Raw genomic sequence first — 56260 nt, 5'->3', positions numbered from 1 at the left:
GGTGGCGGGCGTGAAGGTGGGCGAGGTCGACGAGGTCCGGCTCGACGGGCCCAGGGTCGCGGTCGACTTCACGGTGCGCGACGCCTGGATCGGCGACCGGTCCATCGCCGCCATCGCCATCGAGACGCTGCTCGGCGAGAAGTACCTGGCCGTGGATCCGCTGGGCAGCGTCCGGCAGGACGCCGGCCAGCCGATCCCGGTCGAGCGCACCACGTCCCCGTACGACGTGACGCAGGCGTTCCAGGACCTGTCGTCCACCGTCGGCGAGCTGGACACCACGGCGCTCGCGGAGAGCTTCGAGGTGATCTCGGAGACCTTCGAGGACACCCCGCCGAACGTGCGCAAGGCGGCGAACGGGCTGGCGGACCTGTCGCAGACGATCTCCTCCCGGGACGCGGAACTGGCCCGGCTGCTGTCCGGCAGCGACGAGATCACCAAGACGCTGAAGGACCAGAACGACACGTTCGAGACGCTGCTGAAGGACGGCAACGACCTGCTCGCGGAGGTACGCGCCAGGCGCGACGCGATCCACGCCCTCTTCACCGGCACCCGCGACCTGGCGAAGGAGCTGGACGGGCTGGTGGAGGAGAACGAGGAGCAGATCGGCCCGACGCTCGACGCCCTCGACCGGGTCACCGGCGTGCTCCAGGCCAACGAGAAGAACCTCGACAAGGCGCTGGCCACGGCCGGTCCGTACTACCGGCTCGTCGGCAACACCCTCGGCAGCGGCCGCTGGTTCGACAGCTATCTGTGCGGGCTCGTGCCGCGGGAGTACGCGCCGGACGTAGTCCCGGACCGCGGGTGCCTGCCGCCCAAGCCGAAGGGGGGCCGATGATGCGACGGCCTGGAACGGGCGCGTTCCGGCGGATCCGCGCCGCCGCCGGCCGGCTGGGGGGCCGCAGACCCCTCGCGCTGCTGGTGACCGCGGCGGTGCTGTCGGCCGCAGGTATCTGGGGCGTACGGGCGCTGACGGGCCCCGACGGCAAGGAGGTCACCGCCTACTTCGACTCCGGAGTCGGCCTGTACGGCGGCTCGGACCTGCGGATCCTGGGCGTCAAGGTCGGCACCGTCGACTCCGTCGAGCCCGAGGGCGACCGGGTGCGCGTCGAGCTGACCCTGGACCACGGCGTGCAGGCGCCCGCCGACGTGCAGGCGGCGGTCATCGCGCCGAGCGTGGTCTCCGGCCGCTACGTGCAGCTCAGCCCCGCCTACTCCGGCGGGCCCGAACTCGCCGACGGCGACGAGATCCCCGTCGAGCGCACCGCGACCGCGGTGGAGATCGACGAGCTGTACGCCTCCCTCACCGACCTCAGCGACGCCCTCGGCCCCGACGGCGCCAACGCCACCGGAGAGCTGAGCAAGCTGCTCGAAACCGGCGCCCGCAACCTGGAGGGCAACGGCAAGGAGATCGGCGACAGCATCGACCGGTTCGGCGACGCCGCCCAGACGCTCTCCGGCCGCAGCGGCGATCTCTTCGGCACGATCGAGAACCTCCAGTCCTTCACCACCATGCTGAAGGAGAACGACCAGCAGGTGCGCGACGCCGAGCAGCAGCTCGCCGACGTCGGCACCTTCCTCGCCGAGGACAAGGACGAACTGGCCGCGGCGCTGGAGGAGCTGGGCAAGGCGCTCGGCAGGGTGCAGGGGTTCATCAAGGACAACCGCGGCCGGCTCAAGGCCAACGTCGACAAGCTCGCCGAGCTGACCCGCATCCTCGTGGACAACCGCGCCTCGCTCGCCGAAGCGCTGGACGCCGCGCCGCTGGCCACCGACAACCTGCTGCGCGCCTACAACCCCGGCAAGCGCACCATCGACGGCCGCGGCAACCTCAACGAGCTGAGCATGGGCGGCCCGCCGGACGCCGGTCTGGCGGAGGACGGCGGCGGCAGCGCCACCGGCCGCGAGGGGCTCGTACCGGCGCCCGCGGAGCGGCAGGAGGAGCTGCCCGGGCTGCCGCTGCCCGCGGTCGGCGACGTCTACGGCACGCCGGAACAGGGAGGCGGGCGATGAACTGGCACGTCAAGACGGTCGCCGGGGTCGTGGCCGCCGCGCTCGTCATCGCCTCGCCGCTGGTGGTGAGGGAGGTCTACGAGTCCGCGGACGTCGAGTTCACCGGCATCCAGGACCTGCCGCTGCCCGGCGGCGCCGACCTCGGCGGCCACCCGTACGAGGTCACCGCCGAGTTCGAGGACGTGCTGAGCCTCGTGCCGCAGTCCTCGGTACGGGTCAACGACGTTGCCGTCGGCCGGGTCACCGACATCGAGGTCGCCGACGACCGGTGGACCGCCGTGGTCACCATGAAGGTCAACGGCGACGTGCGGCTGCCGGCCGGCGCGTACGCCCGGATCGAGCAGTCGAGCCTGCTGGGCGAGAAGTACGTCCAGTTGATCGCCCCGCCCGAGGAGAAGCAGGTCGACGCGCAGCAGGCGGGCGACCTCGGCACCGCCCCCGGGGACGTGACCACGGCGGTCCTCCCCGACGACGGCAAGACCGACATCCCGCTCGCGCGCACCAACCGCAACCCGGAGGTCGAGGAGGTCTTCGGCGCCCTGTCGATGCTCCTCAACGGCGGCGGCATCGAGCAACTGCGCACCATCAGCCGGGAGCTGAACAACGCGCTCCAGGGCAACGAGCCGCAGGTCCGCTCCATGCTCAAGCGCGTCGACACCCTGATGACGAGCCTCGACGACAACAAGGACGGCATCACCGACGCGCTCGACAGCGTCAACCGGCTGTCCGCCACCCTCGCCACCCGCAAGACGGAGATCGGCGTCATCCTCGACGACCTCAGCCCCGGCATGAAGGTGCTGGAGGAGCAGCGCGGCGCGCTGGTCACCATGCTGCGCTCGCTCGACCGGCTCTCCGACGTCGCGGTGGAGACCATCGACGCGAGCAAAGAGGACATGATCGCCGACCTCAGGGCCCTGGGCAAGGTGCTGAAGAACTTCGCCGACGCCGGGCAGGCGCTGCCCGCCTCGCTGGAGGTGCTGCTCACGTACCCCTTCACCGACGAGGTGCTGCGCGGCGTCAAGGGCGACTACCTCAACATCTACCTCGGCGTCACCGCCCCTCGGGGCACGGAGCTGATCCCGCCGCTGACCGAGGAGTCCGTGCCCGGCTCCACCGGGCCGAGCACCACCGTCGACCCGCGCGCCGCCCCGCCCGGCACCGCCCTCGCGCTGCCGCTGCCGCTCCCGTCCGTGGGACCGACGCCGCCGGGTGCCGACCCGTCGGCGTCCCCGGACCCGGGCGGTCCGGCGCCGGACGACACGGGCCCCGGGGATACGGGGTCCGCCTCTCCCGGCGGCGGCCCGTCCGACGGCGCCGGCACGCCGTCGGGGTCGCCGCCGGGCAGCCCGTCCGCCACGGAGCCGGAGTCGCCGCCGGCGTCCGGCAGCGAGTCGCCCGGGGGTGAGGGCCGGTGATCACCAGGTCCGTCATCGTCAAGAACATCGTGTTCGCCCTCGTCGCGGTGCTCGTCATCGGCTACGTCGGCGTGCGCTACGCCGATCTCGGCCGCTACGTCGGCATGCGCGACTACTACACGGTGCGCGTCGAACTCGCCGAGACCGGCGGGCTGTTCCCGCACGCGGAGGTCACCTACCGCGGGGTGTCGGTCGGGCGCGTCGGGTCGGTCGAGCTGACCGGCACGGGCGTCGAGGCCGAGCTGCAGATCCGCGACTCGGCCCCGCCGATCCCCACCGACCTGTCGGCCGACGTCGCCAACTACTCCGCCGTGGGCGAGCAGTACATCGACCTCAAGCCCGCCGCCGACTCCGGCCCGTACCTCGCCGACGGCGCCGTCGTCGGCCGCCAGCACACCGCGACGCCCGCGCCCGTCACCAACCTCCTCACCAGCGTCGACTCCTTCGCCACCTCCGTCGACACCGGCGAGCTGCGCACCGTCGTAGACGAACTCGGCGACGCCCTCGCCGGGCAGGGCGACAACCTCCAGCGGCTCCTCGACACCGGCAGCGAGTTCATCCGGGCCGCCGACGCGGCGCTGCCGTACAGCACCCGGCTCATGATCGACGGCGAGACGGTGCTGCGCACGCAGAACGACTCCGGCGAGGCGCTCCAGGAGTTCGCGAAGGGCGCCGAGGAGCTGACCGCGCAGCTCAAGCGCTCCGACGGCGACCTGCGCCGCGTCGTCGAGGCGGGCCCCGGCGCCGCGAGCCAGGTCACCGGGCTGCTGCGCGACCTCGACCCGAGCCTGAGTATCCTGCTCGCGAACCTGCTGACCACCTCGGAGATCGCGGTCACCCGGCAGGACGGCCTGGAGCAACTGCTCGTCCAGTTGCCGCAGGTGGCCGCCGCCGGCTCCACCGCCATCACCTCCGACGGCGCCCGCTTCGGCATGGCGCTCAGCTTCTTCGACCCGCTGCCCTGCACCCAGGGGTACGGATCCACGACGTACCGCAACGGCCTCAAGACCAGCCCGGCGGGCTTCAACACCGCCGCCCACTGCACCGCCCCGGCGTCGAGCGGCGTCAACGTCCGCGGCTCCGCGCACTCCCCGGGCGGCGGCGGGGTGCCCGAGCCAGCCAGGCCCGGCTCGGGACTCGCCGACGACCGGCCGGGCACCCGCGCCGCGCCCGGAGCCCTGCCCGGCGCGCTCGGGCTGCCCGCGGTCGGCGACGGGCCCACCGACATGGCCGGGCTGCTCGGCCTGAAGGAGGCGCGATGAGCCCCCGACTCCCGTACGTCCGCAGCGCCCCGCCGCGGCGGACGCTCGTCGCCGCACTCGCCGTCGCGCTGGTCCTCGCCTTCGCCGGCTTCTCCGCCTGGCGCTACGCCGCCGCCGCGACCCGCGAAGAACTGGACTTCGGCCGCGAGCGCGACCGCGTGCTGGCCGCGGGCCAGGAGCACATCGGGACGCTCAACAGTATCGACGCGGCCGACCCCGAGGCGGGCCTGGCGCGCTGGCAGGACGCCACCACAGGACCGCTGCACGAGGACCTGCGCCGGTCGCGGGCCGCGAGCGCCGACGCCTTCGACCGCGCGGGGGTCACGGCCCGCGCGACGGTCACGGAGGCCGCCGTCACCGAGCTGGACACGCGCGCGGGCACGGCGAAGGCCCTGGCCACGGTGCGGGTGGAGACGAGCGGCGGGGCGGACGGGGAGCGTACGGACCGCAAGCGGTTCGAGGCGGGCCTGGAGCGGACGGGGGACGGCTGGAAGATCGCGTCGCTCACCGCGATCACGGTGGAGGGGAGCGATTCATGAGCCGGGACAGCGACAGCGGGAGCACGGCGGGCGTGGCCGTCGACGCGCGCGAGCGGGATGCGGCGGAGTCCGCCGAGGCCGAGTCCGGCGAGTCCGGCGGTGAGGGCCGTACGGGATCCGCCGCCGCCCGGCGCCGCTGGCGGGCCGCCGGGGTCGCGGCGCTGGTCGCGCTGCTCCTCGCCGGCACCGGACTCCTCGTCCAGGCAGCCCGCCTCAACGGCGACGACGCGCTGGCCAACAGGGCGCTCACCGACTCCTCCGGCACCGCCGCCGTCGCAGGCGACGTCAGCAACGCGCTGAGCAAGGTGTTCTCGTACGCGCCGGAAGACCCCGGCGTCACCGCGCGGGACGCCGACGAACTCCTCGCCGGACGCGCCCGCGAGCAGTACCGGCAGCTCTTCGGCCGGATCCGGCAGCGGGTCGTCGCCCAGGAGCTGACGCTGACGACCCACGTCGTACGCGCCGGGGTGATCCGGCTCGACGGCGACGACGCCACGCTGCTCGTCCTCCTCGACCAGATCACCGAACGCAAGGGCAAGGACCCGACGAGCGTCGGCGCACAGCTCTCCGTGACCGCCGAGCGCCAGGACGGGCAGTGGCGCATCACCGACCTGAAGTCCCGCTAGCGAAAGGGCGGATCGACGTGAGCCTGAGGAAGAACCCCCTGCTGACGCTGGCCCTCGTGGCGGCCGCGCTGGCGGCGGTGCTCGCGGCGTGGGCCGGCACCTCCTGGTACGCGGCCGCGCACGACGACGCGGCGGACTTCGCCGCCTCCCGGGACGACGCGCTGGCCGCCGCCCGGCAGGCTGTGACGAACCTCAACACCCTCGACCACCGCGATCTCGACGAGGGCCTGGACCGCTGGGAGGCGTCCGCCACCGGCGAACTCCTCGCCCAACTGCGGCAGGGGCGCGAGGGGTTCGAGAAGGAGGTGGCGAAGGCGGAGACCGTGACCACGGCCGAGGTGCTGTCGGCGGCGCTCACCGAGCTGGACGACCGGGCCGGCCGGGCGGACGTGCTGGTCGCGGTCCGTATCACGGTCGCCGCGCCCGGGGAGAAGCCGCAGGCCAAGGAGAGCCGGATGCTCGGCGAGGTCACCCGCACCGGCGACGGCTGGAAGCTCAGCGCCCTCGGGCAGGCGCCCGCGGGAGACTCCGCGGGCGGGGACGCGGGCGAGGGGTCCGGCCGGGGCGCAGCGCAGGGCACCGGCCAGGGATCGGGCTCGGACTCGGGCCGGGCCGGCGAAGCCGGGCAGTGAACTTCCGGAGAGGACCGCACAGATGTCGACCACCCGCCACCTGATCAACCGGCGCCGCCGCACCGCACCTCCCGCCGAGGAGGCGCGGAAGCCGGCCCGGCGGCAGCCCGCGGCGGCCGTGCGGGCCAGGCCCGGGAGCAGGACCGCGGCCCGTCCTGCGGAGCCCGCGGGGAAGCAGACCCCGGCGCCGGCCCGCAGGTCGCGGCCCGGTGCCCGGGACCGTACCGCCGGGGACCGTATCGGCGCCTCGACGCCCCCGCGCGGCGGGCGGCTTGCCGCGGTGCTGGGCGCCGCCGCCGTGCTGCTCGGCTGCTTCGCGGCCTTCGCCGCCGTGCAGGCGAGCGGGGGCGGCGATCCCGCGGCCGACAACGCCGCGCTCGTGGACGCGCCGCTGACCAGCGAGATCAAGGGCGGCGTCGGCGAGGCGGTGGAGGCGGTGTTCTCCGTCGACTACACCGACCTCGACGAGAACCGGAAGGCGGCCCGTACGTACCTCACCGGCAAGGCCGTCGCCCAGCACCGGCAGATGCTCGCGGACGTCCGCGAGCAGGCACCGTCGCAGAAGCTCGTCCTCACCACCACCGTGACCGACTCGGCGGTGGAGCTGGCCGACGGCGGCGCGGCCCGCGTGCTGGTCTTCGCCGACCAGCGCAACACCCGTACGGACACGGACGAGACGTCGTACGGCGCCGCGATGGTCGCGGTGGACGCGGTGAAGGACGACGGCAGGTGGCGGATCTCGAACATCGACACCTTCGGCTGACGGCCCGGGCACGAGGCGAGCACGACCGCCGCCGCGCACCACGACCACGGCAACCGCAACCCTCGACTTCGCCGGGAGGCAGGTCCATGGCTTCACTCAGCAGGATGCGCCACAGCGTGGCGACGGCGGCGCTCGCGGCGGCGGCGATGGTCGCGCTGACCGCCTCGCAGGCCCCCGGCGACGAGGCCGACCGGGCGGCCGGCGGCGGCGGGGCGGAGGACCGGCTCGACACCGCGCCCGTGCTGCCGCCGGGGACGCCGGGCGACGGGCAGTACCACACCGAGATCCCGCCGCTGCAGGGCATGGACCCGATCGTCAGCACGCAGCCGACGCCGCCCGCGGTGATCGAGCAGCAGTCCGGCGTCCCCGCGACCGTGCTCGACGCGTACCGGAAGGCGGAGCGGCGGCTCGCGGTCGGCGATCCCGGCTGCGGGCTGCCGTGGGAACTGCTGGCCGCCATCGGCAAGGTGGAGTCCGGGCACGCCCGCGGCGGCGCCGTCGACGCGGACGGCACCACCCTCACCCCGATCCTCGGGCCGGTCCTCGACGGCAACGGCTTCGCGAACATCTCGGACACCGACGGCGGCCGCTACGACGGCGACACCGGCTACGACCGGGCCGTGGGGCCGATGCAGTTCATCCCGTCGACGTGGGCGGGGTGGGCCGCGGACGGCAACGGCGACGGGCGCTCCGACCCGGACAACGTCTACGACGCGACGCTGGCGGCAGGGCACTACCTGTGCGCGGGCAACCGGGACCTGACGGTGGCCGCCGACCTGGACCGGGCGATCCTCAGCTACAACTACTCGCGGGACTACCTCGACACCGTGCTGGCCTGGCTGGGCTTCTACCGCTCCGGCGTGCACGCGGTGCCGGACGGCACGGGCGTGCTGCCGGCCAGCTCCGGCGCGGGCAACCCCCGTTCCGTACCGGAGGAGGGGAGCAGGAAGACGCCGGGCGGCGGTTCCGAAGGTCCCGGCGGCGGGATCGTGGTCGGGCCGCGGCCGAGTCCTTCGGACGGCGGTTCCGGCGGTTCCGGTTCCGGGGGCTCGGGCGGCACGGGCGGATCCGGCGGCACGGGCGGATCCGGCGGTACGGGTGACTCCGGCGGGTCCGGCGACCCGGGCGGTACGGGCGACCCCGGCGGCGATCCGGGCGGCGGCGACCCGGGCCCCAGCCCCAGCGACCCGGGCGAGACCGGCGGTTCCGGCGACCCGGGCGGCAGCGGCGACCCGGGCGGCGACCCGGGCGGCAGCGGCGACCCGGGCGGCGACCCCGGCGGCGGCACGGGCGACCCCGGCGACCCGGACCCCAGCGACAGTTGCTCCGCCGGCCCCGGCGAGACCCCCTCGTCGAGCCCCGGCGACGACCCGGGCGCGTCCCCCTGCCCGGACGACTCCACCTCGCCGGACCCGTCGGGCACGACCTGACGGGGGTGCCGGCACACGATCGCCCGGTCCGCGCCGAGGCGCCGACCGGGCGATCGACCGCGGCCCCGCTGCCTGCGCAGCCGGGCCGCAGGGTGCGTACGGCGTCCGCTCAGGCCAGCAGTTCGGCGTTGAGCGTGATGTTCTCGACGCCCGCCAGCGCCTTGCTCACCGGGCAGTTCTTCTTGGCGTCCTCGGCGGCGGCCTGGAACTCCTCCTCGGACAGCCCCGGCACGGTCGCGCGCACCGTCAGCACGATGCCGGTGATGCCCTCGCCGGGCTGGAACGTCACGTCGGCGCTGGTGTCCAGGGACTCCACGGTGTGGCCCTTGCCGGCCAGGCCGTGCGAGAAGGCCATGGAGTAGCACGCCGAGTGCGCCGCCGCGATCAGCTCCTCGGGGCTGGTCTTGCCGCCGGGCTCGGCGGAGCGGGCCGGCCAGCTCACGTCGTAGGTGCCGATCTTGGAGGACTCGAGGGCGACGGTCCCCTTGCCCTCGAGCAGGTTGCCCTCCCAGTGGGTCTTCGCGGTGCGGGTGGTTGCCATGGCGGTCAGCCTCCGAGTCTGGAGCGAAAGACGGTACGTGCCCCAAGTTATCGGTGCCGGGGCGCGCGAGGGCGTCCGGCCCTGGGCCGTACGCCCGCGTGGCGCAGATCACAGCGAAGCCGGGAAATAGCGGGGAGTGCTTCCCCGTTTAGCTGGTGTCCGAAGGAAGCGGGGAGTGATTCCCCGGAAGCCACCAGGGAGGCAACCATGGGCAGGGGCAAGGGTGCCACGCTCACCGGGCAGCGGCAGCCGCGCATGCGGGCCGACGCCTCCCGCAACCGTGAACGGATCATCGACGCCGCCCGGGAGGCGTTCGTGGAGTGGGGCCCGGACGTCCCGCTCGACGAGATCGCCCGCCGCGCAGGCGTCGGCAACGCGACGGTCTACCGGAACTTCGCCGACCGCCGCGAGCTCATCCTCCAGGTGACCCTGGAGTCCATGCGCCGCATCGCCGACCTGGCGGAGGCCGCGCTCGCCGAGGACACGGAGGCGTTCGAGGCGCTGCGGGGCTTCGTGCACCGGGGTGCCGACGAGCGGATCGGGTCGCTGTGCCCGCTGCTCGTCGACGGCTTCGACCACGCGGCGCCCGAGGTGATCGGCATGCGCGAGCGGCTCGACACCGCGCTGGAGAACCTGATGGCGCGGGCCCGCGCCGAGGGCACGCTCCGGTCGGACGTGGGCGTCGGCGACCTGATGGTCGCGCTCGCCCAGCTCACCCGGCCGCTGCCGGGCCTGGAGTGCGGTGTGGGGTTCGACACGTATATGCACCGGCATCTGGAGCTGTTCCTCGACGGGCTGATGAATCCGGCCAGGTCAACGCTGTCCGGCAGCGCCGCTACGTTCGAGGCTTTGCGGCAGAAGGGCACGTAAATGAGGTGATCCGCGAGCGGTGAGTCTGTTCTGATCATCGAGACTCTCTGTTTCCGAGCCCTGTGCGGTGATGAGCACCGGTTCGTTCTGATTCGTACCAAGATCAACCCTGAACTCGAATGGTGGGTACCCCCATGCCAGAAACGGCACTGCAGCCTGATCCGAGGCGCTGGAAAGCCCTCGCGTTCATCGCTGTGGCTCAGTTGATGGTCGTCCTCGACGCGACCATCGTGAACATCGCGCTGCCCTCCGCCCAGGAGGACCTCGGCATCTCCGACGCCAACCGCCAGTGGGTCATCACGGCCTACGCGCTCGCCTTCGGTGGCCTGCTGCTCTTCGGCGGCCGCATCGCCGACCTCTGGGGCCGCAAGCGCACCTTCATCACCGGCCTCGTCGGCTTCGCGGTCGCCTCCGCGCTCGGCGGCGCCGCGACCGGGCAGGCCATGATGTTCGGCGCCCGCGCCCTCCAGGGCGTCTTCGGCGCGCTGCTCGCGCCCGCGGCCCTGTCGCTGCTCGCGGTCCTCTTCACCGACGGCAAGGAGCGCGCCAAGGCGTTCGGCATCTACGGCGCCATCGCCGGTGGTGGCGGCGCCGTCGGCCTGATCCTCGGCGGCGTGCTGACCGAGTACCTGGACTGGCGCTGGACGTTCTTCGTGAACATCCCGTTCGCGATCGTCGCGGTCCTCGGTGCGATGGCCACCATCCACGACCCGAAGGGCAGCCGGAACCGCTCCCCGCTCGACATCCCGGGCGTGCTGCTGGCGACCACCGGTCTGGTGGCGCTGGTGTACGGCTTCACCCGGGCCGAGTCGGAGGGCTGGACCGACACCCTGACGCTGGTCATGTTCGTCGCGTCCGTGGTGCTGCTGGCCACGTTCGTGGCGGTGGAGTCCCGGGTCAAGAGCCCGCTCCTGCCGCTGCGCGTCCTGCTGGAACGCAACCGCGGGGGCGTCTACCTCTCGCTCGGCCTCGCGGTCATCGCGATGTTCGGCGTCTTCCTGTTCCTCACCTACTACCTGCAGGTCGTGAAGGGCTACACCCCGGTCAAGACCGGCGTGGCGTTCCTTCCGATGATCGTGGGCATGATCATCGGCTCGACCCAGATCGGCGCCCGGCTGATGACCCGCGTGCAGCCGCGGCTGCTGCTGGTGCCCGGCTTCCTCGTCGGCGCCCTCGGCATGCTGCTGCTGGCCCAGATGGAGCCGGGCAGCTCGTACGCCGCGGTCGTCCTGCCCGGCCTCATCCTGCTGGGCCTGGGTCTCGGCACGGCGTTCATGCCGGCCATGTCCCTGGCCACCTTCGGGGTCGAGCCGCGTGACTCGGGCGTCGCCTCGGCGATGGTCAACACCTCGCAGCAGGTGGGCGGCGCCATCGGCACCGCGCTGCTGAACACGATCGCCGCCAGTGCGACGACCGACTGGATCTCCTCGCACGCCTCCGAGGCCCGCACCCTGGGCCGCGAGGGCTTCGCGAACTCCGCGGCCGTGCACGGCTACTCGACCGCGATCTGGTGGGCGGTCGGCATCCTCGTGGTCTCCGCCGCCATTGCGTACACCCTCGTCACCGCCCGGGCCCAGTCGGGGCACGAGACGGTCGGCGACGGCAAGGACGCCGGTACGTCGGACGAGGTGCAGGCGCCGGTGATGGTCCACTGACCGCGCTAGTGCACTGACTCAAAGGAGAGTTCAGGGCTAGCGAAGGCCCCTTTCCGTTCCTCGGGGGGACGGGAAGGGGCCTTCGCCATGCCTGGGTCTTTTGTCCGCTGCCGCCGTCTCGCTCAGCCCAGTTGGAGGGAGCGCTTGGCCAGCCCCATCCAGAAGCCGTCGATGACGCTGCGCTGGGTCTGCAGGTCGTCCTCGGCGGCGCCGAGGGTGACGAACAGCGGGGCGAAGTGCTCGGTACGGGGGTGGGCCAGCCGGCCTGCGGGCGACTTGCGCACGAAGTCCAGCAGCGCGTCCACGTCCTGCGCCGCCAGCGCCTCGCGGCCCCAGGCGTCGAACTCCGCGGACCACGCGGGCGGCCCGTCCCCGGTGTGCCGCAGCGCGGCGAGGTTGTGGGTGAAGAAGCCGCTGCCGACGATCAGTACGCCCTCCGCGCGCAGCGGCGCGAGCCGGCGGCCGAGCGCGAGCAGCCGCTCGGGGTCGAGGGTCGGCATGGAGAGCTGGAGCACGGGGATGTCGGCGTCCGGGTACATCTCCACCAGCGGCACGTACGCGCCGTGGTCGAGGCCGCGGTCGGGGAAGTCCTGCACGCTCTCGCCGGGGGAGCGCAGCAGTTTGCGTACGGACTCGGCCAGCTCGGGGGCGCCGGGGGCGGGATAGCGGACGCGGTAGTAGTGCTCGGGGAAGCCCCAGAAGTCGTAGACCAGCGGGACCGTGGTGGTGGCGCCGAGGGCGACGGGGGCCTCCTCCCAGTGCGCGGAGACCACGAGGACGGCGCGCGGGCGGGGCAGGTCCGCGGCCCAGGCGGCCAGCTCGGCCGGCCAGACGGGATCGTCGGCGAGCGGCGGGGCGCCGTGGGAGAGATAGAGCGCGGGCATGGTGGACATGGGTGGGTCGCCGCCTTCCGGTCCCTTGAAGTTTAGACTTCAACCATACCCGCGCTCGGCTGGATGCTCGCGTGCGCCCGGTTCAGAACGCCGGGTCGATGAGCGCGACGGACTGCAGCGCGGCCACGCGCGCGGTGTCGTCGCCGACGTCCAGCGCGGTGTCGACGAACTTGATCGTGTGCTCGTCCCCGTGCGCCGCCGCCCGGGTCAGCAGCTCGTCGGCGGCGGTTGCCGCGTCCCCGGCCGGCGGCGCCGGGATGCGGTCCTGCGGCAGCGGGGCGGCCGGTCCGTACGCGGCGGTGACGGCGGCGCTCGCCGCCCAGGCGGCCGCGTAGCTCGGGACCCACAGGTCGCGGGGGAGCGCGGGCAGGGCGCGGAGCACGGCGTTCGGGGCGGTCGCCGCGTGTACCAGCATCACCGGCTCGCCGTGGCCGTACGCCGCATAGCGGTGGACCGCGGCCCGTACCAACCCGGCCAGCGCCTCGCGGGCCTCCTCGGGGGTGCGCGCCGGGGCCAGGGCGCTCACCGCCGCCGGCCAGCCGGGCGTCGACTCCGGGGTGAGCTGCGCCAGCCGCTCGCGGATGCCGCCGGCCTGCGCGGGCACGGCGGGAACGGCGGCCAGCGCGGCGTCAGGGTCCGCGGTGCCGGTCGGGACGGGGGCGCTGGGCAGGCGGGCGTAGCGGGCGGCCCAGTAGCCCAGGGCGTGCGCCAGCTCGGTGACGCGGGGGCCGGCGGGGGCGTGGCCCGCGGCCTCGGTGTCCTGGAGGGTCCGTACGGCATGGCCCGCGCGGATCACGGTGTGCGTCGCGGCGCCGGCCAGCCCGGGGAGCAGCCGCGGCCACCACTCCGCCAGCACGTCGCGCCACGGCCGGGCGTCCAGCTCCCGTGCGAAGTACGCCGGCCAGTCCCCGAGCCGGGCCGGATCGCCGAGCGCCTCGCGCCAGGCGGCGGGGTCGATGGGCCGGGCCGGCGGCGGCATGTCCTCCAGCTTGTCCCGGTAGCGGTCCAGCCAGCGGTGCACGGTCGCCGCCCGGTCGCCGTGCACCAGGGCCTCGACGGCCATCGGGCCGTGGTTCGTCAGCCAGCCCTGCCGCTCGGGCCCCGCGGCGTGCAGCCGCTCCAGGGCCTCGTCGAGCACCCCGCTGTCGTCCCGGGTGCGGCTGTCCTCCCGGGTGTGGCCCGTCTCCGTACGCGCGTCCTCACGGCTCTTCTCCATGCCGGGGACGCTACGTGCGCCGCCGCCGGTCCGTAACGGCCGCGGGCCCTAGGTCCCCGTAGGTCTACGGGCCCAGGCGCCCACCCGCACTTTCCGGCCGCGGGAGCAACCAGAAGGCCCCGCGCGCCGTCTTCACAGGGGGAGGGCGGCCCAGGACGGCGCTGCCCAGGGGGGAGGCCACGATGCCGGACGTGACGGGCATCTCGCGGATCAGCGGCGGCCGACACCGGCCCGGGCCGCCGTCGCCCGCCGGCCGCCCGGCCTGACCAGGCCCTCTCCGGCCCGTACCGCGCACCGTGCGGCGCCCTGAGCCTGCCTTGAGGCGGCGCAGGATACTGCAAGATCACGAAAATCGGGGCACCCGAAGGGAATTCTGTCCTGATTCTCTGCGTTGGACAGGGTGAAACGGACACCCGGTAGGTGTCGACCACCGGTGAGGAACTCACTCGCAAGGGAGTATGCATGGCAACCCGTGCCGTCGCCCGCCGCCAGGCCGAGACCCCGGCCGGCGGGGCAAGCAGCGCTCGCGGCGCTCGCGCCAAGAGCGGCGAGATCGCTGACCGCGACCTCGTCGGGATGTACCTCGACGAGATCGCGCGGACGCCGCTGCTCGACGCCGCGAAGGAAGTCGAGCTCTCCCTGGACATCGAGGCCGGCGTCTACGCCGAGAAGCTGCTCGCCGGCGAGGCGAAGCCCGAGGCGGTGGACGCGCCGAGCGCGTCGGCGAACCGGGAGGAACTCGAAGCGATCGTGGCCCAGGGCGAGCGTGCCAAGGACCTCTTCATCCGCTCGAACCTCCGCCTGGTCGTCGCCGTCGCCCGCCGCTACCCGCGCAGCGGGCTGCCGCTCCTCGACCTGATCCAGGAGGGGAACGCCGGCCTGGTGCGCGCCGTCGAGAAGTTCGACTACAAGAAGGGCTTCAAGTTCTCCACGTACGCCACGTGGTGGATCCGCCAGGCCATCACCCGCTCCATCGCCGACCAGTCCCGGACGATCCGGCTCCCCGTCCACCTCGTCGAGGAACTGGGCCGTATCCGGCGCGTACAGCGCGAGTTCAACCGCGAGCACGGCCGTGAGCCGGAGCCCGCCGAGGTCGCCGCCGAGCTGGGCTCGACGCCTGAGCGCGTGACGGACGTCCTGGACTGGGCCCGCGACCCGGTCAGCCTCAACATGTCGGTGGACGACGAGGGCGAGACCCAGTTCGGCGACCTGCTGGAGGACACCGGCGCGGACTCGCCGGAGGACTCCGTCCTGGTGATGATGCGCCGCGAGGAACTGGAGGGCCTCATCGGCCGGCTGGAGCCGCGCACGGCGTCGATCATCAAGGCGCGGTACGGCATCGAGGACGGCCGCGAGCGCACGCTGACCGAGGTCGGCAAGCAGCACGGCCTGACCCGCGAGCGGATCCGGCAGATCGAGAAGCACGCGCTGGTCGAGCTGAAGAAGCTCGCCCGCGACACGGGCTTCGAGTCCGCGGCCTGACGGCCGGCCCGACCGCCCACCCCGAGCAGCCCCCGATGTCTCCCCCCGGCATCGGGGGCTTCCCCATGCCGGGAGGCCGGCGGGATCACGCGCCGATCGCGGCGTCGGTCATGTAGGCGGCGGACGCCAGGGCGAGGAGCAGATACAGCCCGGGGAACGCGATGTTGTGGAAGACCCGCGCCCTGATGTGCGCGACGACGGCCCCGACGAAGAACAGGGTCAGCCCGACCCCGGCGGCGACCCCGAGCCACGGCACCGCCGCCAGCCCGACAACGAGCCCGGCCGCACCGGCGAGCTTCAGCGCCGCGAGATAGGGCAGGGCGGCGGCGGGAGTGTGCACGGCGGCGGAGTTCTTCATCACGAACCCCGCCTTGGCGAAGTCGGCGACGGCGATGAAGGTGTTCGCCGCGATGCACACCAGCACGGCGGTGGCCAGCGCACTCGTCTGTACGCTCATGGGCAGAAGAACTCCTCGGCTGGCGGGCTTCCGGGACGTGAGAGTGGTGGTCTCGTCCGTCCAACGCGCCTGCCGTGGAAAGGTGACACCCGGTGGTACGGGTCGCGGAGTCCGAAGCGGCCCGGCCGCGGTCGACCGGGTTCGCTGGCGCCGCTGGCAGCGGTCGCCGTACCGGCAACTAACCCCCGACGGGCGGCGGACGGGCCGGGCAGAGAAGGCCGCTGTCAGGCCGGGGCGTAGAGGTCGGTGTAGGACGGGAAGATGCCGCCTGGGCCGTCGATGGATTCCGCGGTGCGGAGGGCCTTGGCCATGGCTCGGGTGAGGGTGTCGGCGCCGGCCGCGAAGACCTCGTTGAGGGCGCCGGCTTCCTGGTGGACCGCGAACGCCGGGTCGGGGGTGGCGGCGTTCGGGGGCAGCAGCGGCCGGGCGCCGGTGGCCAGGGCGAACACGGTGTCGCCGTCGGAGAGCAGGTGCGCGGGGCGTACGGCACGGGCCAGCCCGTCATGCGCGGAGCCGGCCAGCTTCTGCGCCTGCGCCTTGCCGAGCGCGGCGTCCGTGGCGACGACGGCCAGCGTCGTGTTCAGCGGCGGCCGGGCCGACGCGGCGAACCGCCGCGCGGTCTCCTCCCGAGCCGCCTCCAACCGCCGCAACGCGGCGGCATGGACCTCAGCGTCGGGCAGTCCGCCCGCGGCCGCGCCGGGCAGCTCCGCGTACAGCGCGCCAGTCGTCGGGTCGAGGCCCGAGCCGGCGGCGTTGACGACCGCCAGCGCGGCGACCGTGGTGCCGGAGGGCAACACCGTGCTCGCCGTACCGACGCCGCCCTTCATCGCCCCGCACACCGCGCCCGTGCCCGCGCCGACGTTGCCCTGCGCGGCCGGGGCGCCGGACGCGGAGGCCGCTGCCGCGGCGGCGGCCTCCCGGCCCATGGCGGCGTCGGGGCGGGCCCGGAAGTCCCCGCCGCGGCCCAGGTCGAACAGGGCCGCAGCCGGGACCACCGGGACCACCTGCGCCGGGTCGGGCCCCACCCGGAAGCCGCGGCCCTGCTCCTCCAGCCAGGCCATCACGCCGGAGGCGGCAGCCAGCCCGTACGCGCTGCCGCCCGTCAGCACCACCGCCTCCACCCGCGGCACGATGTTGCGCGGGTCGAGGGCATCGGTCTCCCGGGTGCCGGGGCCGCCCCCGCGTACGTCCACGGAGGCGACGGCGCCACCCCCCGGCGCGAGCACCACCGTCGTCCCGGTCAGCCACCCGTCACCGACCCGCGACGCGTGCCCGACCCGCACCCCCGCCACATCCGTGATCCCGTCCACGCCCATGCGACGCACTTTAACCGCCCACCCCACGGGACCCCGGCGGCAAAGCCCCACGGCCGTGCACGGGCCACAGCGTCCGGGGCGGCCCCGTACCCTGGGGGCTATGAGCACCGAGCCCGAGAACCCGCTCGTCTTCGACGATCCGCTGGCGCAGCCGAGCCGGGACGACACCGACGAGGGCTGGGGCGAGCGGCCCGCCGCCGAGGGGAGCGCCGCCGATCTGGCCCGCTTCCTCGACGAGAAGCCGCCGCACCACATCTGACCCCGCACGGGGCCTCGGCGACGACCCCGCGGCTTCTGGACGGCCGCCCGGAAGCGCGCTACCTCTGCGACGGAAGCGTGCCGCCGTCGCGGTTCGGCGTCGCGCCGTTCCGCTGGGCCACCAGCTCGTCGCGGATCTGCGTCAGCAGCTCGATCTCCGTGGCCTCCGCGGGGGTCTCCTCCACCGGCGCCTTCGCCGCCTGCCGCTCCCTGAGCTTGTTCATCGGCAGGATCATCGCGAAGTACACGACGGCCGCCGTCATGACGAACGTCAGCGTCGCGCTCAGCACCGGGCCCCACAGGATCGCGATACCCTCGGTGACCTCGCCCTCCGGGCTCGTCGTGCAGACATCGCTGAAGCACGAGTGGTACCTGTCGAGGTTCTTCGAGCCGAAGACGCCGACGACGGGGTTGATGACGCCCTTGACCACCGCGTTCACGATGCTCGTGAACGCCGCGCCGACGACGACGGCGACCGCGAGTTCCATCACGTTCCCGCGCATCAGGAACTGCTTGAACCCGGCGATGACGCCCTGACTGTCCGAGGTGCTCCCGGCGCCCTGCGTGCTCAATGCCCTTCCTCGCTTCACTCTCGACGGGTCGGTCGACCCAGCAAGGTATGGCAGAGATACGGAAGGATTGTCCAATCCTCCCACTCATGCCGGTGACCATCCGCGCAACTGTCATCATCGCAGCGTCACCACCAGTCGCTCGCCGGCCGCCGCACCGGCCAAGACCGCAGCCGCGGACCGCGGCACGGACAGCACCACCAGCGTCCCGTCCTCCCACCCGGTCAATCCCGCTGCTCCGGACGGCACCTCCGTCTCCGGGCTCTCCGGCAAGTCCCACTCGTCCGGCGCCTCTTCCGACGCGTCCGGCGCCTCTATCGACTCGGGTGACCCCGTCGCTCCCGCCGTCTCCGCGGCCCCCGGCGCGTCCGCCCCCTGCTCCGCATCCGGCGCCCCCGCCGTCCCCGGGATCTCCGCCACCCGCGCCGCCCGTGCCACGACCCGCGCCGGGCCACCGTCCTCGGCATCCACGGCCAGCACGTCCACCACATCACCCGGCGTCAGCAGCCCGACCACCCCCGCGTCCGCGATCCGCACCGGCGCCAGCACCTCCCCGCCGCCGCTACCGCCCCCGTCCCGCCCCTCGGCCGCCGGGCCCGTGACATCCCCGGAAGCCTCCCCATCCGAGCCGTCCGGCGCAGCGGCAGGCGGCGGGTCTTCCGCGTCGTTGCGCGGCGCCGCGGCCAGGGCCGCTGCCGCCATCGCGAGTAAGGCGGCCACCAGCCGCCGGCGGCTCGCCAGCGCCCGCCGCACCCGGGCCCCGCGCGCAGGCCGCAGCGGCTCGAAGTCCGGCACCCCGCCCGGCGGCGGCGCCCCACGCGGCAACGATCCCGGTCCTGCCGCCGACCACGAGCCGGGTCCCGCCGCGCCCCCGCCGCCCCCGCGTGAAATCACCGCCCCCGCCGGGCCGTTGCCTCCACCGGCCCCCGCCTTGCCGTGCCGCAAGCCCGCCTCAGCGCCGGGAGAAAGAGTCAGAGAAGAGCCGGGAAGAGTACGGGCCAGGGCAGACATGGCGGCCACCACCTGTTCGTGACGAGTCGATCGCGTTCCGTGACGCCCTCGACTCTGCCCGATCCCCGCCCGCCCCGCTCCAGCCTGTGGATAACTCCCCAGTTGTGGATAACCCCGTCACCCGGGCCCGGGGGAAACCGCCCCTACGGCCCCGGATAAACCGCCCTACGGCAGCTCGATCCCCGGGTCCATCCCCGCCAGCGCACCCGCACACAAGCAGTTCCGGTCCGCCGTCGCCGGCAGCCGCCCCACCGCGTCGAACAGCACGTCCCGCAGCCGCCCGACGTTCGCCGCGAAGACCTCCAGCACCTCTTCGTGCGAGACGCCCTCGCCCGTCTCGGCGCCCGCGTCCAGGTCCGTCACCAGCGTCATCGACGTGTAGCAGAGCTCCAGTTCACGGGCCAGCACCGCCTCCGGGTGCCCGGTCATCCCGACCACGGCCCACCCCTGCGCCTGGTGCCACACCGACTCCGCCCGCGTCGAGAACCGCGGCCCCTCGATGACGACCAGCGTCCCCCCGTCGACCGCCTCCCAGCCGCTCTCGTGCGCGGCCTTCAGTGCGGCCCCGCGCCCCGTGGGGCAGTAGGGGTCGGCGAGACTCACGTGCACGACGTTCGGCGTGGCGCCGTCGGGCAGTTGCTCGCCGTCGTAGTACGTCTGCGCGCGCGACTTCGTACGGTCCACCATCTGGTCCGGTACGAGCAGCGTGCCCGGCCCGTGCTCCGGCTGCAGCCCGCCCACGGCGCACGGCCCCAGCACCTGCCGTACGCCCAGGGAGCGCAATGCCCACAGGTTGGCCCGGTAGTTGATCCGGTGCGGCGGGATGTGGTGCTTGCGGCCGTGCCGGGGCAGGAACGCGACGCGCCGCCCCGCGATCTCGCCGAGGAAAAGCGAGTCGCTGGGCGGCCCGTACGGTGTCTCGACGGCGATCTCCGTGACGTCGTCGAGGAACGAGTAGAACCCGGAGCCCCCGATGACGCCGATCTCTGCCTGTACTGCCGCTGCATCAGCCATGCCGCAACGATAACCGCGCGGCCGGGCCCGGCGGCGCTCAGGCCGCGGACGTCCCGCTGGACGACTTGGAGGACGACGAAGAGGAAGAAGACGAGGACGTCGGGGAAGACGACGAACCCGAAGAGGAGGAGGAAGAAGACGAGGACGACGACGAAGAGGAGGAAGTCGACGACTCGGAACTCTTCTTCTCGCTCGACCCCGACCCGGAGCCCGACCCCCCGGAACCCGAGCCGGAACCGCCGCGGCTGTCCGTCCGGTAGAACCCGGAGCCCTTGAAGACGACGCCGACCGCGGAGAACACCTTGCGCAGCCGCCCCTGGCAGGCGGGGCACACCGTCAGCGGCTCGTCGGTGAACTTCTGCACCGCTTCGAGGCCCTCGCCGCACTCGGTGCACTGGTACTGATAGGTCGGCACGTGCTTCCTCCTGGCACTCTCAACTGTTGAGTGCTAACGACGCTTCATCATGCAGCATTCCCGCCCGTCAGTCCACCGGCGCCGGTACGGGGCGCCCGCCGCCACGGGCCGTGATCACCCCGTGGCTGTCCGCGGGCCGCAGCCGCAGCCGCCGCCGGAGCAGCAGCAGTGTGGCGCACGCGAGCGCGGTCGCCGCCAGCGGTACGAGGAACCCGGCCCTCGCGCCCGGGCCGTCCGCCAGCCGCCCGGCCGCCGTCGTCGCCGCGGCCTGCCCCAGCGCGACGGCGCCCGTCAGCCACGTGAACGCCTCGGTGCGCGCCTGCTTGGGCACCAGCGCATCCGCCAGCGTGAAGCCCGTGATCAGCGCCGGCGCGATGCACACGCCCACCGCGAGGCCGAGCCCGCCGAGCGCCGCCGCCGACTCCAGCCCCGCGACCACCCACAGCGCCGAGGCGGTGGTGACCAGCAGCGGGTACGCGACGAGCAGGCGCCGCTGCGCCGGGCCGCGCCAGTGGATCACGCCGATGACCACCCCGGCGAGCATGTTGCCGGCGGCGAAGACCCCGTACAGGACCCCGCTCAGCCCGGGGCGGCCGATCGACTCGCTGAACGCCGTCAGCGAGACCTGCATGCCGCCGAAGACCGCGCCGACCCCGAAGAACGCCGCGACCAGCACCGGCAGCGCCGGCGCCCGCAGCGCGGAGGCCCGCCGTCCGCGCGGCAGGCCCGTGCGGTCCGCGCGGCCCACCGGCGGCGCCGTCCGCCGCTGCGCCGCGAACAGCAGCCCGCCGGCCAGCGTCAGCACCCCTTCCGCCACCAGGCCCGCCGCCGGATGCACCCCCGTGCACAGGGCCGCGGCGAGCACCGGCCCGACGACGAACGTGAACTCGTCCGTCACCGACTCGAACGCCGTCGCCGTGTGCTGCAGCGGGGTGCGCGGATCCGGGCCGGCGGCCAAGAGATACGACCAACGGGCCCGCACCATCGGCCCGATCTGGGGTATGGACGCGCCCGTCGGCACCGCCGCGGCCACCAGCGCCCACCCCGGCGCACCCGCCAGCGCGAGCACGCTCAGGAGGGCCACCGCGGCAGCGTGCAGGAGCACGCTCGGCAGCAGCACCGCGCGCTGCCCGAAGCGGTCCGTGAGCTTGCCGCTGACAGGGGCGCAGAACGCCATGGACAGACCCGCCGCGGCGGCCACCGTGCCGGCCAGGGTGTACGAGCCGGACGTGTGCTCCACGAGCAGCACGATGCTCATGGTCAGCATCGCGAACGGCTGCCGCGCGGCGAAGCCGGGGAGCACGAAGCTCCGCGCCCCGGGCGTGCGCAACAACTGACGGTAACCGGGCCGCGCACCTGGCGCACCTGGCGTACCGGAGAGAGATCCCGAGGGTGAAGGGGATGCCGAAGACGAAGGGGTTCCGGAAGGAGAAGGGGATCCCGAAGGCGGAGGCTGAGACGGGCGCGACACGGCCCGGTCCTTCCTGCTGCCTGGTAGTGCCGCGCACCGAGGGCCGTCCGCTGTACGCACCGGTCAGGCGCGCCGGCCCTGCATCAGACAGAGACAACAGTTCGTACGAATTCCACCCCGACCCTACCGCCCCCGCCGCTCGTCCGGCGACAGCCACCGCGCCAGCTTGCCGCCCCGGCCGACGTCCCGCAGCCGCTGCTCCGCCGCGTCCCGCACCTCGTCCGTCGCCACCACCAGCAGCTCGTCCCCGCGCCGCAGGATGTCCGTCGGCGCCGGCACGAAGCTCGTCCCGTCCCGCACCACCAGCGTCACCGCCGCCCCCGGCGGCAGCCGCAGCTCGCCGACCTCCACCCCGTGCATCCGCGACCGCTCCGGCACCGACAGCGACAGCAGGTGCCCTTGCACCCGCTCCAGCGGCGCCGACTCGATGCCCAGGTCGTACGCCGCGTCGCCGTCCCCGAGCCGCAGCCACCGCGCCACCAGCGGCAGCGTCGGCCCCTGCACCATCGTGTAGACGATGACGAGCACGAAGACGATGTTGAACACGCGACCGGAGTCGGGCACGTCGTTCACCATCGGGATCGTCGCCAGCACGATCGGCACCGCGCCGCGCAGTCCTCCCCACGACATCAGTGCCTGTTCCCGCCAGGGGATGCGGAACGGCAGCAGGCTCACGATCACCGACGCAGGCCGCGCCACCATCGTCAGCACCAGCCCGACGATCACCGCGGGCAGGATGTCGTCGCCCAGCTCGTGCGGCGTGACCAGCAGCCCGAGCAGCACGAACATCCCGATCTGTGCCAGCCAGCCCACCCCGTCGGCGAAGCCGCGGGTGGCCGACCAGTGCGGCAGCTTCGCGTTCCCCAGGACCATCGCCGCCAGATAGACCGCCAGGAAGCCGCTGCCGTGCGCCAGGGCGCCCACGGCGTACGCGACGATGGTGAGGGCCATCACCGCGATCGGGTACAGGCCGGAGGCGGGCAGCGCCACGTGCCGCAGCGCCATGGAGCCCAGCCAGCCGACCGCCAGCCCCAGCGCCGCCCCGATGGCCAGCTCCAGCAGGATCTCGCCGAGGAGGACGTACCAGGCCTCGATGTGCCCGGGGGTGGAGAAGGCGACGACCAGGATGACCACGGGGGCGTCGTTGAACCCGGACTCGGCCTCCATCACGCCCGCGACCCGCTTCGGCAGCGGCACCTTGCGCAGCACGGAGAAGACCGCCGCGGCATCCGTGGAGGACACGACGGCGCCCATGATGAGCGCCTGCTTCCACTCCAGGCCGACCAGGTAGTGCGCGCCGGTCGCCGTCACGCCGACGCTGACCGCGACGCCCGCCGTGGACAGGACGGCGGCCGTGGGCAGGGCGGGTTTGATCTCACTCCACTTCGTGCCGAGGCCGCCCTCGGCGAGGATCAGCGCGAGGGCCGCGTAGCCGAAGACCTGGGTGAGTTCGGCGTCGTCGAAGCCGTAGCCGAACAGGCCGTCCTCGCCGACGAGGACGCCGATGCCCATGTACAGCAGGAGGCTGGGCAGGCCGCTGCGGGACGCGAGCCGGACCGCCGCGACCGCGACCAGGAGCACCAGCGCGGCGACGAGCGCGAGCTTGTTGAGTTCTTCGACTGACAGCTTTCTCCCTCTCGTCTGATCCGCCTTGACGGAGAATTTACCCGGAGTGACCGTCCGCCTGCTGCTTCGGGGGACAGCGCAGGGGCCGTTCGGAGCCCCTTGACCGGGCGCCTAAGGTTGCTCCAGCAAGTGCTCCGCTGGCTCCAGAAGGACAGGCATGCCCGTCAACGAGAACGGCCGCACGGCAGGCAAGAGGCGCCGCCTCATCTTCGTCGCGATCGGGCTCGCCACCCTGCTGGTGCTGGGCGTCGGCGCCGCCGCGTTCTGGACCGTCAGCACGGTGCGCGACTCCTTCCCGCAGACCACCGGATCGCTCAAACTGCCTGGCCTGGCCTCGCCGGTCACGGTCAAGCGCGATACCCGCGGGGTGCCGACGCTGTACGGGGACACCGCCGAGGACCTCTTCCGCGCACAAGGCTTCGTGCACGCGCAGGACCGCTTCTGGGAGATGGACGTCCGCCGGCACATGACGTCGGGCCGGCTGTCGGAGATGTTCGGCAAGGACCAGGTCGAGACGGACGAGTTCCTGCGCACGCTGGGCTGGCGGCAGGTGGCGCAGAAGGAGTACGACGAGGAGCTCTCGGGGGAGACCAAGAAGTACCTGCGCGCCTACGCCGACGGGGTCAACGCCTACCTCGCGGACCACAGCGGGTCCAGCCTGTCCGTGGAGTACGCCGCCCTGGGGTTCGTCAACGACTACGAGCCGGAGAAGTGGACCCCCGTCGACTCCGTCGCCTGGCTGAAGGCGATGGCGTGGGACCTGCGGGCAAACGTCGAGGACGAGATAGACCGCTCGATGCTGTCCCAGCGCTTCGACGGGGGCGAGATCGCGGACCTGTACCCGCCGTACCCGTACAAGCGCAACAAGCCCATCGTGGACGGCGGCACCGCCACCACCGACGGCTACGAGCCGCGGAGCGCCGGCGGGGCGCAGGGGGTGGAGAACACGTACAGCACCGCCTCCGAGGGCCTCAGAAGCCAGATGGGCTCGCTGGCGAAGACCATGGACGACATCCCCGCCCTCCTCGGCCCCAGCGGCAGCGGCATCGGCTCCAACTCCTGGGTGGTCTCGGGCGACCTGACCACCACGGAGAAGCCCCTCCTCGCCAACGATCCGCACCTGTCCGCGCAGCTCCCCTCCGTCTGGTATCAGATGGGCCTGCAGTGCACCCGGGTGAGCGACGAGTGCCCGTACGAGGTCAGCGGCTTCTCCTTCTCCGGCATGCCGGGCGTCGTCATAGGTCACAACGCCGACATCTCCTGGGGGCTGACCAACCTCGGTGCCGACGTCGCCGACCTGTATCTGGAGAAGGTCGAGGACGACGGCTACCTGTACGACGGCAAGACGCGCGAGTTCGGCACCCGCGAGGAGCTGATCAAGGTCGCGGACGGCGAGGACAAGCGCATCACCGTACGGACCACGCGCAACGGACCCGTGATCTCCGACCGCAGCGACGAACTGGCCGAGGTGGGCAAGGAAGCCCCCGTGGGCAACTCCGCGCCCGACCGCGGCGACGGCTACGCCGTCTCGCTGCGCTGGACCGCCCTGGAGCCGTCCAGCACCATGGACGCCGTCTTCGGCATCAACAAGGCGGCGGACTTCGAGGAGTTCCGCGAGGCCGCCCGCGACTTCGCCGTGCCGTCGCAGAACCTCGTCTACGCCGATACCGACGGCAACATCGGCTACCAGGCGCCCGGCAAGATCCCGCAGCGCGGCAGCGGCGACGGCAGCCTGCCCGCGCCCGGCTGGAACCCGGCGTACTCCTGGGACGGCTATATCCCCTTCGACGCGCTGCCCTGGGAGCTGAACCCCGACCGCGGCTACATCGTCACCGCCAACCAGGCCGTCGTCGACGAGAAGGACTACCCGTATCTGCTGACCACCGATCCCGGCTACGGCACCCGCAGCCATCGCATCTCCGGCCTCATCGAGGAGAAGATCAAGGACGGCGGGAAGATCTCCCCCGACGACATGCGCACTATGCAGCTCGACAACCACAGCGAGATAGCCGAACTCCTCACCCCGCTTCTGCTGGAGATCGAGATCGACGACCCGATGGTGCGCGAGGCCCAGGACCTGCTGAAGGACTGGGACTACAGCCAGGACACCGACTCCTCGGCGGCCGCGTACTTCAACGCCGTCTGGCGCAACATCCTCAAGCTCTCCTTCGGCGACAAGATGCCCAAGGAACTGCGCCCGGACGGCGAGTGCCTGCACGTGCCCCCCGCCAACCCGGCGGCGAACCCCGACGGGCCCGCCACCGTCCGCGAGTGCGGCGAGCGGGACGCGGACGCCGCCCAGCCGGACGGCGGCGACCGGTGGTACGAGGTCGTACGGAGCATCCTCAAGGACGAGGACAACCGCTGGTGGAAGACCACCGGCAGCGACGGCGAGCCCCTCGACGAGAACCGCGACGAGCTGTTCGAGCACGCCATGAACGACGCCCGCTGGGAGCTGACCGCCGAGCTGGGCAAGGACATCGACACCTGGTCCTGGGGCAGGCTGCACCGACTGATGCTGCGCAACCAGACGCTGGGCACCGAGGGCCCCGGCGTCGTGCAGTGGCTGCTCAACCGCGGCCCGTGGAACCTCAGCGGCGGCGAGGCCGCCGTCAACGCCACCGGCTGGAACGCGGCGGGCGGGTACGACGTGATGTGGGTGCCGTCGATGCGGATGGTGGTCGACCTGGCGGACCTCGACGCCTCGGGCTGGGTCAACCTCTCCGGCGCCTCGGGGCACGCCTTCCACCCGAACTACACGGACCAGACGACGGCGTGGGCGAAGGGGGAGCTCTACGAGTGGGCCTTCTCCGACAAGGCGGTGCAGGAGGCCGCTGAGGACACGATGACGCTGTCGCCGTGAGGTGTACGGGGCCGGTGCCCCGGCGGCTACGGCGGCGGGAAACGGCGCACCGCGGAGGGCGTCACGGCGGCGGTCACCGGGCGGTCGTGGGGCTCGGCCGGTACGTGGTCGAGGACTTCGCCGTCGTACAGGAGCACGACGAGGGCGGGCCCGGCGGCGGACGGCGCGCCGGCGGGGGGCGCGCCGGTGTCCGCTCCCGTACGCCGGGGGCTCACGCCCGTACGCTGGGCGCCCGCGGGACCCGTACCGTCCGGGACTCCGCCGCCGACACCCCCGCCGCCCACACCCCCGCCGCCGACACCCCCGCCGTCAACACCCCCCGCCAGCCGCGCCAGCACCCGGTCGTACGACCCGCCGCCCCGCCCCAGCCGCAGCCCCCGGCCGTCGACGGCCAGCCCCGGCAGCAGCACCGCGTCCGCCGCCCGGACCGCCTCGGGACCCAGCCGCGGCCCGGCCGGCTCCAGCAGCCCGCGCCCGGCGGGTCGCAGCGTCTCGGGACCGCCGTACTCCGCCCAGTCCAGGTCGTCGTCCGGCAGCAGCACCGGCAGCAGCACCGCCGTCCCGCGCTCCCGCAGCGCCTCCAGCAGCTCCCGCGTGCCCGGTTCGCGCCCCACCGACACGTACGCCGCGACCGTCCGCGCCCATGCCAGCTCCGGCAGTTCCAGCGCCCGCCGGGCCAGCCGCCGCGCCGCGGCCTCGGCCTCACCCCGCGGCACGGCGGCCCGCGCCGCGAGTAGGGTGCGGCGCAACGCCGCCTTTCTGGCCTGGTCGCTGCCCACTTGTCCGTACCTACCCTTATGGTGCTGAACATGGATTCTTCGCGTACTCGGATCACCAAGGCTGTCATCCCGGCCGCCGGCCTCGGTACCCGCTTCCTGCCGGCGACCAAGGCGACGCCGAAAGAGATGCTGCCCGTCGTGGACAAGCCCGCGATCCAGTACGTCGTCGAGGAGGCCGTCTCGGCCGGACTCACCGACGTCCTCATGATCACCGGGCGGAACAAGCGCCCGCTCGAAGACCACTTCGACCGCAACCACGAGCTGGAAGAGGCCCTGCGGAAGAAGGGCGACGACGGGCGCCTGGCCAAGGTCGCGGAGTCCAACGACCTGGCGAACATCCACTACGTCCGCCAGGGCGACCCCCGCGGCCTCGGGCACGCGGTGCTGTGCGCCGCCGAGCACGTCGGCGACCAGCCGTTCGCCGTCCTCCTCGGCGACGACCTGATCGACCCGCGCGACCCGCTGCTGGCCCGCATGGTGCACGCCCAGGCCGACCACGGCGGCAGCGTCATCGCGCTGATGGAGGTCGACCCGGAGCAGATCCACCTCTACGGCTGCGCGGCCGTGGAGACCACGGCGGACAGCGACGTGGTGCGCGTCACCGATCTGGTCGAGAAGCCGGCCGCCGCCGACGCGCCCAGCAACTACGCGGTCATCGGCCGCTATGTGCTCGACCCGGCGGTCTTCGACGTGCTGCGCACGACGGAGCCCGGCCGGGGGAACGAGATCCAGCTCACCGACGCCCTGCAGCGGCTGGCGACGGACGAGGCGCTCGACAGCCCGGTGCACGGCGTGGTGTTCAAGGGCCGGCGGTACGACACGGGCGACCGCGGCGACTACCTCCGGGCGATCGTCCGCCTCGCGTGCGAGCGCGAGGACCTCGGCGCCGACCTGCGCGCGTGGCTGCGGAAGTACGTCGCGGAGGAGATGGCGGATTGAGCGAGGCGGTGAAGGGGGCGACGGACGCGGGGGAGCAGGAGCCGGAGGCCGGGGTGCAGGAGCCGGAGACCGGGCAGGAGCCGGACGGCGCCGCCCAGGACACGGGTGACGCGGCCGAGGAGGACCGCCCGGGGCGCCGGCCCGCCGGGGTGTGGTCCGTCGACGAGCACATCGACGACATACTGCGGCAGATCCGCCCGCTGGAGCCGCTGGAGATGCAGTTGCTCGATGCCCAGGGCTGCGTCCTCGTCGAGGACGTCACCGCGGCCGTCGCCCTGCCCCCGTTCGACAACAGCTCCATGGACGGGTACGCGGTCCGCACCGTCGACGTCGAGGGCGCGAGCGACGAGTTCCCCGCCGTCCTGCGCGTCGTCGGCGACGTACCGGCGGGCGGCGGCGGCGAGTTGCCGCACGTCGGGGCCGGCGAGGCCGCCCGCATCATGACCGGCGCCCCGCTGCCGCCCGGCACCCAGGCCGTCGTCCCGGTGGAGTGGACCGACGGCGGCACGGGCCGCGGCCGGGTCGACGCCATGCGCCCGCACAGCGAGTCGCCCGCGGGCGCCGGCGGCGCGGTGCGGATCTACGAGCCCGCCGGCACCGGCCGGCACGTACGCACCCGCGGCAGCGACGTCCTCGCCGGCGACCTGGTGCTGCGCGCCGGCACCGTGCTCGGCCCGGCGCAGATCGGGCTGCTCGCCGCCATCGGCCGCGGCACGGTGCGGGTCCGCCCGCGCCCGCGGGTCGTCGTGCTGTCCACCGGCAGCGAGTTGGTGCCCCCGGGCGAGCAGCTCGCCCCGGGACGTATCCACGACTCCAACAGCTACGCGCTGACGGCCGCCGCCCGTGACGCGGGCGCCATCGCCTACCGTGTGGGCGCCGTCGCCGACGACGCCGAGACGCTGCGCGCCACCGTCGAGGACCAGCTCATCCGCGCGGACGCGCTGGTCACCAGCGGCGGGGTCAGCGTCGGGGCGTACGACGTGGTGAAGGAGGCGCTGGCCGAGCTGGACGGCGAGGCGGGCGGCGGCGTGGAGTTCCGGCGGCTGGCGATGCAGCCGGGCAAGCCGCAGGGCTTCGGCCGCATCGGTGCGGACCGCACCCCGTTGTTCGCGCTCCCGGGGAACCCGGTGAGCGCGTACATCTCCTTCGAGATGTTCGTCCGCCCGGTGATCCGCAGGCTGATGGGCGTGGAGCCGGTGCAGCGCCCGGTGGTACGGGCCCGGCTGGCCGGCACCGAGACGCTGACCTCGCCCGCCGGCCGCCGGCAGTTCCTCCGCGGCTGGTACGAGCACGAGCGGGCGGACGGCGGCACAGACCCCGGCGGCACCGGCACCGGCCCCGGCGGCCCGGGCCCCGGGGCGGTCACCCCCGTCGGCGGCTCCGGGTCGCACCTCATCGCGGCGCTGGCCCGCGCGAACGCGCTCGTCGTCGTGCCGGAGGAGACCACGGAGGTGACGCCGGGGGCGCCCGTGGACGTCGTTCTCCTCGACTGAGCGGCGGGAGCCGGGAAACGCGCGGAGCCGGACCGCGGGCCGTGGAGGTAACGTGGCTCCGCGCGAATTCACCCCGGGAGCTCCTGACACCATGAGCCAGTCAAGCCGCCTGACCCACCTCGACGACACGGGCGCCGCCCGCATGGTCGACGTCTCCGCCAAGGACGTCACGGCACGGACCGCCCGCGCCTCCGGGCGCGTCCTCGTCTCGCCGCGCGTCGTCGAGCTGCTCCGCGGCACCGCGCCCGGCGAGACGCTGCCCAAGGGCGACGCCCTGGCCACCGCCCGCCTCGCCGGCATCATGGGCGCCAAACGCACCCCGGAGCTGATCCCCCTCTGCCACCCGCTGGCCCTCTCCGGCGTCACCGTCGACCTCGCCGTCGCGGACGACGCCGTGGAGATCGCGGCGACCGTGCGCACCACGGACCGCACGGGCGTGGAGATGGAGGCGCTGACCGCGGTGTCGGTGGCGGCGCTCACGGTGGTCGACATGGTCAAGGCCGTCGACAAGGCGGCCGTCATCACGGACGTACGGGTCGAGACCAAGACCGGCGGCAAGTCGGGCGACTGGAGCCGGTCGTGAGGGCCCTGGCGGTCACGGTGTCCAACCGGGCGGCCGCGGGGGTGTACGCGGACACGGGCGGCCCGCTGCTCGTCGCGGGCCTGACGGAGATGGGCTTCACCGCGGACGGCCCGCTGGTGGTCCCGGACGGCGAGCCGGTGGAGGCGGCGCTGCGCGAGGCGGTCGCCACCGGGTACGACGTGGTCCTGACCACCGGCGGCACGGGCGTGTCACCGACCGACCTCACCCCGGAGATGACCGCCCGGGTGCTCGACCGCCAACTGCCCGGCGTACCCGAGGCGATCAGGGCGTACGGGTACGCGAAGGTGCCCACCGCCGCGCTCTCCCGCGGGCTCGCCGGGGTCGCGGAACGTACGGTCATCGTGAACCTCCCGGGCTCGTCCGGGGGCGTACGCGACGGGCTCGCGGTGCTCGCGCGGCTGCTGCCGCACGCGGTCGACCAGGTGCACGGCGGCGACCACGCGCGTGCGGACGACGGCCCGCGTGCGGACAACGGCCGTCACAGACACCCCGGCGGTGCCCACTGAGCGCGTCCTGGCCCGCGGTGCTGGCGGAGGGACCCGTGACCCTCCGCCCCATCCGCGTGCGCGACCAGCGCGCCTGGCGGGAGATCAACCAGCGCAACCGTGACTGGCTGCGCCCCTGGGAGGCCACCCTCCCGCCCCCGCCCCCCGGGACCCCGCACACCCGCCGCCCCACGTTCCGGCAGATGGTCCGGCATCTGCGCAGCGAGGCGAGCGCGGGAAGGATGCTCCCCTTCGTCATCGAATACGAGGGCACGCTGTGCGGGCAGTTGACCGTGGCGGGTATCACATGGGGCTCGATGCGTTCCGGACACGTCGGTTACTGGATCGACCGGGATTACGCCGGCCGCGGTGTGATGCCGACGTCGGTGGCCCTCGCCGTGGACCACTGTTTCCGGACAGTGGGGCTGCACCGAATCGAGGTCTGCATCCGGCCCGAGAACATGCCGAGCCGCCGTGTGGTGGAAAAGCTGGGCTTTCGCGAGGAAGGCGTGCGCCCGCGCTACCTCCACATCGACGGGGCCTGGCGCGACCACCTGGTGTTCGTGCTGACCGCGGAGGAAGTCCCGGAGGGGCTCGTCAACCGGTGGCGCGGGCTGCGCCACTCGGAGAAATGAAACAAAGATTCGATAGTACGGGCGTAAAAAGTCAGAAGAAAAGGTCGAGATATCAGCCAGATGGTGCGACACACCGAGCCAATTGGCCCATGCGCTGTCGCCGCGGCCTCTACCGTGTAAGGCGTGAGCAGCAGCGGCCTCATCTACGCAATGATCGTCGGGGCCTGGGCCGCCTACTTGGTGCCGATGTGGCTCCGTAGGCAGGACGAGCTGAACGAAGCCCGTCCGACGGAACGCTTCAGCACCGCCATCCGGCTGCTGACCGGACGGGGTGGGGCGGACCGTAGCCAGGACCGGGACGGCGCCGACTCAGGTGCGGACGCGGGCGCGGGCTTGGGCCCGGGGCCCGTTTCCGGTTCCGGGGAGGGCGCCGGGGGCGACGACGAGAGCCCGGATGCCGCACCCGCCGCAGGCGGCGTGGTGGACGTCCGGGCCGCTGCCGTGCCCGTGACCGACCCCCGCGCCGCCGCCCCGCGCCCGCGCCGTACCCGCAAGGAGACCCCGGCGGCGCCGGTGGCGCGCAAGGGTGTGACGGCGCGGGCGGACGAGGAGCCGGAGGCGGCTCCGGCGGGGAGTACGGACGCACAGGCAGGCGCCACTGCAGGCCCGCGCGCCCCGGAAGAGAACCCCCCCGCGCCGTCCGCCCGCAACCCGCAGCCCCCCTCCACTCCCGAGCGCCGGGCGCGCGCGCGGGTGCTGGCGCGCCGGAGGCGCACGCTGACGCTGCTGTTCGTGGCGCTGACGGTGGGCGCGGTGGCTGCCTCGGTGGGCGGCCCGCGCTTCCTGTGGGCGGTCGTGGTCCCGGTGGTGCTGCTCACGGCGTACGTGGTCCGCGTGCGCACCCAGGAGCGCCGCCGCCGCACGTTCACCGCGGACCAGGCCCGCGGCGAGGCGGCGGCGCGCCGCCTGCGCGAGGACCGCGAAGCGGCGCCGCGCAGGCCGCACGAGAACGCGCCCGACAGCGGTGAAGGAGATACCCGGGACGCTGAGGCCGGCACCGAGGACGACCCGTCCGCCACCGCCCCGTTCGACGCCCCGGCGGCGGCGTACGAGGCGGACCGCAGGGCGCTGGTGGAGCAGACCGACCACGCGGAGTGGGTCGACCAGCAGCGCGAGCGGGACCGCCCGGCGGACGCCGGCTGGGACCCCGTACCGGTGCCGCTGCCGACGTACGTCACGGCCCCGGTGGCCCCCCGCGCGACCAGGGGGCTGGACCTCGACGCCCCGGACACGTGGAGCTCGGCCCGCTCCAGCGCGGCGGAGCCCCAGCAGCCGCACCCGGAGCCCTCGCCGGCCGACCCCACCCCCGAGGCGGACCCCCCACCCCGCCGCCCCACCAACCGAACGCCACTCTTCGACCAGTACGCCGACCCACCCCGCCGCCGCGCGGCCAACGAGTAGCGCGCACTTATCGCCCGCGGCAGGAACCGATTTCCTGGCCAGGGACCGGGGATGCTAAGGTTCCTTCCGTTGTGAGGGCCTGTAGCGCAGTCCGGTAGCGCACCTCGTTCGCATCGAGGGGGTCTGGGGTTCAAATCCCCACAGGTCCACTTCAGGGCCGTTCACGAGTGACCTCGTAGGCGGTTCACGAGATCCCGTCCGATCGTCTCGATCAGACGGGATTTTGCCGTTTCCGGGTTCGTCGGGCGTGCAGCTTCTGCTGCCTGCTTCCGGGCATGGGGAAGCGCCCGATCGACGGTCGCCAGGGCATCGGCCATGAGGAGGGCGCTCCGCACGCGCCGCATCCGCGGTCCCAGGCCACACCCTCATGACGGGTGCCTTCCTCAGTGACGGTCGTCACCACCTCATCATCCTTACCGTTCCAACCGCCATGGTGCGGATGCCGCTGTCCGTTGAACGCGCTGTAGCACGCAACGGTCTGAATTTCCCTGACTGTCAGTGCCTCTCACTAGCATCCGCTCGTGACTCCTGAACTCCTTGCCTCACTGGCTGTCCCGCTTCCGGAAGGCCGGGTGATGACATCCGATGAAGGTGATGGCGCTGTGCGGCCGCTCTGGCTGAGCGACGCCCCGGCCTCCGCCGAGCTGTGGGCTCTCTTGCTCGCCCAGCACGGCACTTCGGGCCTGTGGCCCCTCCTTCTCGACGCCCACGATCCGGACGACGACGACTTCAGGCCCTGGGGGTCCGGCGAGTTGTTTCCCGAGCGCATGGCGTCACCCGACGCGTACGACCCAGCCAGTCTGCTGGAGCGATGGTGGGGCGAGTACACGGAGGCAGACGAGGACGATGACGTGCTGACGCCGGACGAGCGCCTCGGTGTCACCGCATCGTCCGGGCAGGCATGGCCTCGCCCGGTCCCACGCCACGAGCCCGCGATCCCCCCTGACGAGTTGGCCGCTCAGTTTGCGCAAGTCTTCACCGAACAGCATCCTCAGGCACGTCTCGGGCTCGTCGCCGCTGACTGCGGCGCGCACACCCTCACCGTTCTCGGCTGGGACGGGCCTGCCAACTACGACAACACCGCCAAGTTCGCCGCCGTCATACGCGACTGGGAGAACCGCTTCGGCGCCCGCGTCGTAGCGGTCGGCTTCGACACCCTCCACCTCAGCGTCGCGGCACCCCCGATGAACACCGAGGACGCACTCCTGACCGCTGCCGAGCACTTCGCCTTCTGCCCGGACAACGTCTGGCAGGGTACCCCTCCCTGCACCTTGGCCGCCTACGCGGAACGCATCGTCGGTATGAACAACTGGAACTTCTGGTGGGACTGAGCCAACAGCAGAAGGGATGTGGGGATGCGTACCGACCACGATCCGGAACACGCAAAACTGCGCCGGCGCTACGTCGCGGCCGGTCGTGCCTGCGGCTCAATTACGGCATCTTCCGCTTGAGTGGTTGTGAACGCGGCCGATTCGCCCTTGACTTGGCTTGAGCGGCCGATGGCATCAGGCTTCGCGAGTTCGGTCTCCTCCGAAGGACGCAACAGGCCAGGTCATCGCCTTCGCCCTGGTCGACGCTATGTAGGTGAGGTGGAACGACGCCGAATGGCTGGAGCGAGCCGCCACCCGGACCCGGTGTAGTGGGGAGCCGTGCCGTGCCGAGTGACCTCCGTATCGCGTGGACGCTCAGCGGCCGCGGATGGGCCCTTTGTACGGTCGCCGACCATGGCAGCACCGCCCACCTCACCGCTTCGTACATCGGCCACGCGCCCGAAGACCTCCTGAACGCGGTCAGCGGGCTCTTCACCGGACAGGCCGAGACCCGCGCCCAGTTCGAAGCCGAGCCCACCGTCTTCCGCTGGATCTTCCACCGGCAGGACGCCACCGTGCGGATCCGCGTCCTCGAACATCGCCACGGCGGCCTGCACGACGACGCCGGCACCGAGATCTGGAGCAGCCGGCAGGAACTCGACCGGCTCGCTCGGTCCGTGGTCCGCTGCTTCGACGAGGTCGCGGCCGCCCACGGCGCCCCGGCTACCTCGGCACGTGGGGTGCGGAATTCCCGTCGAGAAGCTCGAAGCCCTCAGAAGCCTCTGGCGGGGCCACCGCTCCACCTCCGAACCTGACCACCCGTAAACGGGGAACGGTTCTTCACGCCTCGCGTCGGCACTGGCGGCTTCCGGTCGTTGAGGGTTTCGAAGAGGTGGCGGTCCTCTCGCGAATCCCCGGTGAACGGGGCGGGAATGTTGTGCCGCAATCGTCGGTCCCCGGCCGCAATCCGCATAGGGCATGTGAAAGTGCACCGTAGGGGAAGGGTGGGGCTGCTGAGCACGATGTCGGTGCTCGCAGGAATCAGAGGGTGGGATCTCCGTGTCCTGGTATCCGCTGCCGCGTGCTGCGGACAGCCGCTGCCGTTCCGCGACAACTGCCGGCGCACCCGGTCTCCCGGCGGGCCGCGAGGCATCGACTGACACGAAGGACATGACAACGTGAGACGCACGCTTGTAGTACTGGTCAGCCTGTGCACCGCGCTCGGGCTTCCCGTGCTGGAGACGGCCGCGGCGCAGCCCGGTTCATCGTCGGCGCTGCCCGGCGGGTGGGAGGAAGTGCAGGGCCCGGAGGCGGCCGCCGCGGCCGAGGGGGCACGCGCGGTCTCGGCGAACGCGCAGGAGCCCGTCGCGATCCAGTCGGTCCGCAACGGCGGGTTCGCGACCGCCGAGGTCAACTACGCCGCGCCGCGCACCGGCGTGCTGCGCGCCCGGTCCGCCAACCCCGGCACCTGGGAGACCTTCGACCTGATCTGGAACGAGGCCACCGAGACCTACGCCCTGAAGTCCAAGGCCAACAACCGGTACGTGGCCGTGGAGCGCAACTTCACCGGCAGCGCCGCGAACGTGCTGCGCGCCCGCTCCACCACCGCCGGCGCCTGGGAGCGCTTCACGCTCTGGTACAACGAGGAACTCGACCGCTGAGCCTTCCGCTCCGAACTGAACGGCCGGTTCGTCGTGATGGAGAACAACTACACCGGCTCCCTCAAGTACGTGCTGCGCGCCCGCTCCGAGACCGTCTCCGGTGCGTGGGAGCAGTTCTACCTCTACGACCGCAGCTAATCCCCGCCCCGGCGCCCCCCGCCCCCACCGTCAGGCGTCCCCTCCGGCCGCTCCGCCCCACCCGGGCGGCCGGAGGCCGGTTCGGGGCCCTTCATCGCGTCAATCTGCACCGGGGTAAGCGGTGGTACGCCACCAGAGGCCGGGTTTGAGATGCTCGATCAGTCGTGAGCCGGTGACCACGACGTCGTAGTCGGCCCCCACGCGGACCTCCTCGCACCGGAGGAAGGCCGCGGCGGATTCGGGGGACATCTCGTCGAATGGCCCCTCATCCTCCCAGGGAAATCCTCGGCCGTTCTCGGAGAGCCGTTCTTCGGCCGCAGCCGTGAAGGGGTAGTTGCGGGTCGCGGTTCGCTCCACACTCTCGACGAAGTCCTGATCGATCCCGTCGTCCTCGTCGACAAGAAGGTCGAGTATGGCCTCATCCTCTTCCAGGTCACGGACGAAGAAGTTCTTGTCGGGCAGCGGCCAGTGCCATACGTCCGGGTTGATGGCGGTCACCCGCAGTTGTATGCGGCGCCGTGGTGGATCGACGGCCAGTACCCGTACCGCGTAGAGATCAGTCACGGCGCCATTCTCGGCGTGGGCACCCGCGCCGGCAAAGTCCTCCTGCGCAGCCGACGCCTCTGCGCGATCATCCCCCTGACGCCTCCCGTGGTTTTAACGTTACGCGGCCTGGTTGGCTGCCGGGTCCCGGCGTGGTTTACAACGTTGCATCTTGGTGCTGTGATGGCAGGGACCGCATCCCGTCCGATCTGACGTCCTCCCCCAGGAGACCCTTCGCCATGCCCGATTCGCACGCTCCCTCCGCCCCCGCGGGGACTCCACGGCCCGAGTACCCCCGGCCCAGCTTCGTCCGGGCGGACTGGCTCAACCTCAACGGCACCTGGCAGTTCGCCCGCGATCCCGGTGACAGCGGGTTCGAGCGCGGGCTTGCCGGAAGTGAGTTGCCCGAGCGCATCGTCGTCCCGTTCTGTCCCGAGTCGGAACTGTCCGGGATCGGGGACACCGACTTCCATCACGCCGTCTGGTACCGGCGCACCGTGCGGATACCGGAGGCGTGGGCCGGGCGGCGGGTGCTGCTGCACTTCGGGGCCGTCGACCACGACGCCACCGTGTGGGTCAACGGGCGGGAAGTCGTCCGGCACAGCGGGGGGTTCACGCCGTTCAGCGCCGATCTCGGCGGTGTCGTACGGGCCGGGGAGGAGGCCGTCGTCGTGGTGCGGGCGCGGGATGCCGCGCGCGGGCCGCAGGCGCGGGGGAAGCAGTCGACCGCGTTCGACAACCACGCCTGCTTCTACACCCGTACCACCGGCATCTGGCAGACCGTCTGGCTGGAGCCCGTCGCGGACACGCACCTCCAGCGGCCCCGCATCACCCCCGACCTGGCCGCCGGCAGCTTCCACGTCGAGGTCCCCCTCGCCGGCAGCCGCACCGGCCACCGCGTCCGCGCCGAACTGCGCGACGAGCGCGGCGTCGTCGCCGAGGCCGCCGTCGCCGCGGACTTCGACCTCGCCCCGCGCCTCGTCCTGCCCGTACCCGACGACCGGCGCCGGCCCTGGTCCCCCGAGGATCCGCATCTGTACGAGCTGACGCTGGAACTGACCGGTCCTGACGGCACCGTGACCGACCGTGCCGTCTGCACCGCCGGGCTGCGCGCGGTGACCGTCGACGGCAAGCGGATCCTGATCAACGGCAAGCCCGTCTTCCAGCGGCTCGTGCTCGACCAGGGCTACTACCCCGACGGCCTCATGACCGCCCCCGACGACGCCGCCCTCGTCCGCGACATCGAACTCTCCCTCGCCGCCGGTTTCAACGGCGCCCGCCTGCACCAGAAGGTCTTCGAGGAGCGCTTCCTCCACCATGCCGACCGCCTCGGCTACCTGGTCTGGGGCGAGTTCGGCGACTGGGGCGCCAGCACCGGCGGCCCGGTCGGGCCCGACAACCAGCAGCCCACCGCCGGCTTCGTCGCCCAGTGGCTGGAGGCCGTCGAACGCGACTACTCCCACCCCGCCCTCATCGGCTGGTGCCCGCTCAACGAGACCCGGCAGGTGCTCACCGACCGGCAGAGCGTCCTCGACGACGTCACCCGCGCCATGTTCCTCGCCACCAAGGCCGCCGACACCTCCCGGCCCGTACTCGACGCCTCGGGTTACGCCCACCGCGTACCGGAGACCGACGTCTACGACTCGCACTGCTACGAGCAGGACCCCAAGGCATTCGGCGAGCTGATGGCGGGGCTGCGCGCGGGCACCCCCTTCGTCAACCCGCAGGACGAGGCGGCCGGGCAGACCTGGTCGCTGCCGTACGGCGGACAGCCCTACTTCTGCAGCGAGTTCGGCGGCATCTGGTGGAACCCCGAGGACGCCGCGGCCGCGGGGGAGGACCGGCTGGTGTCGTGGGGGTACGGGCAGCGGCCGCGTGACGAGGAGGCGTTCCACGAGCGGTTCGCCGGGCTGACGGGGGTGCTGCTCGGCGACCCGGACATGTTCGGCTACTGCTACACGCAGTTGACGGACGTCTTCCAGGAGCAGAACGGCATCTACCGTTTCGACCGGTCGGAGAAGCTGGACGTCGCCCGCGTACGGGCCGCGCAGCTCCGGCCGGCGGCGTTCGAGGGGGAGTCCGAGGGGGCGTAGACCCGCGGTGGGGGTGTGCGCGTCCGCGCGTACGCCCCCGCCTCACGCGCTCCGCCTGACCTCCAGCTTGTGCGCCGCCACCACCTGCCGCGCCGCCCGCCCCCCGTCCGCGATCCGGTCCAGCAGCAGCCCCAGCGCCGTCCGCGCGATCTCCGCCTTGTCCGGCGCGATCGTCGTCAGCGTCGGGTTGCTGTACCGGCCGTCGTCGATGTCGTCGATCCCGATGACCGCCACGTCCTCCGGCACCCGCAGCCCGCGCTCGTGCAGGGTGTGGATCGCGCCGAGCGCGAGGAGGTCGGTGTAGCAGAACACCGCGTCGGGGCGGGCGCCGCGGTCCAGGGCGGCGGCCATGGCCAGGGCGCCGTCGCGGCGGTGGTACGAGGGCGTGTGGACGACGAGCGACGGGTCGTACGGCACGCCCGCGGCCTGGAGCGCCCGGCGGTAGCCCTCCGTCCGGCGGGGCGCCGTGCCGCCGCCGTGCGGCTCCTGGTGGCCGAGCGCGGCGACGCGGCGGCGGCCGCGGCCCAGCAGGTACGCGGTGGCGTCGGCGGCCGCGGCGACGTTGTCGATCGCCACGTGGTCGACGCCGGTGCCGGTGATGCGCTCGCCCAGGAGCACCAGCGGGGTGCTGCCGCGCCGGTTGTCGAACTCGTGCCGCTCGATGCCGAGAGGGCTGAAGAGCACGCCGTCGACCGTGCCGGGGTTCATGCCGCTGAGCACGAAGCGCTCGGCTTCCAGGCGGCCTTCGGTCTGGTCGATGAGCACCGTGTAGCCGCTCTCGCGGGCGGCCTGGACGACGTGCCGGGTCAGCTCGGCGAAGTACGGGATGTCGATCTCCGGTACGGCGACGGCGATCAGGCCGGCGCGGCGCAGCCGCAGGTTGCGGGCGGAGAGGTTGGGGCGGTAACCGAGTTGGTCGATCGCCCAGTGCACCCGCTCGCGGGTGGCCGCGCTGACGGGGCGGTTGCCCGACAGCACGTTGGACACCGTGGTCGGCGACACCCGCGCCAGCGCGGCCACGTCGCGGACGCCGATGGCGCTGCGCTGGGGCGATGCTTCGGGGGGCGGCATGGGGTCATCTTCTCAGGCAGGCGCGGCGGGGGCGCGCGGGGAACCGCGCGTGCGGAACCTCATACAGGGCACTTCGCCCGGGGGCGCTTCACGTGGGGAACTCCGGGGCGCGGACGATCCGTTGTGTCGAGAGTTCGCAGAGTTACCGAGGTGCGCACACTCCTGCCGTCCACTGTCACGGAAGGCCCGCAACCATGGCTCCGAACCACCCCAGACTCTCCCGCCGCCTGCTCCTCGGCGTCGCCGCCGGCGCGGCGTTCACGGCCGCGACGGCCGCCGGCACGGGCGCGGCGTACGGCGCGAGCAGGCCGTCAGGCAACACCAGGCCGAACGGTACGACCAGGCCGTACGGCACCAGCAGGCCGGCCGGCGGCGACTGGCCGACCGAGTTCCCGCTCCCGGACGGCTGGCTCCCCGAGGGCATCACCATCGGCAGCCGCCCGTACGCCTACATGGGCTCCCGCGCCAACGGCGCCATCCTCCGCGCCGACCTGCGCACCGGCGCGACCGAGGTCATCCACGCCGGCGCCCCCGGCACGGCGTCCATCGGCCTGAAGCTCGACCGCGACGGCCTGCTGTACGTGGCCGGCGGCGCCGGCGGCACAGCGGGCGTCATCGACGCCCGCACCGGCGCCGTGGTCGCGACCCACCCGCTGACGCCGCCGACCGGCCACTTCGTCAACGACACCGTCCTCCTCGGCCGCAGCGCCTGGTTCACCGACTCCAACGAGGCGGTCCTGTACGCCGTCCCCCGCGGCCGCTCCGGCGCCGTCCGCGCCCTCCCGCTCACCGGCGACTGGGTACAGACCCCCGGCGTCATCAACGCCAACGGCATCGTCGACACCCCCGACGGCCGCGGCCTCATCGTCGTCAGCAGCAACCCCGGCCGCCTGTACCACGTCGACCCGCGGACCGGCCACGCCACGGAGATCGCGCTGCACGGCGCGGCGGACGTCGCCAACGGCGACGGCCTTGCCCGCGTCGGCCACACGCTGTACGTGGTCCGCAACCGGGACAACCTGGTCGCGGCCTTCCGTCTCGACCGCGCGATACGCACCGCCACCCTGCACCACACGATCACGGACCCCCGCTTCGACGTCCCCACCACGGCGGCCCGCCACGGCGACCGCCTCTATCTGGTTAACGCCCGCTTCACGTCCCCCCAGGAACCGGACACCACCTTCAACGCGGTGGCCGTCCCCCTCTGAGGCCGTCCGCGAGGGGCATGCATTGAGCGAACGCCGGCTCGGCGCGCGGGAGATCACCGAGATCACCGCGTACGTGGACGTCTCCGCACCGCCGCCCGCCGGGCGGGCGACCGCGCATCTCGTCTTCGGCACCAACCAGTTCGGCCAGCCCGTGGAGATCGTCGCCGAGCGCCACCACCGCGGGCTGGCGCCCCTGGTCATCCTGACCGGGGGAGTGAACCGGCACGACGGCGTCGTCGAGGCGGGGGAGTTCCGTCGGCTGCTGGTGGCCCGCGGGGTGCCGGAGGAGGTCATCCGGTGTGAGGACAGGTCGGCGAACACCTGGGAGAACGTCGCGTTCTCGCTGCCGTACGTGCACGAGGCGCTGGCCGCCGGGCTGTCCGTCACCACCGTCAGCAAGTGGTACCACCGGCGCACCGTGCACATGCTGGCCACCCAGGTGCCCGGCATCGGCCCCTTCCATGCGCTGACCTGGGATCCCGCGTACGGCGGGCCGGTCGTGACGCGCGATGCGTGGACCGCCACCCCCGGTGGGCGGCGGCGCGTGCTCCGGGAGTGGGAGGAGACCGCGCGGCGGGTGGCGGACGGGAGCTTCAGCGCCGTGGCGCTGGTCGGTGGGGCGTGGCGGCGGCGCCGCGGGCCGGGGGTGGCGACGGCACCGCGGGAGCCGCCCGGGTCGGATTAGTTCGCTTCCGTACGTATGTGACCCCTCTCCGGCGGGCCTACGACCGGCGGGCGGTTACGACGACGAATCCTCGAAGTAGGCGTCGAGAGCCGACTCCAGGTCGGCCGCCCACGTCTTCAGCGTCGCCTTGTCCGGGGCCTCCACTTCGGCCGGGCAGATGCCGCGGCTGTCGTGGACGCTGAGGACGAGGCGGCGGCCGAACCGGGAGGTCTTGTACTCGACCGCGCCGATCTCCGGCCAGGTGAACTCGGCCTCGGTGTCGTCGAGCTGGAAGCGGACGCCGGTGCTGTCGACGGTCACCGAGCCGCGGCGGTCGGCGGCCTCGAAGACGGGGCCGTCGGCGTCGGAGCCGGAGTCATCGGAGTCATCGGAGTCGTCGGCTTCGGAGTCCCCGGACGCGGTCGCCTTGTCCTCGTCGGCGTCCTTGTCGTCGTCCCCTTCGGCGTCCTTCTCGGCGGACTCGGCCTTGTCCGCCTCGTCCTTGTCGCTGTCGTCGTCCGCGGCGTCCGCGGAGTCCTCGGATTCCTTCTTCTCGTCGGTCGTTTCTGCTTCGTCCTGCTCCTTCTCCTTCTCGTCCGGCGGCGACGGTACGAGGCCGGGCAGAGCGGCCGGGTCCATCGCGGCGGCGTTGACGGGCGTGACCTTCAGACCTTTGTTCTCCTCCACGGTCCCAAAGTATGGCCGCTTGCCCCCCTCGCGGTCTCCGGGTCCGGTTACCTGCACCGTGATGCCCGGTTCGGCACCCGGCGGCGGCTTCGTACCATTGCCGTCATGGAGATCGTCCCCGTGCCCTACGACCACCCCGACGCGGTCGTGCTCAACGACCGGGTCCAGCTCGAGTACGCCGAGCGGTACGGCGAAGGGGATCACACGGTGATGGACCCGCTGCACTTCACGCCCCCGCGCGGGCTGTACCTGCTCGTGTACGACGCCGACGGCACCCCTCTCGCCACGGGCGGCTGGCGGGCCATGGACGGGACCCCCGAGGGGCACCGGGTCGGGGACGCCGAGCTGAAGCGGATGTACGTGGTCCCCGAGGCCCGGGGGCGCGGTCTTGCCCGGCTGATACTCGCGGCGCTGGAGGAGAGCGCGCGGGCCGCGGGGCGGTCGCGGATGGTGCTGGAGACGGGCAACAAGCAGCCGGAGGCCATAGCGCTGTATCTGTCGGAGGGGTACGAGCCGACGGAGAAGTTCGGCTACTACCGCTTCGAGCAGGACAGCCGCTGCTTCGCCAAGCCGCTGCGGACGGCGCGGGACGGCGAACAGGCGGAGGGCGTCGCGGCCCGCTGAGCCGCGGCGGGGGCTGCACCGGGGGCCGTGGCGGAGTTCGGGGGTAGCGCCCGTACCGCCTAACCCTCCCGCTCGTCCACCACCCTGCGGATCTTGCCCACCGACCGCTCCAGCGTCTCCGGCGCCACGACCTCCACCTCCACGCCCACCCCCACGCCCTCCCGCACCCGCCGCGCTATCGCCTCGCCCGCCGCCGTCCGCTGCTCCACCGGCGCCCCCGGCCGGGCTTCGGCCCGTACCGTCATCCGGTCGAGACGGCCCTCCCGGGTCAGCCGCAACTGGAAGTGCGGCGCCACCCCGGGGGTGCGGAGCACGATCTCCTCGATCTGGCTCGGGAAGACGTTGACGCCGCGCAGGATGATCATGTCGTCGCAGCGCCCGGTGACCTTCTCCATCCGCCGGAACGCCGGCCGCGCCGTGCCCGGCAGCAGCCGGCTGAGGTCGCGGGTGCGGTAGCGGACGACCGGCATGGCCTCCTTCGTCAGCGACGTGAACACCAGCTCGCCGCCCTCGCCCGCCGCCCGCACCTCGTCCGTCACCGGGTCCACGACCTCCGGCAGGAAGTGGTCCTCCCACACGTGCAGCCCGTCCTTGGTCTCCACGCACTCCTGCGCGACGCCGGGCCCGATCACCTCCGAGAGCCCGTAGATGTCCACCGCGTCGAGGCCGGCCCGCTCCTCGATCTCGCGCCGCATCTCCTCCGTCCACGGCTCGGCGCCGAAGATGCCGACGCGCAGCGAGCTGGCGCGCGGGTCGAGGCCCTGGCGCTCGAACTCGTCGATGATCGTGAGCATGTAGGAGGGCGTGACCATGATGACCTCGGGCGCGAAGTCCCGGATGAGCTGCACCTGCCGCGCGGTCATCCCGCCGGAGGCGGGGATGACGGTGCAGCCGAGGCGTTCCGCGCCGTAGTGGGCGCCGAGGCCGCCGGTGAACAGCCCGTAGCCGTACGCGACATGCACCCGGTGCCCGGGCCGGCCGCCCGCGGCGCGGATGGAGCGGGCGACGAGTCCTGACCAGGTGTCGAGGTCGGCCGCCGTGTAGCCGACGACGGTGGGCAGACCGGTGGTGCCGCTGGAGGCGTGCAGCCGGCGGACGTCCGCGACGGGGACGGCGAACATCCCGAAGGGGTAGCCCTCGCGGAGGTCGTCCTTGGTGGTGAAGGGGAAGCGGGCGAGGTCGGCGAGCGTGCGGCAGTCGTCGGGGGTGACGCCTGCGGCGTCGAACGTGCGGCGGTAGAGGGGGACGTTGTCGTACGCGTGGCGGAGCGTGGCGCGGAGGCGGTCGAGTTGGTACGCCGCCAGCTCGCCGGGGGTCATGCGCTCGCCGTCGTCGAGCAGGGGGGCGGGGGTGCCGGTCGTCGTATCGCTCACCCTCGTCCCTCCGGTCCTGTCCCCTCGTGCTCGCCGTTCGCCCCGTTGCCGCCGCCGGCTCCGCGCGGTCCCTGCGCGCCCGTCGACGGGTCGCGGACGATACGGCTCCGGCCGCGGAACTCCGCGATCACCTCGGCGCCGCGCAGCACCCGCACGTCGTAGACCCCGTTCCGCCCGAAGCGCACCCGCTCCTCCGCCCGCGCCACCAGCACGTCCCCGACGTGCGCGGGCGCCGCGTACGTGATGTCCGCGCCCGCCGCGACGGCGACCCCGCGGCTGTTGCACGCGCAGGCGAACGCGGTGTCGGCGAGGAGGAAGACGTAGCCGCCGTGGGCGATGCCGTGGCCGTTGGCCATCTCCGCCGTGACCGCCATCCGCAGTGTCGCGGCGCCCGGCGCGGCCTCCAGCAGCTCGATGCCGTGGCGGCGGGCCGCGGCGTCCGCCGCGAACACCGTCGTGCCGTCGTGCGGCGAGGTCATGCGCTGCACCACCTGACTCCCCTTGTGGCCCGACCGATCATTCGGTTAGCTTGCGGAGCGGCCGGATCCCAGTCAAGAGGTACGACAGGACGTACGACATGACGGAGCACAGCACAGCGCCCGACGAGCCCGGGGCCGAGGCGCCCCGCGCCATGGCGGTCGTCGGCGGCGGCCGGATGGGCGCGGGGATCGCGCAGTCGTTCGCGACCGCCGGGTCGCGCGTCGTGATCGTGGAGAGCGGCGCGGACGCGGCGGCGGCCGCGGTGGCGCGGGTCGCCGGCGCGCTGCGGCGGGCCGCGGAGCGGGGCCGGCTGGCCGCGGGGGTGGACCCGGACGAGGTGTGCGCGCGGATACGGGCCGTCGGCTCCGTCGCGGAGCTGCCGGCGGAGGCGGGTCTTGAGCTGGTGGTGGAGGCGGTGCCCGAGGACGCCGGGCTGAAGGCGCGGGTGCTCGCCGCCGCCGAGCGGGCGGTGGGCCCGGACGTCGTGCTGGCGACGAACACCAGCTCGCTGTCCGTCGCCGAGCTGGCCGCCGCCCTCGGCCGGCCTGGGCGGTTCCTCGGCATGCACTTCTTCAACCCCGTACCCGCCTCGGAGCTGGTGGAGCTGGTCACCGCGCCGGAGACCGGTGCCGCGGCGCTGGCGGCGGCGCGGGGCTGGACGCGGACGCTGGGCAAGACGGCGGTGGTCGTACGGGACTCGCCGGGCTTCGCCAGCAGCAGGCTCGGGGTGGCCCTGGGCCTGGAGGCGATCCGCATGGCCGAGGAGGGCGTGGCGGCGCCCGCGGACATCGACACCGCGATGGAGCTGGGCTACAAGCACCCGATGGGCCCGCTGCGGCTGACGGACCTGGTCGGGCTCGACGTCCGGCTGGCCATCGCCGAGCACCTGCGCGAGACGCTGGGGGAGCGGTTCGCGCCGCCGGAGCTGCTGCGGGCGAAGGTCGCGCGGGGCGAGCTGGGGCGCAAGACGGGGCAGGGCTTCTACACCTGGCCGTGAGCGGCGCCCCTCCGCTACGGGCCCGCGCCCCGGCTACCGGCCGGTAGTCGGCTTTCGGCCCGGGCCGTTATGGGCGTGGAATGCGACCCGGGAGGGGTTCCCACGGCGGTCGTACTGCTCCGGCAGTACGACCCAGAGCATCCGCCAGGATGACGACTTTCGTCATCGATCGCGGGATCGTTGCTATATGAGCCCACTCATGCTGTCGGTGCTGCTTTCGCTGGTGTCAGCGGTGGCGTACGCCGGCGCCGCACTCGTCCAGGAGCGTGTCGCGGCCACCACCACCGACGCCGACGGTGCGGGCGGGGCGTTCGCGCCGCTGCACCGCGGGAGCTGGTGGGCCTCCGTCGTGCTCAACGCCTCGGGCGCGCTGCTGCACGTGGTGGCGCTCGCCTACGGGCCGCTGAGCCTGGTCCAGCCGCTGGGCGCGCTGACCATCGTCTTCGCGCTGCCGATGGCGGCGATCTTCTTCAGCCGCCGCGCCGGGCGGGCCGCCTGGCGCGGGGCGCTGCTGTCGACCGTGGGGCTCGTGGTGCTCCTGATGCTGGTCGACCCCGTCGAGTCACGGGAGCTGGGCGGGACGACGGCGCTGGCGCTGGCCGTGGCGACGGTGGGCGTGCTGGCCGTGCTGACGCTGGCGGGCACCCGGATCCGGCATGTGGCGGCCCGCAGCGTGACGCTGGCGGTGGCCTCGGGCGCGGCGTTCGGCATGGCGTCGGTGTTCACCAAGGACGTCACCGCGGACTTCACCGACCCGCTGGCCATCGGCATGATCGCGATCCTCGCCCCGGCCGGGCTGCTGCTGTCGCAGGCGGCGTACCGCGGCGCGGGGCTGTCGGCGCCGCTGGCGACGCTGACGGTGGTCAACCCCGTGATAGCGGCGGCGGTCGGCGTCACGGCGCTGGGCGAGACGGTGCGGTACGGGGCACTGGGCGCCCTGCTCGCCATCGGGGCCGGCGTGGTCGCGGCTGCGGGGCTGATAGAGCTGACGGTCCAGGCGCACCGTACGCCGCCGGAGCCGGCCGGCGCCCCGGCCACGGGGACCACCGCGGCGCCGGCGGACGAGGCCGCGGCGCCGGTCACCGGCAGGGTGCCGGCCCCCGCCGCGCCGCCCGAGCCGGTCGCACCGGCCGAGCCGCCGGGGCTCGCCGCCCCGGTCCCGGCCGGGACCGGGGCCGCGCCCGGCTCCGTACCCGCGCCCACTCCCGCGTACCACGCGGGCGCGGCAGCGGCGGCGGCGCTCTACGAGACCGACCCGGCCGCGGAGGCCGGACCGGAGGCGCGCGGGACCGACTGGCCCGGGACGGATGTGTTCAGGACAGGTGTGCCTGAATCCGGCCGTGCCCAAGCGGGTCGCGTGGACGCGGCTCACGCCGGGGCCGGCCGTGCCGGAACGGGTCGTGCCGGCGCCGCGCCCGCCGCGCCCCGGGGCGGCGAGCTCCGTACCTCCGAGCCCACCGCCCCCCACACCCCGGCGCCCGAGACCCCCGCACCCCGGGTCCCGGCGCCGGAGAACGCCGCCCCCGCGGGCCCGTCACCCGCGGTGGCGGCGCTCATCGTCGCCGCTGCCGCCGCGTCCGGCGGCGCCGCCCTGGCGCCGCACCACGCCGGCTGCTCCCGCTTATCCGGCCCGCCAGGACCCCGCCTGGCCACGTCGACCGGCACGGCGGCGATCGCCGGCGCCCCCGCCCCGGTAGCACCCGCCTCCGTCACCCCCTCCGGTGACACCGAAGCCGCCCCGCCGCCGTGCTGTGCGGCGGCTGTGCCAAGGTGGCTCCATGCGCCGCATCGCCGTGACCGCCTCCGCACTCCTCGCCGCGGCGCTGGCCGCGTGCTCGACGGGGGACCCCGAGGCGGCGGCCAATGGGGGCACCCCCGCCAGTGAGGGCGTAGCCGGCGGGGGAGGGAACGGCAGGAGCCCGGCTCCCACGGACCAGGACGTACAGGAGCTGCGGGTACGGGTGCTGGAACGCCTGCCGCATGACGCCGAGGCGTTCACGCAGGGCCTGGAGCTGCGCGGGGACGTCCTCTACGAGGGCACGGGACTGGAGGGCAGCTCCTCCGTAGGCCGCGGCCCCGTCGGCGGCACCCCCACCGTCCGCCGCGATCTGCCCGCCCCGCTCTTCGGCGAGGGCCTGACCCTCGTCGGCCCCCGGCTCTGGCAGCTCACCTGGCAGAACGGCATCGCCATCGAGCGCGACGCCGACACCCTCAAGGAGCTGCGCCGCGTGCGCTATGAGGGCGAGGGCTGGGGCCTGTGCCAGGACCGTACGGACGGCGGCACCGGCGGCCGGCTCGTCATGAGCGACGGCAGCTCCCGGCTCACGTTCCGCGACCCGCAGACGTTCGAGCCCACAGGACACGTGGACGTCACCCGCGCCGGCACCCCCGTCGACCAGCTCAACGAGCTGGAGTGCACCCCCGACGGCAGCGTCTACGCGAACGTCTACCAGACCGACACCCTGGTCCGTATCGACCCGGACACCGGCGCCGTCACCGCCGACATCGACGCGGCGGGGCTGCTGGAGCCCGCCGAGCTGCGCGCCGGGGCGCGCGAGCTCAACGGGATCGCCGCGGTCCCCGGCGGCGACGAGTTCCTGCTCACCGGCAAGTACTGGCCCCGGATGTTCCGGGTCGAGTTCGTGGCGCGCTGAGGCCGCGGAAAAAACTTCCGGCGGGGTGTCGATCCGGCAGGGTGCCGTTCGACGCATGGGCAGAAGGACGGCACCGGGCCGCCCGTGACGAGAACGAGGAGACGCGCGATGCGCTACATGATGCTGATCGAGCCGGACCTGGAGAACAGCCCCGCCGACGGGATGCCCAGCCAGGAGATCATGGACGAGATGGGCAAGCTGCTGGAGGAGATGACCAAGTCCGGCGTGCTGCTCGACACGGCCGGGCTGAAGCCCGAAGAGGAGGCCGTACGGGTCGTCTCCGACCACGGGAAGCTCTCCGTGGTCGACGGTCCTTTCACCGAGTCCAAGGAACTGGTCGGCGGCTATCTCATCGCCCAGGTCAAGTCGAAGGAAGAGGCCCTGGAGTGGGCCAACCGGTTCCTGAAGGTGCACGGCGAGGAGTGGACCATCACCCTGGAGCTGCGGGAGATCATGGAGCCGTAGCCGCAGGTGACGGCCCGGGTCAGGGCCGTTGAGAGTTGCCTTCGGCCGGGGCGGGCTGTTCTGATGTGGGGCTGTGACGGCTTCGCAGGACGCCCGCGCCCGGCGGGAGGACGTACCGGGGCCGCCCGCCGCCGCGCGGGGGGCCGCCGACCGCGCCGTGGCGGCGGTCTGGCGGATCGAGTCCGCGCGGATCATCGCGGGCGTGGCCCGTATCGTGCGCGACATCGGCGTGGCGGAGGAGCTGGCGCAGGACGCGCTGGTCGCGGCCCTGGAGCAGTGGCCCGAGTCGGGCGTGCCCGACAACCCCGGCGCATGGCTCATGGCCACGGCCAGGCGGCGGGCCATCGACCTCGTACGCCGCAAGGAGCGCTACGCGCGCAAGCTGGTCGAGATCGGCCACGACCTGGAGAGCCGCCGGCCGGAGGGCGAGGCGGAGCTCGCCGCGGTCCTCGACGACGACATCGAGGACGACCTGCTGCGGCTGGTCTTCACGGCCTGCCACCCGGTGCTGTCCACGCCCGCGCGGGTGGCGCTCACGCTGCGGCTGCTGGGCGGGCTGACGACGGACGAGATCGCGCGGGCGTTCCTGGTCACGGAGCCGACGGTGGCGCAGCGCATCGTACGGGCGAAGCGGACGCTGGCGAAGGCGGAGGTGCCGTTCGAGCAGCCGCAGGGGCCGGAGCGGGCGGAGCGGCTGGAGTCGGTGCTGGAGGTCATCTACCTGATCTTCAACGAGGGCTACTCGGCGACCACGGGCGACGACTGGATGCGCCCGGGGCTCTGCGAGGACGCGCTGCGGCTGGTGCGGGTGCTGGCCGGGCTGATGCCGAAGGATCCCGAGGTGCACGGTCTCGCGGCGCTGCTGGAGATCCAGGCGTCGCGCGCGGCGGCGCGCACCGGACCCGACGGCGAGCCGGTGCTGTTGCTGGAGCAGAACCGCGGGCGGTGGGACCACCTGCTGATCCGGCGCGGGTTCGCGGCGCTGGCGCGGGCGCAGTCGCTGGTCGCGGCGGGGGCGCCGGGGCCCGGGCCGTACGCGCTGCAGGCGGCGATCGCCGCCTGCCACGCGCGGGCGCCGCGGGCGGAGGACACGGACTGGGGGCAGGTCGTCCGGCTGTACGAGGCGCTGGCGCGGGTGGCGCCGTCGCCGGTGGTGGAGCTGAACCGGGCGGTGGCGGTGTCCATGGCGTACGGGCCGGAGGACGCGCTGCGGATCGTCGACGGGCTCGCGGACGAGCCGGCGCTGAAGGACTACCACCTGCTGCCGAGCGTGCGCGGCGACCTGCTGCGGCGGCTGGGGTGGGCGGAGGAGGCGCGGGAGGAGTTCGCGCGGGCGGCGGAGCTGACGCGCAACGCGCAGGAGCGCACACTGCTGCAGACCCGGGCCGAGTCCTCGCCGGGCGGGCCATAGGGGACGAGGCTGCGCCGGACCGGGCATGGGCGGACGCGCGGGAGCGAACGAGCCCTGGCGAATCGGGCCGTAGAGATCGGGCTCGCAGTGGACGTGCCGGAGCGGGCCGGGGCGCCTTGGCGTGCCGGCGGTCCCGGAGGGCTCCCCCGCCGGGTTCGGCGGTCCGGTCGCTCAGTCCTCCAGCACCAGCGGCAGGCCGAAGAGCGGGAACAGCCGGTCCACGCCCAGGAAGCTGTTCATATGGGTGACCTTGCCGTCCTCGATCTCCAGGACCTGGATCGCCCAGCCGCGGTGACCGCCGCTCTCGGGATCCGGGTGGTACTGCGCGAAGGCCGGCATGCCGTTCGCCGAGCAGGGGACCAGGCGGGAGCCGCGGCAGACCGCGCCGGTGCCGAGGAACCAGGTGCGGATGTCCTCCGGGCCCTGCAGCCAGAGCGGCAGCGGGGGCATGGAGAGGATGACGTCCTCGCGCATGAGCGCCGTGAGCGCATCCAGGTCGTACCGCTCGAAGGCGTCCACGTACCGCTCGAGGAAGCGCTGCTGGTCCGCGTCCAGCGGCTTGGCCGGCTCGCTGCCGGCGGGGGCCTCGGCGGCCAGGGTGGCGCGGGCGCGCTGCAGCGCGCTGTTCACCGACGCCACGGAGGTCTCCAGCAGCTCCGCGACCTCGCTCGCCTTCCAGGCGAGCACGTCCCGCAGGATCAGCACCACGCGCTGGCGCGGCGGCAGGTGCTGGAGCGCGGCGACGAAGGCGAGGCGCACGGAGTCGCGCTGGGCCGCGACCTCGGCGGGGTCGCCGCCCGCGGGGAGCACCTTCGTGTCCGGCATCGGCTCCAGCCACGTGGCCTCCGGGAGGGCCGCGCCGAGGGCGGCCTCCGGGGGCGTGGTGGCGGCGCCGGGGGACGACAGGTCCATCGGGCGGGCGCGGCGCTGAGGGCTGCCGTGCATGTCGAAACAGACATTCGTGGCGATGCGGTACAACCACGAGCGCATCGACGCGCGGCCCTCGAAGCGCTCGAAGCCCTTCCAGGCGCGCACCATCGTCTCCTGGACCGCGTCCTCGGCCTCGAAGGCGGAGCCGAGCATGCGGTAGCAATACCCGGTCAGCTCGATGCGGTGGGACTCCAGCCGCTTCTCCACCGGCTCTTCTGCGGTGGGGTCCGCCACCGTTTCTCTGGTCACGTTCGCCACTGTACGGGCGGCCACTGACAACGGTCACCGGGTGGGACAGATGCGCAGAATTCACCAACCAGCCACCGCAAGGGCTTACTTCCCGTCGTTCCACGTGGCACTGTGCGGATGATGTTGATCAGAGCAACCCGTCAGGAGTGCCCATGACCGGCAGACCCACCCGTCGTACGGCCCTGCTCACCGCGCTCGGCGCGGGCGCCGCCGCCACGCTCCCCGCCGCCGCCGCGCACGCGGCCGGCGGCAAGCCCACCCCGCCCGTCGCCGTCACCGACCAGAAGTCCCGCCGCGTCCTCGTCCTCGACTCCCGGCTGCCGTGGGACTCGCCGGACGCCGTGCGCTGGGCGTTCTCGCCGGAGGGCGACGAGCGGTACGCCGACCTGGTGCCGCAGGCCAGTTGGACGTACGTCGACGAGGCCAAGGCCCGCCGCCACAGGGGCCGTACGTACCTGCTCACCAGCGCCTCGTTCGGCTTCGCCGCCGTCGTCGAGGTGCCCACGGGACGGCGCTACTGGGCCGGTGCCCTCGCCGGCGGTACGGACTCGGTCAACCCGCACAGCATCGAGCTGCTCCCCGACGGCAACGTCGCCGTCGCCGGCAGCACGGGCGACACCATCCGCCTCTACGCCGCCTCGCAGGGCCCGGCGACGGACACGTACTTCGAGTACCGCTTCGACGACGCACACGGGCTGCAGTGGGACAACACGAACGGCCTGCTGTGGGCCATAGGCTACGACGAGCTGATCGCCCTCAGGGTCGGCGGCACCCCCGCCGCGCCCACGCTCACCCGCGTCGACGGCGCCGCGCTGCCGCACCCCGACGGCGTGCGGGCCGGCGGGCACGACCTCAGCCTCGTCGCGAGCCGCCCCGGCCGGCTGTGGCTGACCACCAACTACGGGGTGTACCAGTACGACATCGGCCGGCGCGAGTTCAGCCAGGACTTCGCCGGCGCCGCGCAGATCAGCCGGCGCAGCGTGAAGGCGGTCAGCGACGTGCAGGGCAGCGGCCGGGTCGTCACGACCGTGCCGGAGCCGGGCCTCGGCAAGACGTGGTGGACGACGACGGTGTCGGCCCACAACCCGGAAGGCGTGTTCAAGCTCCCCGACAGCGGGATCTACAAGGCCCGTTGGTGGCTGGCGGAACCCCGGTGAACGCCCGCGGGACCGCGTGACCGAGCCCGGTCACCCCCCGCCCGCGCCACGGCACCGGACCTGACCTCCGGCGACGTGCCGCCCGCGGCCTGAGTGCGGGGTCCCCGAACGCCGGTGCCGGACCGGCCGGTTCAGCTCTCCGGCTCCTCCGCGGTGGACCCGGCGCGCGTGCGCTTCCACTCCTCGAACTCCTTGCGCACCCGCCGGTCCATCGCCATGGCCACCTCCGTCTCCAGCACCTCCATCGACACCGGCCGCAACTGCTCCAGCGCGTCCGTCAGCCGCTCCACCTGCTCGCCCGTCAGCTCGCCCGCCGGCGTCTCCATCACGTCGGCCAGCACGTGCGCCCGTATGAGCGCGGTGAACAGCTCGGCCAGGTCGTCGGCGTGCGCGCGCACCTCGCGGGCGGCGGCGAGCACGGCGGCCAGCGGTACGCCCCTGGCCACCAGCTTCGACGAGGCGTCCAGCAGCCGCCTGCTGACGTGGATGAACTCCTCGCCCTCCACGGCGACGTAGCCCATGTCGATGGACGTCGCCAGGTTCTCCGGCGACACCTCCCCCGCGAACCGGTCGGCCAGCTCCTCCGGCGTGATGCGCACCGGGGTCTCCTCCGACCACGGCTTGGTCAGCGTCTCCTCCAGGCCGAGCAGCTCGGCCGCGCCCCGTACGTCCCGGCCGCTCTCGAAGGCGGAGATCAACTCGGCGATGCCGCCCAGGGTGTGGCCGCGGTCCAGCAGCGCGGCGATCGTCCGCAGCCGGGACAGGTGGCCCTCCCCGTACCAGGCGATACGGCCCTCGCGGCGTGGCGGTTGGAGGAGCTTGCGCTCGCGGTAGAAGCGCAGGGTGCGGACGGTGATGCCGGCGCGCTCGGCCAGCTCCTCCGTCCGGTATTCGCGTCCCACCGTCTGTCCCTCCGCCGGTCTTCTTCCGGTCTTCCCTTGGTCCTTCGCGGGTCTTCGCCCGTCCGTCGCCGGCCCTTCCGCCGGTCTCCGGCCGTCCTCGCAGGTCCGTGCCGTACGCCCCGACCACCAGGGTAGGACCTCCCACCGACACCCCGTCCCCGGGCGGAAGTCGATCGCGCCGGCCCCCTACCCATCGGTAAGGGCAGGCCCTACGCTTCATCGTGCCAGTGAATGCTGGCGCAATCGACTCCACGGCTGGGAGGACGACGGCGATGACGCGTGAACACGTCAGGGTGGCGGTGATCGGCTCCGGCTTCGGCGGTCTGGGCGCCGCCGTACGGCTGCGCCGGGAGGGGATCACGGACTTCGTCGTGCTGGAACGCGCGAGCACGCTCGGCGGCACCTGGCGGGACAACAGCTACCCGGGCTGCGCCTGCGACGTCCCCTCCCACCTCTACTCGTTCTCCTTCGCGCCCAACGCCGAGTGGCCGCGCACCTTCTCAGGGCAGCGGCACATCCGCGACTACCTGGAGCAGGTCGCCGACGTCTTCGGCGTACGGCAGCACATCCGCTTCGACCACGAGGTACGCGGCATCCGCTGGGACGACGACGAGCTGCACTGGGAGATCGACACCGCGCGCGGCGAACTCGCCGCCGACGTCGTGGTCTCCGCGACCGGCCCGCTGTCCGACCCGAAGGTCCCGGACATCCCCGGCCTCGACACGTTCCCCGGCAAGGTCTTCCATTCCGCGCGCTGGGACCACGACGTGCCGTTGGGCGGCAAGCGCGTCGCCGTGGTCGGCACCGGCGCCTCCGCCATCCAGATCGTGCCGTCCATCCAGCCCGAAGTCTCCCGGCTCACCGTCTTCCAGCGCACCCCGCCGTGGGTGCTGCCGCGGGTGGACCGCGCCATCAGCGGCCCCGAGCGGTGGCTGCACGCGCGCGTACCCGCGACCGCCAAGCTGCGCCGCGGCATCCTGTGGGGCATCCGCGAACTCCAGGTGGGGGCGTTCACCAAACACCCCGACGAGCTGGGATTCGTGGAGGGCCTGGCCAAGCGGAACCTGGGCCGGGCCATCAAGGACCCCGCACTGCGCCGCAAGCTCACCCCCGACTACCGCATCGGCTGCAAGCGGATCCTGCTGTCCAGCGACTACTATCCGGCGCTCGCCCAGCCCAACGTCGACGTCGTCGCCTCCGGTCTGAAGGAGGTGCGCGGATCGACCCTCGTGGCCGCCGACGGCACCGAGACCGAGGCCGACGCGATCATCTTCGGCACCGGCTTCCACGTCACGGACATGCCCATCGCCGACCGCATCAAGGGGCGTGACGGCACCACCCTCGCGGAGGCGTGGAGCGGCGGGATGGAGGCGCTGCGGGGCGCCAGCGCGGCCGGTTTCCCGAACCTGTTGACGATCATCGGCCCCAACACCGGCCTCGGCAACAGCTCGATGATCCTCATCATCGAGGCGCAGCTCACCTACATGGCCGACTTCGTACGCCAACTCGGCCGCCTCGGCAAGCCCGGCGGCCGCGTCGCGCTCGACGCGCGCCCGTCCGCCGTGAAGAAGTGGAACGCGCGGGTGCAGGAACGGATGAAGCGCACGGTATGGAACACCGGCGGCTGTGACAGTTGGTACCTCGACGCCAACGGGCGCAACACGACCGTGTGGCCGGGCACGACGACCGAGTTCCGGAGGGTGACGAGGAGGGTGCATCCGGAGGAGTACGAGGTGCTGCGTACCGGTGAAGGGGAGCTGCCCACCGGTGAAGGAGTGCCCGGTGCCCGGCGGTCCGGCGCGGCGCGGCATGGCGAGGAGGCCGTCCGATGACCCGGCTCATGCACGTCACCACCGGCCCGTACGCCCCGCCCGTACCGCGGCGCGAGCTGACCGCCGTCTCCGCCGACGGCACCCGGCTGTACGTCGAGGAGCACGGCCCGAAGGCCGCGCCCGCCGTCGTCCTCGCGCACGGCTGGTGCTGCTCGACCGCCTTCTGGGCGCCGGTCGTCCGGCAGCTCGCGCCCGACTACCGCGTCGTCGTGTACGACCAGCGCGGCCACGGCCGCAGCCCCGCCGGCAGCTACGGCTCTTACCACACCGCCACCCTCGCCGACGACCTCGGCGCCGTGCTGGACGCGGCGCTGGCGCCCGGCGAGAAGGCCGTGATCGGCGGCCACTCGATGGGCGGCATGACGCTGATGGCCGCCGCGGGCCGCCCGTACCTGCGGGAGCGGGCCGCCGCCGTGCTGCTGTGCAGCACGGGCAGCTCGGGGCTGGTGCCCGAGTCGCGCGTGGTGCCGCTGCGGGCCCGCGCGCTGCGCTCCGCGATCCAGCGCGCGCTGCTGGTCTCGCGGCTGCCGATGGGGCCGGTGACGCCGCTGTCGAAGAAGGTGCTGGGCCCGGCGATCCTGGGCCGCGGCGCGACCCCGGCGCAGATCGAGGCGAGCGTACGGATCGTCTTCGCCACCCCGCGCAGGGCGCGCGGCGCGTGGGGGCGGGTGCTGGCCGCGCTCGACCTGGACGCGGAGGTGGCGCGGATGCCGGTGCCGGCCGCGGTGGTGCACGGCGGCGCCGACCTGCTCACGCCGGTGAAGCTGGCGCGGAAGATCGACGAGCTGCTGCCGGAGCGCGCGGGGTTCACCGAGCTGCCCGGGCTGGGGCACATGACGCCGATCGAGGCGCCGTACGCGGTCGCGGAGGTGCTGCGCGGGCTCGTACGCGACCACCTGGCGGGAGCGCCGGAGGAGGCGCAGGCTGAAGGGGGCGCGGAGGCGGCCGGCGACCCGGCCGATGGGGAGACTGCCGGTCCGGCCGCCGCGGCGGCCGTCGAGAAGGAGGAGGCGGGCGCATGAGCCGCCGGCACGGGCTTGAGGGCAGGACCGTCGTCGTCACCGGCGCCGCCCGCGGCGTCGGCGCGCTGCTGGCGCGCCGGCTCGCGGCGCGCGGGGCGCGGCTCGCGCTGGTCGGGCTG

55 protein-coding genes, 1 tRNA gene and 1 pseudogene (2 of these 57 cut by a window edge) are annotated in these 56260 nt (G+C 73.3%); 37 read left to right on the top strand and 20 right to left on the bottom strand.

Annotation, left to right across the window (positions count from 1 at the left end):
• From OG946_RS13645 to OG946_RS13605, 9 genes and pseudogenes are all read left to right on the top strand, one after another.
• On the top strand, positions 1-835 hold the 3' portion of the coding sequence (locus OG946_RS13645; protein WP_326796382.1) for an MCE family protein. Its footprint begins 191 nt before the window's first position; the window shows 835 of its 1026 coding nt (coding positions 192-1026); the start codon falls outside the window, past its left edge; it ends in the stop codon at positions 833-835.
• Positions 835-2010 carry an MCE family protein gene (locus tag OG946_RS13640; protein WP_326796381.1) on the top strand — a complete coding sequence of 392 codons (1176 nt, stop codon included), beginning with the start codon at positions 835-837 and terminating at the stop codon, positions 2008-2010. The genes OG946_RS13645 and OG946_RS13640 overlap by 1 nt, the downstream gene beginning before the upstream one ends.
• On the top strand, positions 2007-3425 hold the full coding sequence (locus OG946_RS13635; protein ID WP_326796380.1) for an MCE family protein: 1419 nt from the start codon (positions 2007-2009) through the stop codon (positions 3423-3425). The genes OG946_RS13640 and OG946_RS13635 overlap by 4 nt, the downstream gene beginning before the upstream one ends.
• Positions 3422-4687 (top strand): MlaD family protein, encoded by a 1266-nt coding sequence (locus OG946_RS13630; RefSeq protein ID WP_326796379.1) that lies wholly within the window; start codon positions 3422-3424, stop codon positions 4685-4687. The genes OG946_RS13635 and OG946_RS13630 overlap by 4 nt, the downstream gene beginning before the upstream one ends.
• A complete protein-coding gene (locus OG946_RS13625; RefSeq protein ID WP_326796378.1) occupies positions 4684-5226 on the top strand; it encodes a hypothetical protein in 543 nt (180 codons plus the stop codon). The genes OG946_RS13630 and OG946_RS13625 overlap by 4 nt, the downstream gene beginning before the upstream one ends.
• Positions 5223-5852, top strand: coding sequence for a nuclear transport factor 2 family protein (locus OG946_RS13620; RefSeq protein ID WP_326796377.1), 630 nt, complete (start codon positions 5223-5225; stop codon positions 5850-5852). Before OG946_RS13625 ends, OG946_RS13620 begins: the two co-directional genes overlap by 4 nt.
• An 11-nt stretch (positions 5853-5863) precedes the next feature.
• A pseudogene (locus OG946_RS13615) lies at positions 5864-6391 on the top strand (hypothetical protein); the annotation flags it as partial.
• 115 nt (positions 6392-6506) lie between these two features.
• Positions 6507-7247 (top strand): hypothetical protein, encoded by a 741-nt coding sequence (locus OG946_RS13610; protein ID WP_326796375.1) that lies wholly within the window; start codon positions 6507-6509, stop codon positions 7245-7247.
• A gap of 86 nt (positions 7248-7333) precedes the next feature.
• A complete protein-coding gene (locus OG946_RS13605; RefSeq protein ID WP_326796374.1) occupies positions 7334-8677 on the top strand; it encodes a lytic transglycosylase domain-containing protein in 1344 nt (447 codons plus the stop codon).
• A 109-nt stretch (positions 8678-8786) separates the two neighbouring features.
• Here OG946_RS13605 and OG946_RS13600 read toward each other — a convergent pair whose 3' ends face one another.
• On the bottom strand, positions 8787-9218 hold the full coding sequence (locus OG946_RS13600) for an OsmC family protein (protein ID WP_326796373.1): 432 nt from the start codon (positions 9216-9218) through the stop codon (positions 8787-8789).
• Positions 9219-9425: 207 nt separating this feature from the next.
• Here OG946_RS13600 and OG946_RS13595 point away from each other — a divergent pair, with 207 nt between their 5' ends.
• Positions 9426-10088, top strand: coding sequence for a TetR/AcrR family transcriptional regulator (locus OG946_RS13595; protein WP_326796372.1), 663 nt, complete (start codon positions 9426-9428; stop codon positions 10086-10088).
• Positions 10089-10222: 134 nt separating this feature from the next.
• The gene (locus tag OG946_RS13590) at positions 10223-11743 is read left to right on the top strand and encodes an MFS transporter (RefSeq protein ID WP_326796371.1); all 1521 of its coding nucleotides are present in this window, start codon (positions 10223-10225) and stop codon (positions 11741-11743) included.
• A gap of 122 nt (positions 11744-11865) precedes the next feature.
• Here the strand turns inward: OG946_RS13590 and OG946_RS13585 are convergent, their stop codons facing one another.
• Together OG946_RS13585 and OG946_RS13580 are read right to left on the bottom strand one after the other, a co-directional pair.
• Positions 11866-12636, bottom strand: a complete 771-nt coding sequence (locus OG946_RS13585) for a dioxygenase family protein (RefSeq protein WP_326796370.1) — start codon at positions 12634-12636, stop codon at positions 11866-11868.
• Positions 12637-12718: 82 nt separating this feature from the next.
• Positions 12719-13852, bottom strand: coding sequence for a questin oxidase family protein (locus tag OG946_RS13580; protein ID WP_326796369.1), 1134 nt, complete (start codon positions 13850-13852; stop codon positions 12719-12721).
• A 462-nt stretch (positions 13853-14314) separates the two neighbouring features.
• On the opposite strand from OG946_RS13580, the gene OG946_RS13575 reads away from it, so the two are divergent.
• Complete coding sequence (locus OG946_RS13575; RefSeq protein ID WP_326796368.1) at positions 14315-15334, top strand: sigma-70 family RNA polymerase sigma factor; 1020 nt, start codon at positions 14315-14317, stop codon at positions 15332-15334.
• Positions 15335-15419: 85 nt separating this feature from the next.
• On the opposite strand, the gene OG946_RS13570 is transcribed toward OG946_RS13575, so the two are convergent.
• Together OG946_RS13570 and OG946_RS13565 are read right to left on the bottom strand one after the other, a co-directional pair.
• Positions 15420-15791: a DoxX family protein gene (locus OG946_RS13570; protein WP_326796367.1), complete on the bottom strand. Its 372-nt coding sequence runs from the start codon at positions 15789-15791 to the stop codon at positions 15420-15422.
• Positions 15792-16015: 224 nt separating this feature from the next.
• On the bottom strand, positions 16016-17107 hold the full coding sequence (locus OG946_RS13565; RefSeq protein ID WP_326796366.1) for a P1 family peptidase: 1092 nt from the start codon (positions 17105-17107) through the stop codon (positions 16016-16018).
• 100 nt (positions 17108-17207) lie between these two features.
• On the opposite strand from OG946_RS13565, the gene OG946_RS36080 reads away from it, so the two are divergent.
• The gene (locus OG946_RS36080; RefSeq protein ID WP_018839180.1) at positions 17208-17366 is read left to right on the top strand and encodes a hypothetical protein; all 159 of its coding nucleotides are present in this window, start codon (positions 17208-17210) and stop codon (positions 17364-17366) included.
• A gap of 58 nt (positions 17367-17424) precedes the next feature.
• On the opposite strand, the gene mscL is transcribed toward OG946_RS36080, so the two are convergent.
• The 6 genes from mscL to OG946_RS13530 all read right to left on the bottom strand — a co-directional run bounded on the left by mscL (position 17425) and on the right by OG946_RS13530 (position 23471).
• Entirely contained in the window at positions 17425-17937 is a 513-nt protein-coding gene (mscL, locus tag OG946_RS13555; RefSeq protein WP_326796364.1) for a large conductance mechanosensitive channel protein MscL, read from the bottom strand.
• A 114-nt stretch (positions 17938-18051) separates the two neighbouring features.
• A complete protein-coding gene (locus OG946_RS13550) occupies positions 18052-18759 on the bottom strand; it encodes a hypothetical protein (protein ID WP_326796363.1) in 708 nt (235 codons plus the stop codon).
• A gap of 351 nt (positions 18760-19110) precedes the next feature.
• The gene (locus tag OG946_RS13545) at positions 19111-19959 is read right to left on the bottom strand and encodes an S-methyl-5'-thioadenosine phosphorylase (protein ID WP_326796362.1); all 849 of its coding nucleotides are present in this window, start codon (positions 19957-19959) and stop codon (positions 19111-19113) included.
• Between the two features lie 37 nt (positions 19960-19996).
• Complete coding sequence (locus OG946_RS13540; RefSeq protein ID WP_326796361.1) at positions 19997-20374, bottom strand: FmdB family zinc ribbon protein; 378 nt, start codon at positions 20372-20374, stop codon at positions 19997-19999.
• Between the two features lie 67 nt (positions 20375-20441).
• Complete coding sequence (locus OG946_RS13535; protein ID WP_326796360.1) at positions 20442-21707, bottom strand: MFS transporter; 1266 nt, start codon at positions 21705-21707, stop codon at positions 20442-20444.
• Between the two features lie 261 nt (positions 21708-21968).
• Positions 21969-23471, bottom strand: coding sequence for a potassium/proton antiporter (locus tag OG946_RS13530; protein WP_442814613.1), 1503 nt, complete (start codon positions 23469-23471; stop codon positions 21969-21971).
• Positions 23472-23628: 157 nt separating this feature from the next.
• Between OG946_RS13530 and OG946_RS13525 the strand changes: the two genes are divergently transcribed.
• Positions 23629-26334 carry a penicillin acylase family protein gene (locus tag OG946_RS13525; RefSeq protein ID WP_326796358.1) on the top strand — a complete coding sequence of 902 codons (2706 nt, stop codon included), beginning with the start codon at positions 23629-23631 and terminating at the stop codon, positions 26332-26334.
• Positions 26335-26360: 26 nt separating this feature from the next.
• Here OG946_RS13525 and OG946_RS13520 read toward each other — a convergent pair whose 3' ends face one another.
• Positions 26361-27113 carry a 5-formyltetrahydrofolate cyclo-ligase gene (locus tag OG946_RS13520; protein WP_326796357.1) on the bottom strand — a complete coding sequence of 251 codons (753 nt, stop codon included), beginning with the start codon at positions 27111-27113 and terminating at the stop codon, positions 26361-26363.
• Positions 27114-27143: 30 nt separating this feature from the next.
• Between OG946_RS13520 and galU the strand changes: the two genes are divergently transcribed.
• From galU to OG946_RS13485, 7 genes are all read left to right on the top strand, one after another.
• The gene (gene galU, locus OG946_RS13515; protein ID WP_326796356.1) at positions 27144-28052 is read left to right on the top strand and encodes a UTP--glucose-1-phosphate uridylyltransferase GalU; all 909 of its coding nucleotides are present in this window, start codon (positions 27144-27146) and stop codon (positions 28050-28052) included.
• Positions 28049-29545 (top strand): molybdotransferase-like divisome protein Glp, encoded by a 1497-nt coding sequence (glp, locus tag OG946_RS13510; RefSeq protein ID WP_442814349.1) that lies wholly within the window; start codon positions 28049-28051, stop codon positions 29543-29545. Before galU ends, glp begins: the two co-directional genes overlap by 4 nt.
• A gap of 91 nt (positions 29546-29636) precedes the next feature.
• Positions 29637-30128, top strand: coding sequence for a cyclic pyranopterin monophosphate synthase MoaC (moaC, locus tag OG946_RS13505; RefSeq protein WP_326796355.1), 492 nt, complete (start codon positions 29637-29639; stop codon positions 30126-30128).
• On the top strand, positions 30125-30655 hold the full coding sequence (locus OG946_RS13500; RefSeq protein ID WP_326796354.1) for a MogA/MoaB family molybdenum cofactor biosynthesis protein: 531 nt from the start codon (positions 30125-30127) through the stop codon (positions 30653-30655). Before moaC ends, OG946_RS13500 begins: the two co-directional genes overlap by 4 nt.
• Before the next feature lie 35 nt (positions 30656-30690).
• Positions 30691-31269 (top strand): GNAT family N-acetyltransferase, encoded by a 579-nt coding sequence (locus OG946_RS13495; protein ID WP_125935218.1) that lies wholly within the window; start codon positions 30691-30693, stop codon positions 31267-31269.
• Between the two features lie 123 nt (positions 31270-31392).
• A complete protein-coding gene (locus tag OG946_RS13490) occupies positions 31393-32670 on the top strand; it encodes a gephyrin-like molybdotransferase receptor GlpR (protein WP_326796353.1) in 1278 nt (425 codons plus the stop codon).
• Between the two features lie 75 nt (positions 32671-32745).
• Positions 32746-32819: transfer RNA gene (locus OG946_RS13485), tRNA-Ala, on the top strand.
• Positions 32820-32831: 12 nt separating this feature from the next.
• Here OG946_RS13485 and OG946_RS13480 read toward each other — a convergent pair.
• On the bottom strand, positions 32832-32987 hold the full coding sequence (locus OG946_RS13480) for a hypothetical protein (RefSeq protein WP_326796352.1): 156 nt from the start codon (positions 32985-32987) through the stop codon (positions 32832-32834).
• 204 nt (positions 32988-33191) lie between these two features.
• Here OG946_RS13480 and OG946_RS13475 point away from each other — a divergent pair, with 204 nt between their 5' ends.
• From OG946_RS13475 to OG946_RS13465, 3 genes are all read left to right on the top strand, one after another.
• A complete protein-coding gene (locus OG946_RS13475) occupies positions 33192-34001 on the top strand; it encodes a DUF4253 domain-containing protein (RefSeq protein WP_326796351.1) in 810 nt (269 codons plus the stop codon).
• Positions 34002-34324: 323 nt separating this feature from the next.
• A complete protein-coding gene (locus tag OG946_RS13470; RefSeq protein WP_326796350.1) occupies positions 34325-34795 on the top strand; it encodes a hypothetical protein in 471 nt (156 codons plus the stop codon).
• A gap of 363 nt (positions 34796-35158) precedes the next feature.
• Positions 35159-35641 carry a fascin domain-containing protein gene (locus OG946_RS13465; RefSeq protein ID WP_442814348.1) on the top strand — a complete coding sequence of 161 codons (483 nt, stop codon included), beginning with the start codon at positions 35159-35161 and terminating at the stop codon, positions 35639-35641.
• Positions 35642-35878: 237 nt separating this feature from the next.
• Here OG946_RS13465 and OG946_RS13460 read toward each other — a convergent pair whose 3' ends face one another.
• A complete protein-coding gene (locus OG946_RS13460) occupies positions 35879-36343 on the bottom strand; it encodes a hypothetical protein (protein ID WP_326796349.1) in 465 nt (154 codons plus the stop codon).
• Positions 36344-36561: 218 nt separating this feature from the next.
• Here OG946_RS13460 and OG946_RS13455 point away from each other — a divergent pair, with 218 nt between their 5' ends.
• Entirely contained in the window at positions 36562-38415 is a 1854-nt protein-coding gene (locus OG946_RS13455; protein WP_326796348.1) for a glycoside hydrolase family 2 protein, read from the top strand.
• Positions 38416-38457: 42 nt separating this feature from the next.
• Here the strand turns inward: OG946_RS13455 and OG946_RS13450 are convergent, their stop codons facing one another.
• Positions 38458-39486: a LacI family DNA-binding transcriptional regulator gene (locus tag OG946_RS13450; protein ID WP_326796347.1), complete on the bottom strand. Its 1029-nt coding sequence runs from the start codon at positions 39484-39486 to the stop codon at positions 38458-38460.
• Positions 39487-39680: 194 nt separating this feature from the next.
• Between OG946_RS13450 and OG946_RS13445 the strand changes: the two genes are divergently transcribed.
• Positions 39681-40694: an SMP-30/gluconolactonase/LRE family protein gene (locus OG946_RS13445; protein ID WP_326796346.1), complete on the top strand. Its 1014-nt coding sequence runs from the start codon at positions 39681-39683 to the stop codon at positions 40692-40694.
• A gap of 22 nt (positions 40695-40716) precedes the next feature.
• Positions 40717-41379: a YdcF family protein gene (locus OG946_RS13440; protein WP_326796345.1), complete on the top strand. Its 663-nt coding sequence runs from the start codon at positions 40717-40719 to the stop codon at positions 41377-41379.
• 54 nt (positions 41380-41433) lie between these two features.
• On the opposite strand, the gene OG946_RS13435 is transcribed toward OG946_RS13440, so the two are convergent.
• Positions 41434-42045: a hypothetical protein gene (locus tag OG946_RS13435; RefSeq protein ID WP_326796344.1), complete on the bottom strand. Its 612-nt coding sequence runs from the start codon at positions 42043-42045 to the stop codon at positions 41434-41436.
• Between the two features lie 105 nt (positions 42046-42150).
• Here OG946_RS13435 and OG946_RS13430 point away from each other — a divergent pair, with 105 nt between their 5' ends.
• Positions 42151-42669: a GNAT family N-acetyltransferase gene (locus OG946_RS13430; protein ID WP_326796343.1), complete on the top strand. Its 519-nt coding sequence runs from the start codon at positions 42151-42153 to the stop codon at positions 42667-42669.
• 59 nt (positions 42670-42728) lie between these two features.
• Here the strand turns inward: OG946_RS13430 and paaK are convergent, their stop codons facing one another.
• Positions 42729-43988, bottom strand: a complete 1260-nt coding sequence (gene paaK, locus OG946_RS13425; RefSeq protein ID WP_326800239.1) for a phenylacetate--CoA ligase PaaK — start codon at positions 43986-43988, stop codon at positions 42729-42731.
• A gap of 50 nt (positions 43989-44038) precedes the next feature.
• Entirely contained in the window at positions 44039-44533 is a 495-nt protein-coding gene (gene paaI / locus OG946_RS13420; RefSeq protein ID WP_326796342.1) for a hydroxyphenylacetyl-CoA thioesterase PaaI, read from the bottom strand.
• Between the two features lie 86 nt (positions 44534-44619).
• On the opposite strand from paaI, the gene OG946_RS13415 reads away from it, so the two are divergent.
• The 5 genes from OG946_RS13415 (at position 44620) to OG946_RS13395 (ending at position 50049) form a co-directional block, all read left to right on the top strand.
• Positions 44620-45519, top strand: a complete 900-nt coding sequence (locus OG946_RS13415; RefSeq protein WP_326796341.1) for a 3-hydroxyacyl-CoA dehydrogenase family protein — start codon at positions 44620-44622, stop codon at positions 45517-45519.
• A gap of 187 nt (positions 45520-45706) precedes the next feature.
• A complete protein-coding gene (locus OG946_RS13410) occupies positions 45707-47404 on the top strand; it encodes a DMT family transporter (protein WP_326796340.1) in 1698 nt (565 codons plus the stop codon).
• Positions 47298-48173 (top strand): glutaminyl-peptide cyclotransferase, encoded by an 876-nt coding sequence (locus OG946_RS13405; protein ID WP_326796339.1) that lies wholly within the window; start codon positions 47298-47300, stop codon positions 48171-48173. Before OG946_RS13410 ends, OG946_RS13405 begins: the two co-directional genes overlap by 107 nt.
• Before the next feature lie 108 nt (positions 48174-48281).
• Positions 48282-48638: a YciI family protein gene (locus OG946_RS13400; protein ID WP_326796338.1), complete on the top strand. Its 357-nt coding sequence runs from the start codon at positions 48282-48284 to the stop codon at positions 48636-48638.
• Between the two features lie 73 nt (positions 48639-48711).
• Complete coding sequence (locus tag OG946_RS13395; protein ID WP_326796337.1) at positions 48712-50049, top strand: RNA polymerase sigma factor; 1338 nt, start codon at positions 48712-48714, stop codon at positions 50047-50049.
• A gap of 171 nt (positions 50050-50220) precedes the next feature.
• Here the strand turns inward: OG946_RS13395 and OG946_RS13390 are convergent, their stop codons facing one another.
• Positions 50221-51213, bottom strand: coding sequence for a sigma-70 family RNA polymerase sigma factor (locus OG946_RS13390; protein WP_442814612.1), 993 nt, complete (start codon positions 51211-51213; stop codon positions 50221-50223).
• A gap of 167 nt (positions 51214-51380) precedes the next feature.
• Between OG946_RS13390 and OG946_RS13385 the strand changes: the two genes are divergently transcribed.
• Positions 51381-52385 carry a DUF6528 family protein gene (locus OG946_RS13385; protein ID WP_326796335.1) on the top strand — a complete coding sequence of 335 codons (1005 nt, stop codon included), beginning with the start codon at positions 51381-51383 and terminating at the stop codon, positions 52383-52385.
• A gap of 131 nt (positions 52386-52516) precedes the next feature.
• Here OG946_RS13385 and OG946_RS13380 read toward each other — a convergent pair whose 3' ends face one another.
• Positions 52517-53287 (bottom strand): MerR family transcriptional regulator, encoded by a 771-nt coding sequence (locus OG946_RS13380; protein ID WP_326796334.1) that lies wholly within the window; start codon positions 53285-53287, stop codon positions 52517-52519.
• A 272-nt stretch (positions 53288-53559) separates the two neighbouring features.
• On the opposite strand from OG946_RS13380, the gene OG946_RS13375 reads away from it, so the two are divergent.
• The 3 genes in view from OG946_RS13375 to OG946_RS13365 are tightly spaced (each overlapping or abutting the next) and all read left to right on the top strand, a layout consistent with a single transcriptional unit that may run on beyond the window.
• Complete coding sequence (locus OG946_RS13375) at positions 53560-55119, top strand: flavin-containing monooxygenase (RefSeq protein ID WP_326796333.1); 1560 nt, start codon at positions 53560-53562, stop codon at positions 55117-55119.
• Complete coding sequence (locus tag OG946_RS13370; protein WP_326796332.1) at positions 55116-56141, top strand: alpha/beta fold hydrolase; 1026 nt, start codon at positions 55116-55118, stop codon at positions 56139-56141. Before OG946_RS13375 ends, OG946_RS13370 begins: the two co-directional genes overlap by 4 nt.
• A protein-coding gene (locus OG946_RS13365; RefSeq protein ID WP_326796331.1) for an SDR family oxidoreductase crosses the window boundary here: on the top strand, positions 56138-56260 show its 5' end (the start). The gene runs 786 nt beyond the window's last position; 123 of the gene's 909 nt are visible here — the first part of the coding sequence; its start codon is at positions 56138-56140; its stop codon lies beyond the right edge, outside the window. Before OG946_RS13370 ends, OG946_RS13365 begins: the two co-directional genes overlap by 4 nt.

Origin of the sequence: Streptomyces sp. NBC_01808 (genome assembly GCF_035917395.1) — a bacterium.
Classification (GTDB): Bacteria; Actinomycetota; Actinomycetes; order Streptomycetales; family Streptomycetaceae; genus Streptomyces.
Note: the sequence above shows the minus strand (reverse complement) of the source record. Positions and strands in the feature narration are given on the sequence as shown.

Excerpts from the sequence above, each read along its gene's own strand:
- OG946_RS13640 (WP_326796381.1), top strand. The coding sequence starts at position 835 with ATGCGACGGCCTGGAACGGGCGCGTTCCGGCGGATCCGCGCCGCCGCC.
- OG946_RS13635 (WP_326796380.1), top strand. The coding sequence starts at position 2,007 with ATGAACTGGCACGTCAAGACGGTCGCCGGGGTCGTGGCCGCCGCGCTC.
- OG946_RS13625 (WP_326796378.1), top strand. The coding sequence starts at position 4,684 with ATGAGCCCCCGACTCCCGTACGTCCGCAGCGCCCCGCCGCGGCGGACG.
- OG946_RS13620 (WP_326796377.1), top strand. The coding sequence starts at position 5,223 with ATGAGCCGGGACAGCGACAGCGGGAGCACGGCGGGCGTGGCCGTCGAC.
- OG946_RS13610 (WP_326796375.1), top strand. The coding sequence starts at position 6,507 with ATGTCGACCACCCGCCACCTGATCAACCGGCGCCGCCGCACCGCACCT.
- OG946_RS13605 (WP_326796374.1), top strand. The coding sequence starts at position 7,334 with ATGGCTTCACTCAGCAGGATGCGCCACAGCGTGGCGACGGCGGCGCTC.
- OG946_RS13600 (WP_326796373.1), bottom strand. The coding sequence starts at position 9,218 with ATGGCAACCACCCGCACCGCGAAGACCCACTGGGAGGGCAACCTGCTC.
- OG946_RS13595 (WP_326796372.1), top strand. The coding sequence starts at position 9,426 with ATGGGCAGGGGCAAGGGTGCCACGCTCACCGGGCAGCGGCAGCCGCGC.
- OG946_RS13590 (WP_326796371.1), top strand. The coding sequence starts at position 10,223 with ATGCCAGAAACGGCACTGCAGCCTGATCCGAGGCGCTGGAAAGCCCTC.
- OG946_RS13585 (WP_326796370.1), bottom strand. The coding sequence starts at position 12,636 with ATGTCCACCATGCCCGCGCTCTATCTCTCCCACGGCGCCCCGCCGCTC.
- OG946_RS13580 (WP_326796369.1), bottom strand. The coding sequence starts at position 13,852 with ATGGAGAAGAGCCGTGAGGACGCGCGTACGGAGACGGGCCACACCCGG.
- OG946_RS13575 (WP_326796368.1), top strand. The coding sequence starts at position 14,315 with ATGGCAACCCGTGCCGTCGCCCGCCGCCAGGCCGAGACCCCGGCCGGC.
- OG946_RS13570 (WP_326796367.1), bottom strand. The coding sequence starts at position 15,791 with ATGAGCGTACAGACGAGTGCGCTGGCCACCGCCGTGCTGGTGTGCATC.
- OG946_RS13565 (WP_326796366.1), bottom strand. The coding sequence starts at position 17,107 with ATGGGCGTGGACGGGATCACGGATGTGGCGGGGGTGCGGGTCGGGCAC.
- OG946_RS36080 (WP_018839180.1), top strand. The coding sequence starts at position 17,208 with ATGAGCACCGAGCCCGAGAACCCGCTCGTCTTCGACGATCCGCTGGCG.
- OG946_RS13545 (WP_326796362.1), bottom strand. The coding sequence starts at position 19,959 with ATGGCTGATGCAGCGGCAGTACAGGCAGAGATCGGCGTCATCGGGGGC.
- OG946_RS13525 (WP_326796358.1), top strand. The coding sequence starts at position 23,629 with ATGCCCGTCAACGAGAACGGCCGCACGGCAGGCAAGAGGCGCCGCCTC.
- galU (WP_326796356.1), top strand. The coding sequence starts at position 27,144 with ATGGATTCTTCGCGTACTCGGATCACCAAGGCTGTCATCCCGGCCGCC.
- moaC (WP_326796355.1), top strand. The coding sequence starts at position 29,637 with ATGAGCCAGTCAAGCCGCCTGACCCACCTCGACGACACGGGCGCCGCC.
- OG946_RS13480 (WP_326796352.1), bottom strand. The coding sequence starts at position 32,987 with ATGGCCGATGCCCTGGCGACCGTCGATCGGGCGCTTCCCCATGCCCGG.
- OG946_RS13455 (WP_326796348.1), top strand. The coding sequence starts at position 36,562 with ATGCCCGATTCGCACGCTCCCTCCGCCCCCGCGGGGACTCCACGGCCC.
- OG946_RS13450 (WP_326796347.1), bottom strand. The coding sequence starts at position 39,486 with ATGCCGCCCCCCGAAGCATCGCCCCAGCGCAGCGCCATCGGCGTCCGC.
- OG946_RS13445 (WP_326796346.1), top strand. The coding sequence starts at position 39,681 with ATGGCTCCGAACCACCCCAGACTCTCCCGCCGCCTGCTCCTCGGCGTC.
- OG946_RS13430 (WP_326796343.1), top strand. The coding sequence starts at position 42,151 with ATGGAGATCGTCCCCGTGCCCTACGACCACCCCGACGCGGTCGTGCTC.
- paaK (WP_326800239.1), bottom strand. The coding sequence starts at position 43,988 with ATGACCCCCGGCGAGCTGGCGGCGTACCAACTCGACCGCCTCCGCGCC.
- OG946_RS13415 (WP_326796341.1), top strand. The coding sequence starts at position 44,620 with ATGACGGAGCACAGCACAGCGCCCGACGAGCCCGGGGCCGAGGCGCCC.
- OG946_RS13410 (WP_326796340.1), top strand. The coding sequence starts at position 45,707 with ATGAGCCCACTCATGCTGTCGGTGCTGCTTTCGCTGGTGTCAGCGGTG.
- OG946_RS13405 (WP_326796339.1), top strand. The coding sequence starts at position 47,298 with ATGCGCCGCATCGCCGTGACCGCCTCCGCACTCCTCGCCGCGGCGCTG.
- OG946_RS13400 (WP_326796338.1), top strand. The coding sequence starts at position 48,282 with ATGCGCTACATGATGCTGATCGAGCCGGACCTGGAGAACAGCCCCGCC.
- OG946_RS13385 (WP_326796335.1), top strand. The coding sequence starts at position 51,381 with ATGACCGGCAGACCCACCCGTCGTACGGCCCTGCTCACCGCGCTCGGC.
- OG946_RS13375 (WP_326796333.1), top strand. The coding sequence starts at position 53,560 with ATGACGCGTGAACACGTCAGGGTGGCGGTGATCGGCTCCGGCTTCGGC.
- OG946_RS13370 (WP_326796332.1), top strand. The coding sequence starts at position 55,116 with ATGACCCGGCTCATGCACGTCACCACCGGCCCGTACGCCCCGCCCGTA.